The 57,671-nt window shown below is 49.5% G+C and carries 58 protein-coding genes and 2 pseudogenes (1 of these 60 running past the window's edge); 33 read left to right on the forward strand and 27 right to left on the reverse strand.

Going from position 1 to position 57,671, the window contains the following annotated elements:
- From J7439_RS00970 to J7439_RS00985, 4 genes and pseudogenes are all read left to right on the forward strand, one after another.
- Positions 1-187 (forward strand): annotated as a pseudogene (locus J7439_RS00970) (IS1634 family transposase); the annotation flags it as partial.
- Positions 188-807: 620 nt separating this feature from the next.
- On the forward strand, positions 808-1,077 hold the full coding sequence (locus tag J7439_RS00975; RefSeq protein ID WP_209199826.1) for a hypothetical protein: 270 nt from the start codon (positions 808-810) through the stop codon (positions 1,075-1,077).
- A 254-nt stretch (positions 1,078-1,331) separates the two neighbouring features.
- Positions 1,332-3,395 carry a hypothetical protein gene (locus J7439_RS00980; RefSeq protein ID WP_209199827.1) on the forward strand — a complete coding sequence of 688 codons (2,064 nt, stop codon included), beginning with the start codon at positions 1,332-1,334 and terminating at the stop codon, positions 3,393-3,395.
- Between the two features lie 81 nt (positions 3,396-3,476).
- Positions 3,477-5,972 (forward strand): heavy metal translocating P-type ATPase, encoded by a 2,496-nt coding sequence (locus tag J7439_RS00985; RefSeq protein ID WP_209199828.1) that lies wholly within the window; start codon positions 3,477-3,479, stop codon positions 5,970-5,972.
- A 2-nt stretch (positions 5,973-5,974) separates the two neighbouring features.
- Here the strand turns inward: J7439_RS00985 and J7439_RS00990 are convergent, their stop codons facing one another.
- Positions 5,975-7,483 carry an ATP-binding protein gene (locus J7439_RS00990; RefSeq protein ID WP_209199829.1) on the reverse strand — a complete coding sequence of 503 codons (1,509 nt, stop codon included), beginning with the start codon at positions 7,481-7,483 and terminating at the stop codon, positions 5,975-5,977.
- An 8-nt stretch (positions 7,484-7,491) separates the two neighbouring features.
- Complete coding sequence (locus J7439_RS00995) at positions 7,492-8,247, reverse strand: response regulator (protein ID WP_209199830.1); 756 nt, start codon at positions 8,245-8,247, stop codon at positions 7,492-7,494.
- A 217-nt stretch (positions 8,248-8,464) separates the two neighbouring features.
- Here J7439_RS00995 and mglB point away from each other — a divergent pair, with 217 nt between their 5' ends.
- From mglB to mglC, 3 genes are all read left to right on the forward strand, one after another.
- Positions 8,465-9,439, forward strand: coding sequence for a galactose/glucose ABC transporter substrate-binding protein MglB (gene mglB / locus J7439_RS01000; RefSeq protein ID WP_209199831.1), 975 nt, complete (start codon positions 8,465-8,467; stop codon positions 9,437-9,439).
- Between the two features lie 162 nt (positions 9,440-9,601).
- The gene (gene mglA, locus J7439_RS01005) at positions 9,602-11,125 is read left to right on the forward strand and encodes a galactose/methyl galactoside ABC transporter ATP-binding protein MglA (RefSeq protein WP_209199832.1); all 1,524 of its coding nucleotides are present in this window, start codon (positions 9,602-9,604) and stop codon (positions 11,123-11,125) included.
- A 42-nt stretch (positions 11,126-11,167) separates the two neighbouring features.
- Positions 11,168-12,196 (forward strand): galactose/methyl galactoside ABC transporter permease MglC, encoded by a 1,029-nt coding sequence (gene mglC / locus J7439_RS01010; protein ID WP_101744865.1) that lies wholly within the window; start codon positions 11,168-11,170, stop codon positions 12,194-12,196.
- Between the two features lie 190 nt (positions 12,197-12,386).
- Here mglC and J7439_RS01015 read toward each other — a convergent pair whose 3' ends face one another.
- From J7439_RS01015 to J7439_RS26245, 5 genes and pseudogenes are all read right to left on the reverse strand, one after another.
- Positions 12,387-12,965: an RING finger domain-containing protein gene (locus J7439_RS01015; protein ID WP_209199833.1), complete on the reverse strand. Its 579-nt coding sequence runs from the start codon at positions 12,963-12,965 to the stop codon at positions 12,387-12,389.
- A 29-nt stretch (positions 12,966-12,994) separates the two neighbouring features.
- Complete coding sequence (locus J7439_RS01020) at positions 12,995-13,369, reverse strand: sporulation protein (RefSeq protein ID WP_209200007.1); 375 nt, start codon at positions 13,367-13,369, stop codon at positions 12,995-12,997.
- A 1-nt stretch (position 13,370) separates the two neighbouring features.
- On the reverse strand, positions 13,371-13,493 hold the full coding sequence (locus J7439_RS01025; RefSeq protein WP_209199834.1) for a sporulation protein: 123 nt from the start codon (positions 13,491-13,493) through the stop codon (positions 13,371-13,373).
- A gap of 186 nt (positions 13,494-13,679) precedes the next feature.
- Entirely contained in the window at positions 13,680-14,084 is a 405-nt protein-coding gene (locus J7439_RS01030) for a hypothetical protein (RefSeq protein WP_209199835.1), read from the reverse strand.
- Between the two features lie 207 nt (positions 14,085-14,291).
- Positions 14,292-15,218: pseudogene (locus tag J7439_RS26245) on the reverse strand (glutamine synthetase family protein).
- Between the two features lie 393 nt (positions 15,219-15,611).
- On the opposite strand from J7439_RS26245, the gene ald reads away from it, so the two are divergent.
- Both ald and J7439_RS01050 read left to right on the forward strand, forming a co-directional pair.
- Entirely contained in the window at positions 15,612-16,733 is a 1,122-nt protein-coding gene (gene ald, locus J7439_RS01045) for an alanine dehydrogenase (protein ID WP_209199837.1), read from the forward strand.
- A gap of 295 nt (positions 16,734-17,028) precedes the next feature.
- Positions 17,029-17,511, forward strand: coding sequence for an OmpA family protein (locus J7439_RS01050; RefSeq protein ID WP_209199838.1), 483 nt, complete (start codon positions 17,029-17,031; stop codon positions 17,509-17,511).
- A gap of 137 nt (positions 17,512-17,648) precedes the next feature.
- Here J7439_RS01050 and J7439_RS01055 read toward each other — a convergent pair whose 3' ends face one another.
- Positions 17,649-18,137 (reverse strand): CBS domain-containing protein, encoded by a 489-nt coding sequence (locus tag J7439_RS01055; protein WP_209199839.1) that lies wholly within the window; start codon positions 18,135-18,137, stop codon positions 17,649-17,651.
- A 114-nt stretch (positions 18,138-18,251) separates the two neighbouring features.
- Positions 18,252-18,983, reverse strand: coding sequence for a class I SAM-dependent methyltransferase (locus tag J7439_RS01060; RefSeq protein WP_209199840.1), 732 nt, complete (start codon positions 18,981-18,983; stop codon positions 18,252-18,254).
- 72 nt (positions 18,984-19,055) lie between these two features.
- Between J7439_RS01060 and J7439_RS01065 the strand changes: the two genes are divergently transcribed.
- Complete coding sequence (locus tag J7439_RS01065) at positions 19,056-19,631, forward strand: NAD(P)H-dependent oxidoreductase (RefSeq protein WP_209199841.1); 576 nt, start codon at positions 19,056-19,058, stop codon at positions 19,629-19,631.
- Here J7439_RS01065 and apbC read toward each other — a convergent pair.
- The 3 genes from apbC to J7439_RS01080 form a co-directional block, all read right to left on the reverse strand.
- The gene (gene apbC / locus J7439_RS01070) at positions 19,628-20,719 is read right to left on the reverse strand and encodes an iron-sulfur cluster carrier protein ApbC (RefSeq protein WP_209199842.1); all 1,092 of its coding nucleotides are present in this window, start codon (positions 20,717-20,719) and stop codon (positions 19,628-19,630) included. The two genes, J7439_RS01065 and apbC, sit on opposite strands and share 4 nt — an antisense overlap.
- A 174-nt stretch (positions 20,720-20,893) precedes the next feature.
- Positions 20,894-21,694: a replication protein P gene (locus J7439_RS01075; protein ID WP_209199843.1), complete on the reverse strand. Its 801-nt coding sequence runs from the start codon at positions 21,692-21,694 to the stop codon at positions 20,894-20,896.
- The gene (locus tag J7439_RS01080; RefSeq protein ID WP_209199844.1) at positions 21,603-22,031 is read right to left on the reverse strand and encodes a DnaT-like ssDNA-binding domain-containing protein; all 429 of its coding nucleotides are present in this window, start codon (positions 22,029-22,031) and stop codon (positions 21,603-21,605) included. The genes J7439_RS01075 and J7439_RS01080 overlap by 92 nt, the downstream gene beginning before the upstream one ends.
- Before the next feature lie 502 nt (positions 22,032-22,533).
- Between J7439_RS01080 and J7439_RS01085 the strand changes: the two genes are divergently transcribed.
- Together J7439_RS01085 and metG are read left to right on the forward strand one after the other, a co-directional pair.
- Positions 22,534-24,426 carry a hypothetical protein gene (locus tag J7439_RS01085; RefSeq protein WP_209199845.1) on the forward strand — a complete coding sequence of 631 codons (1,893 nt, stop codon included), beginning with the start codon at positions 22,534-22,536 and terminating at the stop codon, positions 24,424-24,426.
- A gap of 242 nt (positions 24,427-24,668) precedes the next feature.
- Positions 24,669-26,723 (forward strand): methionine--tRNA ligase, encoded by a 2,055-nt coding sequence (gene metG / locus J7439_RS01090; RefSeq protein WP_209199846.1) that lies wholly within the window; start codon positions 24,669-24,671, stop codon positions 26,721-26,723.
- A 113-nt stretch (positions 26,724-26,836) separates the two neighbouring features.
- Here the strand turns inward: metG and J7439_RS01095 are convergent, their stop codons facing one another.
- Complete coding sequence (locus J7439_RS01095) at positions 26,837-27,184, reverse strand: amidohydrolase family protein (protein ID WP_209199847.1); 348 nt, start codon at positions 27,182-27,184, stop codon at positions 26,837-26,839.
- 193 nt (positions 27,185-27,377) lie between these two features.
- On the opposite strand from J7439_RS01095, the gene J7439_RS01100 reads away from it, so the two are divergent.
- Both J7439_RS01100 and J7439_RS01105 read left to right on the forward strand, forming a co-directional pair.
- Positions 27,378-27,728 (forward strand): hypothetical protein, encoded by a 351-nt coding sequence (locus tag J7439_RS01100; RefSeq protein WP_209199848.1) that lies wholly within the window; start codon positions 27,378-27,380, stop codon positions 27,726-27,728.
- Positions 27,729-27,883: 155 nt separating this feature from the next.
- Positions 27,884-29,833 (forward strand): F-box/WD repeat-containing protein, encoded by a 1,950-nt coding sequence (locus tag J7439_RS01105; protein WP_209199849.1) that lies wholly within the window; start codon positions 27,884-27,886, stop codon positions 29,831-29,833.
- Between the two features lie 77 nt (positions 29,834-29,910).
- On the opposite strand, the gene rsuA is transcribed toward J7439_RS01105, so the two are convergent.
- A complete protein-coding gene (rsuA, locus tag J7439_RS01110) occupies positions 29,911-30,612 on the reverse strand; it encodes a 16S rRNA pseudouridine(516) synthase RsuA (RefSeq protein ID WP_209199850.1) in 702 nt (233 codons plus the stop codon).
- Between the two features lie 229 nt (positions 30,613-30,841).
- On the opposite strand from rsuA, the gene J7439_RS01115 reads away from it, so the two are divergent.
- The 4 genes from J7439_RS01115 to J7439_RS01130 all read left to right on the forward strand — a co-directional run bounded on the left by J7439_RS01115 (position 30,842) and on the right by J7439_RS01130 (position 34,753).
- Positions 30,842-32,197 (forward strand): DEAD/DEAH box helicase, encoded by a 1,356-nt coding sequence (locus J7439_RS01115; RefSeq protein WP_209199851.1) that lies wholly within the window; start codon positions 30,842-30,844, stop codon positions 32,195-32,197.
- An 8-nt stretch (positions 32,198-32,205) separates the two neighbouring features.
- A complete protein-coding gene (locus tag J7439_RS01120; protein ID WP_209199852.1) occupies positions 32,206-33,537 on the forward strand; it encodes a DEAD/DEAH box helicase in 1,332 nt (443 codons plus the stop codon).
- Positions 33,538-33,638: 101 nt separating this feature from the next.
- The gene (locus J7439_RS01125) at positions 33,639-34,040 is read left to right on the forward strand and encodes an SMI1/KNR4 family protein (protein ID WP_209199853.1); all 402 of its coding nucleotides are present in this window, start codon (positions 33,639-33,641) and stop codon (positions 34,038-34,040) included.
- The gene (locus J7439_RS01130; RefSeq protein WP_209199854.1) at positions 34,040-34,753 is read left to right on the forward strand and encodes a phosphorylase family protein; all 714 of its coding nucleotides are present in this window, start codon (positions 34,040-34,042) and stop codon (positions 34,751-34,753) included. The genes J7439_RS01125 and J7439_RS01130 overlap by 1 nt, the downstream gene beginning before the upstream one ends.
- Positions 34,754-34,850: 97 nt before the next feature.
- Here the strand turns inward: J7439_RS01130 and nfsA are convergent, their stop codons facing one another.
- Complete coding sequence (nfsA, locus tag J7439_RS01135; protein WP_209199855.1) at positions 34,851-35,588, reverse strand: oxygen-insensitive NADPH nitroreductase; 738 nt, start codon at positions 35,586-35,588, stop codon at positions 34,851-34,853.
- Positions 35,589-35,735: 147 nt separating this feature from the next.
- Here nfsA and trhO point away from each other — a divergent pair, with 147 nt between their 5' ends.
- Complete coding sequence (trhO, locus tag J7439_RS01140; RefSeq protein WP_209199856.1) at positions 35,736-36,767, forward strand: oxygen-dependent tRNA uridine(34) hydroxylase TrhO; 1,032 nt, start codon at positions 35,736-35,738, stop codon at positions 36,765-36,767.
- Positions 36,768-37,017: 250 nt separating this feature from the next.
- Complete coding sequence (locus tag J7439_RS01145; protein ID WP_209199857.1) at positions 37,018-37,212, forward strand: DUF4250 domain-containing protein; 195 nt, start codon at positions 37,018-37,020, stop codon at positions 37,210-37,212.
- 56 nt (positions 37,213-37,268) lie between these two features.
- Here J7439_RS01145 and J7439_RS01150 read toward each other — a convergent pair whose 3' ends face one another.
- The gene (locus J7439_RS01150; protein ID WP_209199858.1) at positions 37,269-37,784 is read right to left on the reverse strand and encodes a hypothetical protein; all 516 of its coding nucleotides are present in this window, start codon (positions 37,782-37,784) and stop codon (positions 37,269-37,271) included.
- A 456-nt stretch (positions 37,785-38,240) separates the two neighbouring features.
- Between J7439_RS01150 and J7439_RS01155 the strand changes: the two genes are divergently transcribed.
- Complete coding sequence (locus J7439_RS01155) at positions 38,241-38,633, forward strand: DUF2750 domain-containing protein (protein ID WP_209199859.1); 393 nt, start codon at positions 38,241-38,243, stop codon at positions 38,631-38,633.
- 110 nt (positions 38,634-38,743) lie between these two features.
- Here J7439_RS01155 and J7439_RS01160 read toward each other — a convergent pair whose 3' ends face one another.
- The gene (locus tag J7439_RS01160) at positions 38,744-39,289 is read right to left on the reverse strand and encodes a copper chaperone PCu(A)C (protein WP_209199860.1); all 546 of its coding nucleotides are present in this window, start codon (positions 39,287-39,289) and stop codon (positions 38,744-38,746) included.
- 28 nt (positions 39,290-39,317) lie between these two features.
- A complete protein-coding gene (locus J7439_RS01165) occupies positions 39,318-39,650 on the reverse strand; it encodes a hypothetical protein (protein WP_209199861.1) in 333 nt (110 codons plus the stop codon).
- Between the two features lie 298 nt (positions 39,651-39,948).
- On the opposite strand from J7439_RS01165, the gene J7439_RS01170 reads away from it, so the two are divergent.
- Complete coding sequence (locus J7439_RS01170) at positions 39,949-40,764, forward strand: TatD family hydrolase (protein ID WP_209199862.1); 816 nt, start codon at positions 39,949-39,951, stop codon at positions 40,762-40,764.
- Between the two features lie 3 nt (positions 40,765-40,767).
- Here the strand turns inward: J7439_RS01170 and J7439_RS01175 are convergent, their stop codons facing one another.
- Together J7439_RS01175 and J7439_RS01180 are read right to left on the reverse strand one after the other, a co-directional pair.
- Complete coding sequence (locus tag J7439_RS01175) at positions 40,768-41,241, reverse strand: Hsp20 family protein (RefSeq protein WP_209199863.1); 474 nt, start codon at positions 41,239-41,241, stop codon at positions 40,768-40,770.
- A 305-nt stretch (positions 41,242-41,546) separates the two neighbouring features.
- Positions 41,547-42,035 (reverse strand): 8-oxo-dGTP diphosphatase, encoded by a 489-nt coding sequence (locus tag J7439_RS01180; RefSeq protein ID WP_209199864.1) that lies wholly within the window; start codon positions 42,033-42,035, stop codon positions 41,547-41,549.
- Positions 42,036-42,247: 212 nt separating this feature from the next.
- On the opposite strand from J7439_RS01180, the gene J7439_RS01185 reads away from it, so the two are divergent.
- Together J7439_RS01185 and J7439_RS01190 are read left to right on the forward strand one after the other, a co-directional pair.
- On the forward strand, positions 42,248-43,924 hold the full coding sequence (locus J7439_RS01185) for an ankyrin repeat domain-containing protein (RefSeq protein ID WP_209199865.1): 1,677 nt from the start codon (positions 42,248-42,250) through the stop codon (positions 43,922-43,924).
- Positions 43,925-44,030: 106 nt separating this feature from the next.
- Positions 44,031-44,699, forward strand: a complete 669-nt coding sequence (locus tag J7439_RS01190) for an NAD(P)H-dependent oxidoreductase (RefSeq protein ID WP_209199866.1) — start codon at positions 44,031-44,033, stop codon at positions 44,697-44,699.
- A 7-nt stretch (positions 44,700-44,706) separates the two neighbouring features.
- On the opposite strand, the gene J7439_RS01195 is transcribed toward J7439_RS01190, so the two are convergent.
- Positions 44,707-45,372 carry a metallophosphoesterase gene (locus J7439_RS01195; RefSeq protein ID WP_209199867.1) on the reverse strand — a complete coding sequence of 222 codons (666 nt, stop codon included), beginning with the start codon at positions 45,370-45,372 and terminating at the stop codon, positions 44,707-44,709.
- A gap of 48 nt (positions 45,373-45,420) precedes the next feature.
- Complete coding sequence (locus J7439_RS01200; RefSeq protein WP_209199868.1) at positions 45,421-46,794, reverse strand: hypothetical protein; 1,374 nt, start codon at positions 46,792-46,794, stop codon at positions 45,421-45,423.
- A 377-nt stretch (positions 46,795-47,171) separates the two neighbouring features.
- Between J7439_RS01200 and J7439_RS01205 the strand changes: the two genes are divergently transcribed.
- The 3 genes from J7439_RS01205 (at position 47,172) to J7439_RS01215 (ending at position 50,105) form a co-directional block, all read left to right on the forward strand.
- The gene (locus J7439_RS01205) at positions 47,172-47,606 is read left to right on the forward strand and encodes a YybH family protein (protein ID WP_209199869.1); all 435 of its coding nucleotides are present in this window, start codon (positions 47,172-47,174) and stop codon (positions 47,604-47,606) included.
- Positions 47,555-48,922 carry an MFS transporter gene (locus tag J7439_RS01210; protein WP_209199870.1) on the forward strand — a complete coding sequence of 456 codons (1,368 nt, stop codon included), beginning with the start codon at positions 47,555-47,557 and terminating at the stop codon, positions 48,920-48,922. The genes J7439_RS01205 and J7439_RS01210 overlap by 52 nt, the downstream gene beginning before the upstream one ends.
- Before the next feature lie 178 nt (positions 48,923-49,100).
- Entirely contained in the window at positions 49,101-50,105 is a 1,005-nt protein-coding gene (locus J7439_RS01215) for a phospholipase A (RefSeq protein WP_209199871.1), read from the forward strand.
- Positions 50,106-50,147: 42 nt separating this feature from the next.
- Here J7439_RS01215 and nhaC read toward each other — a convergent pair whose 3' ends face one another.
- The gene (gene nhaC / locus J7439_RS01220; protein ID WP_209199872.1) at positions 50,148-51,575 is read right to left on the reverse strand and encodes a Na+/H+ antiporter NhaC; all 1,428 of its coding nucleotides are present in this window, start codon (positions 51,573-51,575) and stop codon (positions 50,148-50,150) included.
- A gap of 312 nt (positions 51,576-51,887) precedes the next feature.
- Between nhaC and J7439_RS01225 the strand changes: the two genes are divergently transcribed.
- The 5 genes from J7439_RS01225 to J7439_RS01245 all read left to right on the forward strand — a co-directional run bounded on the left by J7439_RS01225 (position 51,888) and on the right by J7439_RS01245 (position 53,994).
- A complete protein-coding gene (locus tag J7439_RS01225) occupies positions 51,888-52,040 on the forward strand; it encodes a hypothetical protein (RefSeq protein ID WP_209199873.1) in 153 nt (50 codons plus the stop codon).
- A gap of 231 nt (positions 52,041-52,271) precedes the next feature.
- On the forward strand, positions 52,272-52,637 hold the full coding sequence (locus J7439_RS01230) for a hypothetical protein (protein ID WP_209199874.1): 366 nt from the start codon (positions 52,272-52,274) through the stop codon (positions 52,635-52,637).
- Positions 52,638-52,644: 7 nt separating this feature from the next.
- The gene (locus J7439_RS01235) at positions 52,645-53,094 is read left to right on the forward strand and encodes a hypothetical protein (protein WP_209199875.1); all 450 of its coding nucleotides are present in this window, start codon (positions 52,645-52,647) and stop codon (positions 53,092-53,094) included.
- A gap of 9 nt (positions 53,095-53,103) precedes the next feature.
- Positions 53,104-53,463, forward strand: coding sequence for a hypothetical protein (locus J7439_RS01240; RefSeq protein ID WP_209199876.1), 360 nt, complete (start codon positions 53,104-53,106; stop codon positions 53,461-53,463).
- Between the two features lie 186 nt (positions 53,464-53,649).
- Positions 53,650-53,994 carry an STAS domain-containing protein gene (locus J7439_RS01245; RefSeq protein ID WP_209199877.1) on the forward strand — a complete coding sequence of 115 codons (345 nt, stop codon included), beginning with the start codon at positions 53,650-53,652 and terminating at the stop codon, positions 53,992-53,994.
- A gap of 45 nt (positions 53,995-54,039) precedes the next feature.
- Here the strand turns inward: J7439_RS01245 and J7439_RS01250 are convergent, their stop codons facing one another.
- From J7439_RS01250 to J7439_RS01260, 3 genes are all read right to left on the reverse strand, one after another.
- The gene (locus tag J7439_RS01250; protein ID WP_209199878.1) at positions 54,040-55,329 is read right to left on the reverse strand and encodes a uracil-xanthine permease family protein; all 1,290 of its coding nucleotides are present in this window, start codon (positions 55,327-55,329) and stop codon (positions 54,040-54,042) included.
- 23 nt (positions 55,330-55,352) lie between these two features.
- A complete protein-coding gene (gene upp / locus J7439_RS01255) occupies positions 55,353-55,979 on the reverse strand; it encodes a uracil phosphoribosyltransferase (protein ID WP_209199879.1) in 627 nt (208 codons plus the stop codon).
- A gap of 187 nt (positions 55,980-56,166) precedes the next feature.
- On the reverse strand, positions 56,167-56,355 hold the full coding sequence (locus tag J7439_RS01260; protein ID WP_209199880.1) for a hypothetical protein: 189 nt from the start codon (positions 56,353-56,355) through the stop codon (positions 56,167-56,169).
- A 24-nt stretch (positions 56,356-56,379) separates the two neighbouring features.
- On the opposite strand from J7439_RS01260, the gene J7439_RS01265 reads away from it, so the two are divergent.
- On the forward strand, positions 56,380-56,937 hold the full coding sequence (locus J7439_RS01265) for a hypoxanthine-guanine phosphoribosyltransferase (protein ID WP_209199881.1): 558 nt from the start codon (positions 56,380-56,382) through the stop codon (positions 56,935-56,937).
- Positions 56,938-57,011: 74 nt separating this feature from the next.
- On the opposite strand, the gene J7439_RS01270 is transcribed toward J7439_RS01265, so the two are convergent.
- Positions 57,012-57,671: the final stretch of a hypothetical protein gene (locus tag J7439_RS01270; protein ID WP_209199882.1), read on the reverse strand. 819 nt of this gene lie beyond the right edge of the window; the window shows 660 of its 1,479 coding nt (coding positions 820-1,479); its start codon lies off the right edge, out of view — the gene reads right to left on this strand; its stop codon occupies positions 57,012-57,014.

Consider the following 57,671-nt stretch of genomic DNA (forward strand, 5'->3'; position numbering starts at 1 on the left):
CCGTGTATTCTTAAACCAGAAAAAAAAGCCCTGCCAGAACCCAACGGCGAGATGGGTGTTTTTCTGTTTTCAAGGGGTTAGTGTATTAACGGTCAATAATCAGGAACAACGTGTGGTCGGTTTGAAGAAAAGACAACGGGCGATCATTCAAGTTTTAGGCATTTTATATGAGTCGGTATATTCCTGATTGGGGTGGTGAAAGGCAGATAAATGTATTCCTCACTATCTGGTATGCGATGGGGGAGATAATTGTGGTGATAACTCGGATGAGGGTGCGGATTTATGCACTCAGGACAAATGCAAAGAGTTAGGTCGTGGATTCCGCTGCGACAACCACAAATGTATTTATATCGATTATGAGTGCGATGGGCATGATGATTGTTTTGATGACACGGATGAGCGGGAAGATTTATGCACTAAGGAAAAATGTGAAGATCTGGGGTGATTTTTCTGTGACAACAAAAAGTGCATTAAGACCAAGGGGGTCTGTGACGGGGTATTTCGTGGGGATAATCATTGTGGTGATGATTCCGATGAGGGGCCGGGTTTATGCAATCAGAAAAAATGTGAGGAGTTAAAGCGTGATTTCCACTGCGACAGCAGCAGATGTCTTACTTGGGATAAAGTGTGCGATCAGAAAGATGATTGTGATGATCACTCGGATGACCGGGCAGATTTATGCCCTCAGGCCAGATGTGCAGAGTTAGGGCGTGATTTCCGCTGCGATATCAGCAGATGTCTTCCTCGGGATAAAGTGTGCGATGGGGCTTTTGATTGTTCGGATCACTCGGATGAGCGGGCAGATTTATGCGATACTTTTGCCCCCCGGCTTATGCCTGGTTTGCTTTACCCGCTGCTTTGACAATAGCCGCCTATGGAGTCTGTACCTATAAAAGCTATAAGGCCCTCAGGCAGGCAAATCCGGACTCATCAACAACACCGCTATTGTTGAACGCACTCAGGCATCCATTGCAATTCCGGCAGCCCCATCATCAACCCGCAGCTCCAGCGCAGCCGTCGACGGGCTCCGGGAGAGTCAATAGTCCGGTGGTACAGCTGGGGCGACAGAACGTTTAATGGCATAGATCAGGTGTCCATCCATCTGTGGCGGATTAGCCGCAGTGGACGGTAAATGACAAAGGTCAAATTCATAGCCAGAAGCTGTGCATGAGAACAAAAGTGTATGAAATTACCAGTCAATAGTTGCATGTCTTTTTTCTCTGGGCACGGTCAGTTTTACTGCACTCTAATTCATCATTAAAGTACAAAGACGTTAACCCAATAGTATTGACCTGATAAAAATCAACTACAATTCGATACAGGATTCATCAATGAATTCACCATCCAAGGTTTCCCTGCATCTCAGTGTCCTGAATTTGAGCCAGAACAGTTCATCCAATGCCGAGGTCACTGATATTTTACCCTTGCAGGATGGTTCAGAAGCTGGTGTGACCAATGCTCCAGCATTACACACCATTGGGCTGGCTTCTAAAGGAGCTCATATTACAGGCCCTTTATTACTGGATAGAACGACTTCTATTTCATCATCTGGTGATGTTTCCCTACTATCCAGTGGTTTTCGGAAAAGACGGCAAGTCGATGAAGAAAACCATTCCCCAAAAGAGCACCATTCCTCCCCCCTTGAAATATTACAACAGGCCCATAAAATCCAATCCACCCTGGCAAATGAGCCTGGTAAACGTTTGACCATCCAGCATTTAACTAACCACACTGAACTATCAATACCAGAGGCTGAAAATGAGATTAACAGCTTTCAAAAAAAAACGGAGAGTGCCCAATATCACTGGAATTATGCAAAATCAAACATTGAACGTTTAGCTAACGATCACCATCAAATATTCAATACTTTACAAACCATTGAAGCCAACAAAAATCTGGGAGAAAGAAGCACTGTAAGATTTGAAAAAAAGCACGATAAGATTGAATCCATTCTGAAACATATCAGCAGGGAAGAAAACAAGACGATTATCATCGAAAAACTTTATGAGCAGCTCAAGAGGCCAAAGCATGACGTTGAAATTCTTTTTCAGCGTTTTATCTGCGAAGCGGAAAAACCGAAATCAGTACTTCATGGGGTGCTGACAGGTCTGTGTCTTTTCAGTGCTTTTGGCAGATACAGCAGTTTTATTCTTGATAAACAATCCACAGCCAGTGACATTATTGTGACGTTGATCGGGTCCTTCAGTACTGCTGCATTAACATTAGATGCAGTTTCAGCAGCACCTGCCAGCTGGCAAGAGTATTCAACAAAATTATCCCGGGCACAAAAAACCTTCAATAAATATTATTTTCCTGCATTATTCCTGGCCACGGCCAGCGACATGGCAAGGGTTGGCATTGCTTCCCATAAAGAATTTGGACTGACTATTGCCATTTTGGGTACTGCCTCAGAAGGTATTACCATGCTGGCCATTGGCTGTGAAGCGCTTAATCTTCTCTACAAAGCCGGGGAAATAATAGGCAAGGCAGAGCGATGCCATCTTGCTGCTGAGAATATTTTGACCGCTGATCTTGTTCAAACCGCTGCCATTGCTTCTCTGGTTTCGGCCTATGCCTTACCACTGGGTGTTGAACAATGGACCAATGATCTCCCGGAACTCATTCTGCCAGAATCATGGGCCTTTTCTTACGGGGCCCAGGCAGCAAAAATTATCATAATGTCGCCTCACGCACTGGTTAATACCATTATTGAAACTTATATGACGGCGACATTTTTAGTTTCAATTAAAACGGTAATATTTGAAACTGCACGTTTAACGTCTGCTTTTTGTAAGAAAAAAGCGGGCAAACAAACACAACTAACCGATTCAGAAAAACGTATCTCTGATAAGATCAATAAAATTCTCACCACGCTTGGCTCTGTACCAGACTCCAGAGTTGGCAAAGTCGCCCTGGCTAAAGCACTCCTGGGCCTGGCAGGCAGCTTAACCGTTGGCAGTTTTGCGCTTTACAGTGCCTTTGTCTACCAAATGGGCCTCAGTGGTGATACACGGGAAAGGGCTGATACATTCAGACTGATGGCTAACGAAACTCGCTTTAACGGCACTTTGCATCCGGGTGTATCGCCTGATCAACTGGATGGATTAGCAAAATGGGCTGACAGAGATGCCACAATCAATGAATTTTCGGTCGGGACGACCATGACAGCCCAATTTATGGAAGCCTTCAGTCTGGTCAAGGCCGCGGGGATGGTTTTTGGCGTTGGTAAGGCACTGTATCAGAGATGCCTTGGCACTGAGCCTATGACTACGGGCCAGCTGCGCACTGCACTGGAAGGGTCTTCTGAAGAAAAACTGGATGAAATTTTAGCCATTTTCCAACAACAGGGCTCACTGTCCAAAAAATTAGTAGAATATAAAATTTCAACGGTTTGACCAGCTAAGCCTTTACCTTCCTGTAAGGGGAAGGGTTATGCTGCATCAGTCAGTGACAGAATGGCCACAGGAGCATAATCCATGACCGCCATAGAAACCGAATTGCGATTGAGTGGTCTGCGCTGTGCCGGCTGTGTTGGCAAGGTAGAAAAGGCCCTGCTTGCGGTGACCGGCGTTACTGCCGCCAGTGTTAATCTTGCCGATCGCACTGCCCGGATTGCCGGAACCGCCTCTTCAGAAGCGTTAGTAAGTGCAGTAGAAAGTGTTGGCTTTGTCGCTGAGCTTGCTTCGGAAGTTCAAACCTCGGCAATGGTTGCCATCGCAGCCATGAACTGTGCCTCCTGTGTTGGCAAAATTGAAAAATCACTGCAGGGCATTGATGGGGTTAAGGTAACCGTTAATCTGGCAGATAAAACCGTTCTGCTGGAAAATACCGGCGGTACGGATATTCATATAGAGATCCATTCCGTACTTTCTGCGCTGGAACAGGCGGGGTTTCCCGGCACGGTTCTTAACCTTGCAGAGGGTTCATTCGAGCAACAACAGGCTCAGCGGGAAGCAGAAGACAGGCGACGTTATCGCTATCTGCTGAAACATACCGCCATCGCCCTGGGCCTCGGGATACCACTGATGATCTGGGGAATGGTCACCGGCGAGATGGGCATCAACAGCCCTCAGGAGCAGATTGCCTGGGGTGTGGTTGGCGTGGTTACCGGACTGATTCTGTATTTCTCCGGTGGACACTTCTTCACAGGACTATGGCAGTCCCTGAAACATCGCAATGCCAATATGGACACTCTGGTGGCACTGGGCACCGGTGCCGCCTGGCTGTTTTCCATGATTGTTGTACTGTTCCCGGATTGGCTGCCCAACAGTGCCCGGCATGTCTACTTTGAAGCTTCCGCCATGATTATCGGCCTGATCAACCTGGGCCAGGCGCTGGAACTGAGAGCCAGGGGCAAAACCAGTGAAGCGGTAAAACGACTGCTTGGGCTTCAGGCCAGGACAGCACGGGTGATTCGTGCTGGCAAAGAGCTGGATATCCCTGTGCAGCAAGTGCGTAAAGGCGACACACTGCGGGTACGCCCCGGAGAGAAGATTCCGGTGGATGGCAGCATTGTGGATGGCACGAGCTTTGTGGATGAATCCATGCTGACCGGTGAGCCTGTCCCTATAGAAAAGCAGGCGGGTGATACCATTAGTGCCGGCACCCTGAATAAAAATGGCTCACTGTTGTTTACTGCTGAAAAAGTGGGCAGTGAAACGGCACTCGCCCAGATTATCGCCCTGGTAAAAAAAGCCCAGAGTGCCAAGATGCCGATCGCCCGACTGGCCGATAAAATTTCCAGCATTTTTGTTCCTGCCGTTATCCTGATTGCCCTGCTGGCGGCAGCTGTCTGGTTTTTTGCAGGACCTGAGCCCAGGGTTGCCCATACGCTGGTGGTCACCACCACGGTACTGATCATTGCCTGCCCCTGCGCACTGGGCCTTGCCACTCCCATGTCAGTTATGGTGGGAGTGGGTAAAGCTGCGGAGCTGGGCATCTTGATTCGTAAAGGTGACGCATTGCAGCAGGCCAGTAAACTGACGACGCTGGTTCTGGATAAAACGGGCACTATTACCGAAGGCCGTCCCACCGTTACTGAGATTGTCAGCCTGAAGCCATACACCGAAGTCGAACTGTTAACCCTGGCAGCCAGCCTGGAACAGGGCTCTGAACACCCCCTTGCTGAAGCAATTGTGGCATCCGCCCAGTCAAAACAAATAGCACTGAAAGCCGTTGAAAGTTTTCAGGCCATTCCCGGTCACGGCGTCTCTGGTAACGTCGGTGGTCAGGTATTGTTGCTGGGTAATAAAAAATTGATGGCCGACAATGGCTGCAATATCGAAAGCCTGGTCGATAAAGCGGAACAACTGGCAGAACAGGGGCAAACTCCGATGTTTATGGCGATTAATGACTGTCTGGCCGGGATCATCTCAGTTTCAGACCCTATCCGCGCCGACTCACAGGCAGCCATCAAACGGCTTCATAAACTGGGTATTACCGTGGTTATGCTCACCGGAGATAACCGGTTAACAGCACAGGCCATTGCCAGACAGGCGGGCATCGATGAGTTCCATGCCGAAGTTCTGCCTGAAGATAAAGCCGGGCATGTGAAAGAACTACAGCATCTTCTATCCGGGAGCGGTCATAAAGTGGGTATGGCGGGTGATGGCATCAACGATGCCCCGGCCCTGGCCCAATCCGATGTTGGCTTTGCCATTGGCACCGGGACGGATGTTGCCATTGAATCGGCGGATGTGACCCTGATGGGCGCATCTCTTCACGGTGTCGCAGATGCTATTGAACTCTCAAGAGCAACACTGAGCAATATCAAACAGAACCTGTTTGGTGCCTTTATCTACAATTCATTAGGCATACCCATTGCCGCGGGCATCCTGTTCCCCTTTACCGGCATGCTGCTCAATCCGGTCATCGCCGGTGGTGCCATGGCACTGTCGTCGGTAACCGTGGTGTCCAATGCCAACCGGTTAAGGTGGTTCAAACCATCAACGAATAAACATCAATTGTCATAAAATCAGGCGACTGGCAGTGTCAGGGTAACCTCCAGCCCACCCTCCGGATGGTTACGAAGTCTGAGGCTGCCACCGTGAATCCGCGCCAGGTGGCGAGCGGTGATCAGCCCAAGACCGTTACCATCCGGGTTCTTCTGACAGCCGTAGTCCAGCCGGAAATAAGGTTTAAAAATCGTTTCTTCCATCCCCTCTGGAATACCGGGCCCATTATCACGGACAGTAATGATGACCTGATCGTCTACCCGCTCAATATAAATATTGGCCGGTGCCCCATAAACAATCGCATTGCCAATCAGGTTCTCCAGGCACCGCTTAAGTGCCAGAGGTTTGCCGGTAATGTTATAACGCCCGTCACCCTCAGGATGATTCAGGAACGGTGTATGCAGCCAGGCCCTCTGCCCAACCGATTGGGCTGCGAGTGTAATGTCATTAAGCATTCTTTCCAGATCAACCACCCGGGGGTTTTCATGGATATCGGTATTGCTGACCACCTGCAGGGCCGACTTGACCATGATTTCCAGGTGTTCCAGGTCATGGATAAACGGCTCCCGCTGGGCGTCATCATCCAGCATTTCGGCTCGCAGCCGCAGTCGGGTAATCGGCGTTTTCAGGTCATGGGAAATCCCTGAAAACAGCTGTTTCCGGTCATTCATATAATGGCGGATATTCTGCTGCATCTGGTTAAATGCCCGGGCCGTTCTTTCATACTCCAGACAGCCCCGTTCAGGAATGGCCACAGGCTCCAGATCCCGCCCAAAATCGTTTGCTGCTTTGGATAACGCCGCAAAAGGGCGAACCATAAAATAGATAGCCATGGTCGCAAATACCAGCAGCACCAGCATCCAGATCAAATAAGAAGTTTGCAAAGGTGCCGGGGATGAGTCATCAGCCGAGAGAATGGATGAGTCTGGCATCAGGGTTGCCAGGTATAGCCACTCACTGTTTTCAAGCTCAACCTGAATCACCAGAACCGGCAGATCCAGAGGCTCAACCAATAACGTTTCCCGGCCACGATTATCAGGCAGATCCTGCAGCAGCGTTTGATTATCAAACACCTTCAGCGTTTCCGGTCGGGAAAAAGCCACCTCGACCCGGCCACTGATATGATTGGCGTTTTTAAGTACTGCCTTAAAGACATTCACCACCGTTTGATGGGCCAATGAGTTCTCATAAGGCACCAGTTTAATAAACTCCGGATTCAGGGTTATGAAGTAACGGGCTCCTCCCATGTAACGCAGTTTGTTGATAGCGGCCTTGCGGAGTGAGGCAGGCAATGTAACAAAGTATTCAGTAGTTGCCGACAGATGCAGCGCCACACTGGTTGATACTCTGGCAAGCGCTTCCTGCCGATCACTCTCGGTTTCCCGCTCCCAGAGATGATTCACCAGAAGCTGGGAGGTGAACACCAGGGCAAACATCACCATCAGGAAACGGCCGGCCAGCGTCCTTGGTGAGCACTCATGAAGCTGGTGTTTGAGGATTTGCCAATACTCTTTTATGACGCCGGTCATCCTTACGCTCACGAAAGAACAGGCACGGCGGCATCATGGGAAAATCGAACCTCGGTGGCCATCAGGTATCCGGCACCTCGCACGGTTTTGATGATCGCCGGAGACCTGGCATCATCACCCAGACACTGGCGGAGACGGCTGATATGGACATCAATAAAACGGTCGAGTGGATCTGAACCGCGTTTGCGGGTTTCGCCAGCAATATACTCACGACTCAACACCCTGCCGGCATTGTTCACAAAGAGCATCAACAGATTGTAATCAGCACCAGAGAGCGGCAGGGGCTCACCTTCCGTATCAGACAATGACCGGGTCACCATATCCAGGCAAAGACCATGAAAACAGCAAAACCGTGAAGGCGGCACCGCCTCAGCGGTCTGCTCACTGCGCCGGAAAATGGCTTTAATTCGGGCCAGTAGCTCCCTCGGGTTAAAGGGTTTGGCAAGGTAATCGTCTGCCCCGATTTCCAGACCAACAATACGGTCCATTTCATCGGATACGGCAGTGAGCATGATCACAGGGACTTTGGTAAAGGTTCTCAACTTCCGACAGACATCGAAGCCATCAATACCCGGCATCATGATATCCAGCACCACCAGCGCATTCCGGGTTTCTTCCACGGACAGTGATTGGAACCGTTCCAGAAAAGACTCACCATCCGGTGATGTTTCCACAGCAAAACCATGCTTTGTCAGGTATTCAGCCAGTAACTGCCGAATGCCATCATCATCATCCACCACAAAAATCCGGTGCGATGCCCTCATCGTTCCCCCTAAACATATAATGACCACGTCGTCAGGCAGGATTATCCCAATCAGCGCTGAGCAAAACTATTGATCCCTGACAATATGAACGTCGATCGACGTACCTTTTTATGATCACTTTTTTAAGACTTTGTTACATTTCGTTGAGCTGCCTTACCCTAACAGCAAGCACTATTTGATACCATCAAAACACACAGAAATTCACCGAAGGACAACCATGAAAAAAGTCACAGCGCTGGCTGCCATGATGGCAGCGATGACCATTGGCAGTGCCGCTCAGGCCAGCACGACCCTTGGCGTTACCGTTTACAAATACGACGATAACTTTATGGCAAGCGTTCGCCGGGCTATCGAAGCAGAAGCCGACAAGGTTGACGGTGTTCGACTGCTGATGAACGACTCGCAGAACGATCAGTCCAAGCAGAATGACCAGGTTGACGTTATGCTGGCCAGAGGGGTGGATGCGCTGGCGATTAATCTGGTGGATCCTGCCGCCGCTCCGGTCATCATTCAAAAAGCCAAGTACGATGATGTTCCCATTGTCTTCTACAACAAAGAGCCCACCGCTGAAGCCCTGGCCAGCTATAAGCATGCTTACTACGTTGGCACTGACTCCAAGGAATCGGGCATTATCCAGGGAGAACTGATTGCTGAGCACTGGGCCAAAACCTCAGCCTGGGATCTGAACGGTGATGGCAAGATCCAGTATGTATTACTGAAGGGTGAGCCCGGCCACCCGGACGCAGAAGCAAGAACGTCCTATGTCATCTCTACCCTGAATGACCGGGGCTACCCGACGGCAGAACTCCATATGGATACCGCCATGTGGGATACCGCCATGGCAAAAGACAAGGTTGATGCATGGATCTCTGGCCCGAATGCCGACAAAATTGAAGTGGTTATCGCCAACAATGATGCCATGGCCATGGGTGCTATCGAGTCCCTGAAAGCCGCTGGCAAATCCGCCATTCCCGTGTTTGGTGTTGATGCCCTGACAGAAGCACTGGCACTGATTAAAGGCGGGCAGATGCAGGGAACCGTACTGAACGACGCCAATAACCAGGCCAAAGCCGCTTTTCAGTTAGCCAATAACCTGGCCAATGGCAAAGGCGCAGGTGAAGGCACCAACTGGAATATCGAAAATAAAATCGTTCGCGTACCTTACGTGGGTGTCGATAAAGACGACTTGTGACAGGCAGGTTAAGGTCTGACTAACCCCTCGTTCCCACGCAGGAGCATGGGAACGAGAGGAAACCAGGCCAAATCTTTCAACTCCGTTTCTTATTCAAAAGAGCAGCCAGGCATTTCCGATGCCCTTGCCGGGTGCTCTTTATCTCTGAAAAGTCAGAATGCTATGGATACCAGCAACCATTTGATTAACGACAGTGAATGGCTTCTGGAAATGACCGACATCAGCAAATCATTTCCCGGAGTAAAAGCCCTGGACCGGGTTAATCTAAAAGTGCGTCCTCACTCCGTCCATGCCCTGATGGGGGAAAATGGTGCCGGCAAATCAACACTCTTAAAATGTCTTTTCGGTATTTATGAAAAAGACGAAGGCAGTATTTATTTTCAAGGCAAGGCCACTGAATTTACCTCATCAAAGGAAGCACTCACTCACGGTGTTTCCATGGTGCATCAGGAGCTGAACCAGGTATTGCAATCCAGCGTGATGGACAATGTCTGGTTGGGTCGTTACCCAAAGAAACATGGTTTTATTGATTACAAAACCATGTACGACGAAACCAAAAAGATCTTTGACGAGCTGGATATTGATGTTGATCCAAAAGATAAGGTGGCGGATCTGTCTGTTTCCAAACGACAGATGATAGAAATTGCCAAAGCATTTTCCTACAACGCCAAAATTGTCATTATGGATGAACCGACTTCGTCCCTTTCAGAAAAAGAAGTCCGCCACCTGTTTACCATCATTAATAAATTAAAAGAGCGTGGCTGCGGTATTGTCTACATCTCTCATAAGATGGAAGAAATTTTTTCTATCTGCGACGACATTACCATACTTCGGGATGGTCAATGGGTGACAACCCGGCCACTGGCAGGTCTGGATATGGACCAGATCATCAGCCTGATGGTGGGGCGGGAACTGACCCAGCGATTCCCTCAGCGGAATCACCAGCCGAAAGAGGTGATTCTTCAGGTAGAACATTTGACCGCCAAAAACCAGCCCTCCATACAGGATGTCAGCTTTGAACTCCGTAAAGGCGAAATTCTGGGTATCGCCGGTCTGGTGGGTGCCCGTCGTACCGATGTCGTGGAAACCATTTTTGGTATTCGCGATAAAAGCGCGGGCGTTATCAAGCTGCATGGAAAGACACTGGACAATAAGGATGCATATCAGGCCATCCAGAATGGCTTCTCTCTGGTCACCGAAGAGCGACGTGCGACGGGTATCTACGCCACACTCGATATCACCTTTAACGCTCTGATTGCCAATATTGAAAAGTACAAACAACGTTTTGGTTTATTAAGTAATCAGACCATGGGAGCGGATACTCAGTGGGTAATTGATGCCATGAAGGTAAAAACACCCGGTCATAAAACACACATCGGCTCACTCTCCGGCGGTAACCAACAGAAAGTGGTCATTGGCCGCTGGCTTCTGACCCAACCGGAAATCCTGATGCTGGATGAACCGACCCGGGGGATTGATGTGGGTGCCAAGTTTGAAATCTATCAGCTGATTCTGGACCTGGCGAAAAAGGATAAAGGCATCATTATGATTTCATCAGAAATGCCTGAGTTGCTGGGTGTCACCGACCGCATCATGGTAATGAGTAATGGTCGGGTTGCCGGCATTGTCAATACCCGGGAAACCACGCAGCACGAAATTCTTGAACTGGCTGCACGCTATCTATAACGCATTTTTTATTTACTGAAACGAACAAGGGGAGAGACTGCCATGAGTGTTGCCAGCAGTCTGACGGCGGGAAAACAACTGAGTGTTCTGCGCCTGGTAAAAGAAGGTGGTATCTATGCGGTGCTGCTGATTCTTCTGGCGGTGATCATTATACAAGAACCGTCGTTTGTAAGTTTAAGAAACCTCAGCAATATCCTGACACAGTCGTCGGTCAGAATTATTATCGCCCTGGGGGTTGCCAGTCTGATCGTTACCCAGGGAACCGACCTTTCTGCCGGTCGTCAGGTTGGTCTGGCAGCGGTCATCTCGGCAACCCTGTTGCAAGCTTTGGAAAATGTCAACAAAGTCTTCCCGGAGCTGGGGCCACTGCCGATCCCTGCCGTTATCATGATTGTCTGTGCCATTGGTGCATTGATTGGTCTGGTGAACGGACTGGTGGTCGCCTACCTGAAAGTGACGCCGTTCATCGCTACCATGGGTACGATGATTATCGTCTATGGCGTGAACTCCCTCTACTATGACTATGTGGGTGCTTCGCCAGTGGCCGGTTTTGCCACTCAGTTCTCCGAATTTACCCAGGGCTTTATCCGACTGGGTGACTTCCGGCTTTCCTACATCACTTTCTATGCAGTTATTGCCATTATTTTCAGCTGGGTACTGTGGAACAAAACCGTCTTTGGCAAAAACATATTTGCCATCGGTGGTAACCCGGAAGCGGCTAAAGTCTCTGGTGTCAACGTACCACTTACCCTGCTGAAGGTGTATGCGCTTTCCGGCGTGTTTTATGCCTTTGCCGGTCTTCTGGAAGCAGGCCGTATCGGCTCTGCCACCAATAACCTGGGCTTTTTGTATGAACTGGATGCCATTGCCGCCTGTGTGGTTGGCGGAGTATCTTTTGCCGGTGGCGTCGGCAGTATCATGGGCGTGGTCACCGGCGTATTGATCTTTACCATCATCAACTACGGTATGACTTATATCGGCATCAACCCTTACTGGCAGTTTATTATCAAGGGGGGGATTATTATCTTTGCCGTAGCTCTGGATTCCATGAAATACGCCAATAAAAAATAGTCGATAAAACGACGATGTCGAAGCACTGGCTCAGCAGAAAATTGCAGATCAAGTCTGATCAAGGAAAGCAATCACAAACTCACCCAGTGCTTCAGGCGTTGTATCGGATACGGCAGTTAGCATAAACACAGGAACGTTGGAAAACTACCTGTCCAAAATCGTCGGCAGATGGTATCGAACTGCAACGCCATTACGGCCACAGCCTGGATGCGATAACAGCAGGCGTGACAGTAGCTGCAGCGCCAACAATGCCCGGAGCAATAGCAGCAGGGCCATTGATAAGGTAACTAAAGCAGACACCAATGCCTGCGTTTCTGGCACTGTTAATGACAGCGTTGCGTCTATCTTCATTGAGTAAGAGTTCAGTGGTACTCAGTAAAATAATCCGAGCCAAATCATCGGCAACATGGTTACCGTTAAGATAACTGACAGCGCAGTTATTGATGTTGAGGGTGATCCCCGCAGTTAAAAGATAACCGAAGTGTTGGTCAACAAATTCGTACACCCATAATGGTGGAGGCGACAAGGTTGCCAGACGGTCCGACAATCGCGTCGTTACACGGGCGTAATAAGTCGTGAATTCATCTGGCACAGTGTACTCCCGGCACATGGGACAGCGTATATCGTATTTGCCTGCCTGGATGATGCATGACCGACCAAAAACGTGGCCGCATGCCAAGGTAAACGGGGCATGGTGATCTGCGACTTCTTCCCCCAGATTGTCCAGGCAAACAGGACACGAAAAGGTTGAAATACTATCTGTAACCATAAAACTCCAAAGATAGCGTGCATCAATTTTTACATATTCAGACAGGGACTTTTGACATGGTCTCTGGATAATAGTTCAAGCGTGATTTTTTTATTGCCGTTATCATGACTGTCTGAGCCAGCGGCAGTAGCCCGGAGGCGGCCAAAGTCTCTGGTGTCAACGTTAGGGGTATTCTCAATAAGCCAGGATTTTGTTAAAGATTCAGGGGTAAGGGGTGTGTTATGGGGCAAAATAAAACTGGCATTGAATATTCGTTCTTCACCCGGAGCAATGATAAAGGTTTCCGGTAATGACCACTGGCTCAGAGAGCAGGTCTGTTTTACCTTTTCAGTCACGGTCCCTTCATCACCACCCTTACGCTTTTCCAGCTCGGCAAAATATTGGCAGCAGATATTCAGATAGATGTTATCTGTTGTTCAGCGCCCCCCCGTTAACCCGAATGGTGAAATCCACCCGTTTGCCCGGAATCAACTCTGGCTGCTCGAGCACGGCATCCACTTTTGCGGCACCTATCGACAGCGATGCCATTGCTTTTTTCAGTAGTGACATAGATATACAACAACGAAAAAACAGTAAAATCAGTCCAGGAGTCTGTGCTGCTGATCATTGATAAACAGAACACAATTCATATTGGCCAAAGTCGCCCATGATAAGCCCCATTTCCTACCCGTCAAACTCTCTTCACCGACTCAGCCTGGCAGCGAGTATCCCGAGTCATTCATTATTCTGACCAGGTTCCGGCAGGTTGTGTGCAGCTATATGTGCGTCAGTTTCTGCATAGGAGAGTATTTCTCTACAGCCACTCAGCGGACAGTTCACAAATAACCTGCCAATCTCATCCATGCTGGAAATATCGTAATTTTCCAGTTTCTTGTCATCGCCACACCGACGATTGGGACAGCGTTCTTCATTACTTATCCAGCACTGGTTACAAACCCGATGGCCGCAGACCGCAACTTTGGTACCCTGCAAAAAATAAATATTACACCCTGAGCACGTCGCTCTGGATGACAGAGTCTCCATAAGCTCTTTGTCATCAAGGCTCCTCTTGGCTATGTTCACCATATTACCTGCTGAAGTCACGACATAATCCAGTTTCATCCCGGGCATATAGCTCACTTATCAATGCTGTGTGATCGCAAAAAACCGGTGCCTTCAGTGCGCAGCAAGAATGTGTATACGACGATCTTTTCTTTTTGGCAGGCGGTAGTCTGGTATGGTTCTTTGCGATCACCAAGGAAGGTTGGTATTTCTCCATATACTGTACATCATGGGTCATTATCTGAAAGCCTCTCACAGGTTTCGGTCAGTTCAGTCCTGGCCAAATCATGCCGTTTTCAACATCCACTCCGTTTCCAAAGCCGTCACATGACGCTCAAAACCCTGCAGCTCGTCCCGCTTGCACAGGGTATAGAGATCAATGTATTGCTGACTGATATATTTAGAAAGCAGTGTGCCTTTAGCCAGCCTGGACAATGCCTCTGCAGGACGGTGGGGCAACAAAGGGTATTCGTTTTCAAGCCCGGGTGCTGCCTCCCCTGGTGGCGTCAGCTTATTCTCAATGCCATACAATATGCCGGACAGCACAGCAGCCAATGTCAGGTACGGGTTGGCATCGGCCCCGGCAAGGCGATGTTCGATACGGCGGTCGGCTCGCCCGCCAGCTGGTATTCTTAACGACACTGTACGGTTATTGTGTCCCCAGAAAGCGTGTAACGGCACATACATATCAGGAACAAGACGACGATATTAGTTTATATTAGGGCAGAGCAGTGCCACGGTTTCCGGCATCATATCAATGGAACCGGCTATGGCGTGCTGAAGAATCTTGCTGTCTTCCCCTTCTGCATTGGCAAAAACATTACCACCGGAATCATCCTGAAGACTAACATGAATATGCAGCCCATTGCCCGGCTGCTGTTCATAGGGTTTCGCCATAAAGGTGGCTTCATAGTTATAACGTCCGGCCAGTTCGCGGATCAACCGCTTCAGCAGAATTGCATGATCGCAGGCGGCGATCGCATCTTTGCCATGCTTGAGATTGATCTCAAACTGCCCCGGCGCAGCTTCTGCCACCGCAGAGTCAGCAGGAACGCCCCGGGCTTTGGCCAGCTGATTAACGTCATCCAGAAACCCGGCAAAATCCGCCAAGCCATCAACGGAGTAGACCTGACTCATGGTCTCACGGGTGCCGGTCACAAATCCCAATGGCGGCTGTATTTTGCCTTCTGCCGAGCGCCGGGGATCAATCAGATAAAATGATAGTCAGCAAGTTCTGTTTTGAAATCTGGCATTGGTGGATCCCCTGGTTTTTTTTAAGAGCAAGTCCCACTTTCAGCCCCGTTAGCCTGTCGGACTCAAGACTGTCCTTCCCAGGCAATACTGACTTGCTCTGTTATTCTTTATGCCTTTTTTATGCCAATACTGCCCAGTCACTGAGTGATGTTCAATATATTTAACACACGTTAATTTACCGGCGGTTATCGGGCTTTATCTGTTATGTCTCCTGAACACAGAGCAAAAAATTCATTCAAAAATATTTTTTAGATTAAAAAACCAATAAAAAGTCATATTTAAGATAAAATCCTGTGAAAATTGATGTTAAATATTGTTATATCCCAATTTAATAGGATCATGGAGTTGAATATGCGGATAGGTATTCCCAAGGAAATCAAGAATCACGAGTACCGCGTAGGCCTGACCCCGGCTGCTGTTAAAGAGTTGGTTCACAACGGACACGAGGTGTTTGTTGAAGACCATGCCGGTAATGGCGTAGGTTTCTTCAATGAGGACTATCTGGCCTCAGGTGCCACAATCCTGGACACGGCGGAAGCGGTTTTTCAGGCAGCTGAGCTTATCGTGAAAGTAAAAGAGCCCCAAGCTGTTGAGCGCACCAGACTGAAACCCCATCACACACTGTTCACCTATCTGCACCTCGCACCTGATGTGCCACAGACCACAGACCTGATCAATTCCGGGGCAACCTGTATCGCTTACGAAACCGTAACCGATGCCCGGGGTCGACTGCCACTGCTGGCCCCCATGTCGGAAGTGGCCGGGCGCATGTCTATCCAGGCCGGTGCACGATGTCTGGAAAAATCCATGGCCGGACGCGGTATGCTGCTTGGCGGGGTTCCCGGCGTTGAACCTGCCAAGGTGGTCATTATCGGTGCCGGGGTTGTTGGCCAGAATGCCACCGCGATGGCAGTCGGCATGGGTGCCGAGGCGGTGGTACTTGACCGTTCAGTGGATGCACTGCGCTGGCTGGACGCCCAATATGGCAACCGTGTTCGTACCGTATACTCCACTTCCCAGTCTATTGAGCAGCATGTGCTATCCGCTGACCTGGTCATCGGCAGTGTTCTGCTGCCCGGAGCAGCAGCGCCCAAGCTCATCACTCGGGAGCTGGTTAGCAGGATGAAATCAGGCTCTGTTATTGTCGATGTGGCCATTGATCAGGGTGGCTGCGCAGAAACTTCTGTGGCGACCACCCATGCCGAACCGACCTTTATCGTTGATGACGTGGTGCATTATTGCGTTGCCAACATGCCCGGAGCGGTCGCCCGTACTTCTACCCTGGCACTGAACAATGCAACACTGCCTTATGTTCTTCAGATTGCCAACAAAGGCACTCGCAAGGCTCTGGAAGACAATCCATATCTGTTGGCAGGCCTGAATGTTTGCCGGGGTGTTGTTACCTGTGAAAGCGTTGCCCAGGCACAAAATCTGCCTTACAAATCAGCAGCCCTGGTACTGACTGAGATTTAACCGGTGCTGAAAATCCATGTCTGATGATTGCTGAATCCGGGTTGCACCTCCACACCTGTCGAATGCCCCGGGGAGTGGAGATGTGACCAGGAGACAGCACTTTTACAAGTGGCTCCCTGAGTCCTGCCGCTCATCCCTGAAAACCCGCGCACTCTGTCAAAAATCAGTCTTACTGACACCTGCCCAAAAGATTTCCCAACAGGCCCCTGCAACGGGAAAGCACAACACTATACTCAATAGAAATTCCCATAAAAGGGAATCAAACATCATTAAACACCATGGATGGAGAATTACCATGATAAGGCAACTCAAAATAACCGCCCTTCTGACAGCAGCCCTTCTGACCACAGGCTGCGGCTTAAAAAAAACCAGCAGCGAAATGGCCGCCAGTGATTACCAATCAACCAATAACGTTTTCAACTGTGATCTACCCTTCTGTCTTTTTGAGGAAAAGACGCCCAAGGCCATATATTTTGACTTTGGAACTTCGGTTCTGGATATGGAAGATCGCAAGTTACTGGATACTGTTGCAGAACAGATGGGTGACTCCAGGCGTATCGAACTCACGGGCTATACCTGCAAAGTTGGTTCAAGCCGGGCAAACCAGAATCTTTCTGAGAGTCGGGCCCTGGCTGTAAAAGCGTACCTGATGCATAAAGGTATAGAAGAAGAGCGCATTACAACGTCGGGTAAAGGCCAACACAGCCCTGTTACCCTCAACAACAAAGGAAACGACCGTTCGCAGAATCGTCGGGTTGAGATGAGGATCTTTCGTTAATCGTCTCTGATTTGATTGGACTACACGGTTAGCGAACTTCAAAAAGGTACCGGTCAACCGGTACCTTTTTTTATTTCCAGGGAAGGTACAGGGATGTACAGTATCCCGGAAATGCAGGAGCAAGACTCCGCAAACACCTAAAGCGTCATCACCTTCAACAGATCCAGCGCACTGATTACCCCCTTCAGTGAGCGATCCCTGGTAACCATAACCCGGTGAATACGCCCTTTAACCATCGCTTCAGCGACGTGGATCAGCGGTGTATCCGGAGACACTTCAAACACCATCGGCGTCATAATATCATTGACCAGAACGGACTGATCCACCAGGTCATGAAAAGAGCGCTGATCTTCCGGTGACAGTGAATCATCGATCATGGCGCTGTAAAAATCATCATCCCGCCTGGCCAGATCAACCAGACCACTGCCTGCCTGCCGGACAATATCGGAAAATGACACAACGCCGATCAACTGTCCGGCATTATTCACCACCGGCGCACCGGAAATGGCCTTATCCGTCAAAAAGCGCGCCAGCCGATCCACTGACCAGTCAGAGGGAACAGTCATCACCTTCTGACACATGATTTGTTCAGCCGTCATGCTAACTAAGGGGTTGTCATTATTCATATCCCTGGCTCCCGGAAGAAACACTGTCGGGATCAGTATGACCTATTGCGGCAAACCACTATCTTGACCCAGATCAATATTCAGGATGAACAGAGAGTAACCGTCACTGTGCCATCACCCCCGTTTAAGCTGAAGCAGCTTATGGGAATGCCACTCCCCTTCCCACAGGTTCCTGACCTGTTTAAATCCGGCATCGTCTGACCATTGCCGAAACGTCTGCACCTTTTCAGGAAAGTCACAGTCTGTAATATGAGCACTCAATGCCTCCAACTCCCGAACTGACATGGCTGTCCAGTTGGAATGCATATAAGCCAGATAATTTGCAAGGTACCGCTGCCTGGATTCGCCGGGCTGTAAAAATACATCGTAGATAAACATCACCCCATGCTCACGAAGACAGCGATAAGCCATCTCCAGGCACCGTTTTTTGTCATCAAATGACAGATGATGGATACAAAACCCGGCGAGAATAATGTCAAACTGATCATCACAGGACGATAGAAAATCCATCATATCCTGACAGTCAAGCTGAAACGCAACATCTCTGCCGTTAAAACGCTCGGTCAAAACCTCAAGAGCCGCAGCAGAACTATCAACGCCCCGATACGCATTGACCGTCAGCTCCGGTAGCAGCTGGAAAAACACCTCGGCATCGCCACAACCCAGATCAAGAATATCCAAACCTTGCGGCAGCGGCTCTATCTGCCTGAGGATATTGTCAGCAATACTGTTGTGCCCCATATAGCCCTGGTCAACAACGGTTCGATAGGTACGCCACTGCTGGAAGAAATTGTCCATGCTGTTGGTCTTTTTAGCGCGGGTAATCAACCAAGCATAGACGAACACACAGCGGTTACGCCCCATTCAATAAGCGGTACAATCAGACCAGACTAACAAAGGCATGGAGTGAATGCTTGCATGAAAACACTGGTTGTTTTTGCCCACCCGGTTCCTGAGAGTTACAACGCCAGCATCTTGCAGGTGGTGTCTGATGAGCTGCGGGCAAAATCATTTGAGGTACAAACGCTGGATCTCTATCAGGAAAATTTTGACCCCAGAATGAGCACCGCCGAGCGAAGAACCTATAAGGACAGGGACAACACCACTACCGTAGAGAAATATGTGCACCAACTGCAATGGGCTGAAGCCCTGATCATGATCTATCCCACCTGGTGGATGGGACCACCGGCAATCCTGAAGGGCTGGCTGGATCGAGTCTGGCTTCCCTCTGTCGTGGCCGATTTTGGCCCGGATGGGGTAAAGCCAAAGCTAACCAACCTGAAGAAGATTCTGATCATTACCACCCAGGGCGCATCCCGCTGGCGGATGGCCCTGATCGGTAACCCACCCCGCAAAATGATGAAACTGAGCCTGAAGGCCGTCACCCAATGCCGGGATATTGACTGGCTGACTCTGTACCGCATGGATAAGATTGCCAAACCCCGGTTAAGCCAGTTCCTGGACAGAGTCCGCCAGAAAATCAAACACTTTTAGTCATCCACCACTGACAGGGATGGCACGGCCGGGGCCTGCTGATGACGTAACCACAGTTTTGCCGTCATATGCCTGGCCATATCCCGGTAGATCATGGCGATCTGTGATTCTGGTTCGGAAACAACCGTAGGCGCGCCCTGGTCTGCCTGTTCACGAATCATCATGGAGAGGGGCAGGGAGCCCAAAAGGTCGATTTCAAACTGCTCAGCGATACGGCTCCCCCCACCTTCACCAAACAAATGCTCGGAATGGCCACAGTTTGAGCAGATATGAACCGCCATATTTTCCACCACGCCCAGAACCGGCACACCAACCTTGCGGAACATCTCCACACCTTTTCTGGCATCAATCAGCGCCAGATCCTGAGGTGTTGTCACCACCACACTGCCGGAAACCGGAATTTTCTGAGCCAGGGTTAATTGAATGTCACCGGTGCCCGGAGGCAGGTCAATCACCAGGTAATCCAGGTCATGCCACATCGTCTGAGTCAGCAACTGAATCAGCGCACCACTGACCATGGGGCCACGCCATACCACAGGGGTATCTTCGGTCACCAGAAACGCCATGGACATCACCTGAATACCATGGGCCTCAATGGGCACGAAAAATTTCTCATTCTTCACATCCGGCCGGGTGCCATCGGCAATGCCAAACATCTGTCCCATACTCGGGCCATAGATATCGGCATCCAGAATACCCACCCGCGCACCTTCTGCCGCCAGCGCCAGTGCCAGGTTCGCTGCGGTGGTGGATTTACCCACCCCACCTTTACCGGAAGCCACGGCAATGATGTTCTTCACACCGGCCATGGTTTCCAGCTCACCCTGAACCGGTGCCGGATCCACTTGCCAGTTGACCGAAACATCCACCGACGCAACGCCATCGACATCTTCGATTTTACTGGCCAGTATCTGGGCCACCCCATGACACAGGCCTTTGGCCGGGTAACCCAGCACCAGTGAAGCGTTGACGTTGCCATTGTCAATGTTCAGGGATTCAAGACAGCCAGCATCCAGCAAATTATTTTTCAGGTAAGGGTCCTGATAGCTGCGGATCGCCGCTTCAATATCGGCTCGGCTTGGATTCATGGCCACACTCCAGTCGGCGGGAAAATAATATTCGGTTTAATAAGGGTTTGAGGAGAGAAATTCAAGAGGCACGCTTTTCGCACACATCACCGCCGCAGGATTTACTGCAAATACAGTAGTCAGTCGATTCGCGGAGTTCAGGGTGCCCTGCATTTCATCAGGGATGATTCAGTATCAGCCCTGGTCAAACACTTTCCTTAACCGATCCCGGGCTGATGCCCCATTATCCGGATCAATACCCTGAGAAATCATTGTCTCCCGCTGATGCTGTTGCGCCGCCTCTTCTGCCAGACGGGTGACTTCTTTACTGCGACTATCTTCAATCCCTTTCAGGATACTGGCCTCCAGATCTTCACCTTCCAGTACCCGGTTACAGAGTATTTCATAGTTTCGCTCAAATACCGGAAAAGCGATCCGTTGTTCCTCACTGCGCAGCATCATCCAACCGGTTTCACGGGCGGCAAGATAAACCGCAATATGCGACCATGGATATTCTCTGTGCTGTTGCGGGGCATAACAGGCCTCATAATAAGCCTGCAGGGGCTCTTTTAACCCCACTTCATCGTATCGCAGCTTGCACAGCTCACGGATATCACTGAGATCGGGAAAAAATTTAACGGTATCCAGCGCCTTTTTTGCCGCCATCAAAATACGACGGGGGCTGAATTCCTGCAGAGAGTTTTTCCAGACCCGCTTGGCACGGATGATATCTTCATGGGTTTGGAAAGCCCGCTTGAACTTCAGGGGATAGGCATCTTCCAGCAGCGTGAAAACCGCATTAATGGCATCAACATGATCGGCCCCGGAACGGGCCTGTTGCGTACCAGGGCCAGAGGCTGCCTGATCACAGGCCGCAGGCGTTTGTTGAGCGATGGACAGCTGCTCACTCGCCGTCTTCGAACTGGAAGCCGTCGTCCCAGCTCCGGTCTGTAAGCTTTTCAGCTGTTGATCGATGAGATCTTTGCCCTGTTTCACTTTGATTCCGCTTCCACTGGTAAATGACGTGGGATTTGAACTTGTTCTGCCAGGCTTTTCGCGCCTCACCCGTCTCATGCCAGTACAACTTGAAATCAACCAGCTGGGTAGCAATAAATTCCAGGGGTATCCCCTGATGGGCCTGGAGAAACTCCAGAATTTCCCGGGATGGAGCAAAATCTTCCGGCAAGGGCTGAACCCGGGCACCCTCACGGATCACAGGCTGAGCCTGACCAAACACAGGATGCTCTTCCTGCTTGCGGGTATCCGGCTCGATTTCCCAGGGTAATGCGCCCGCATTGCGCCGGCGAATGTAATGTTTGTTCTCGTCAGTCATGTAATCAACAATACCTGCCTTCCCGTTTCTGGTCTAGCTTGATCAATGATATCACCCTGTTTGCCATACGGTTTCGTCAACACAGAAAAAGCGGCACAGGAATAACCATCGTCAGCCCGGACAGGGAAGTTTGCTGCTGAAGCCATGACATGGCAATGAGTAAAGGACACAAAAACCATCAGCACTGCCCCATGATCAATTAGCGCACTCGAACCAGAGTGCTTGTGAGGCCCGAAGGTCGCCTGATGAATGCAAGCCCATGTCTTGTTGACATTATTTTATCAACGATTGCCTCGAAACATAATTAAAAAATTCATGATACAAAACCATCTTTGTACGGCCGTAGATCACTAATATAATCATCAGTTGCAAAAATTAGCGCCTTGATTTCAAAAGAATTAAAAAATACGAATATTTATTTAGCGATAAAATAGTCAACTCAGGAAACTTTCAAAGGGTCTCAATGATCTGAAGAGGAGGTTTTTTAATCAGGAGAGTGAGAATGGACCTACAATACCCAGGTTCAGGTTACGATCATACAATCCACAGTCCCCGTGAGCAGAACCTTCCCCATTCGCCCACTGCGTCGTCCAGGGAAGAAGCAAAAACGCTTTACCACGGTATGAAGACTGCTAAATTCTCGCCTGATTCTGATACTCTGCAACTCGCTTCTCACCTGCATCCCTCAGGAGAGGAACATGCCAAACAGCTTCCGACCAGAAAGCGAACAATCCCGGATCAACACTCTCCGTCAGCTTTCACCCTGAACACCAATAAGGAGAGCAACAGCCAGTCGTTTTCTGCCCTTATCGCCAGGGCAGAAGAACAGGCTGAACGTTTAAGGGTTTTATTAGAAGGACACACAGCGTCGCTGCCACGTTTAACCTCCACTAAACGGGAGCATCGTGCTGATCAGCCTCAATCCCCACTCAGCAGCCACCCGCCCCAACAGGCCAGGGCAACTGAAATTAAACCAATACTCCAACAGAGCCTCAAAACACAAATCACTGAACCGGACATCACTGGGCAGTCATCATCAGAAACACGGGCGGGACTCACCGTTCTGGATGATCCAGCTGCTGACTCTGCATTTGAACAGCCTGATGTCGGCACTGTGGAAGCACCATCAGGCTCAACGGACAGCGCTTTACAAAACCAGCTCTCACAGGATGACCAACCCAGTACCTCCTCATCCGCATCTCCTACAGAAGGTGTCTATGAAATTCAGGAATATCCAGTTGATGTAGAGAAAGACCAGGGATCACCAGGAAGTGCCGTGGAGCAGTTTGTAACCACTCATGAGTTTTTCAATCAAGAACAGTATCAATCAGGGCCTGAAACCAGCGGCAGTAAAGATAGTGGTCATCTCGAAGATGAAGTCATAACCAGAGATTCTGCGAGTTATTTGCCGCCTATGGATATCAGAACCGGACCACCAGCAGCAGATCAGAATCCGATTACCCAAACCATAACGCACAGCCTTGAAAGTAAAGTGAGTGAGTTGGAAATAAGTGGGGCTGATAAAGAAGATGACGATGCAACCTCAATCGATGCAACAGCAATCAATGACAAACCTGAGAAAACGGGCACCCAACCGGATAAAGCCTCAGTTCTCCCATCGTTGAGTGATTCTGCCACAGAGACTGACATTTTGGCTGAAGCCAAATTGAGCCCGAAAAATGAGGATGATATTCAGCTAACCTCCGAATCAGTGCAAAAAGAAAAGCCTGCCTACAAGACACTCACAATAAGTGTTATATCTGTGGCCACCCCCCACCTTAAACCAGCAAAAAAAACACCTGAAAGACTGGACACCAATCAAAACACCAGGGCTCAGGATACCGTAGTCCCAACAGCCAGAAAAAAGTCGGTTAGATGGGCCGCACCGGTGGAACAAAATCCCCCCTCCTCCGTTCAAACAGAAACACAAAAACCGCAGGCAGAACCATTGAGAACCGGGTCCGCATCCATTTCCAGCCCGGCAAAGCCTGTTATCGAAGCAAAAAAAGCAGCAACCGTGGGTACGCCATTGCCATTATCTGACGGACCTCGCACTCGCAGTATTAAAATCACCTACGAGTACCGAAGGCGACATTACGAAGTTTACAAACAGACGTTTTCGCCAGACACGACCCTGGAAGTTATTCAACAGCGTATGAATGCTGAAATCAGCAAATTTAAAAGCTCTGGGTACAAAAGTCAGTACCCCATACGGGCCGAAATCAGCTCTGTGATAAAAGATCTTCCTGATAGCAAAAGAACGATTTCAGTGGATTTGCCGGGGACCAGGCACGAAGAACATCAAGATTCTGCTGCTACTCCACCCTATGAGCAAAAAACAGCATCACTGCTTGATGAACTGAAAAACGCTGAAGCCGAGTCGGATTTTTACTAAACGTTGTTATTAAAGTAAAGGGACAGTTACGTACATCTGTCTTTTGCCACCCCGATGGTTATTTTCCTGAAATCTGATGTCAAAGGACTGATCAGATATTCAGGAACACCAATAAGTAGTTAACCAGCAGGGAGGTAAATGATTATCGTCAACGATGGAACTTTTCACCAATAGGCTTTCCTCTGGACAGTTTGTATAATGCCGCATTCCCGTTTTTTATCCGACCATCAAGACAGAATCGCATGAGCCAACGCAAAATACTTGTCACCAGCGCCCTGCCCTATGCCAACGGCCCTCTGCACATGGGGCATCTGGTGGAATATATCCAGACTGATATCTGGGTTCGTTTCCAGAAACTGTCTGGCAACCAATGCACCTACGTTTGTGCTGATGATGCCCACGGCACTGCCATCAGCCTCCATGCGGAAAAACAGGGCATCTCACCGGAAGAGTCCGTGGCTCGCATTAACATCGAACGGGTTCGCGATTTTGGTGAGTTCCATGTGGCGTTTGATAATTACCACTCCACCCACTCAGAAGAGAACCGCAAGCGCTCAGAAGCGATTTACCTGGCTCTGAAGGAAAAAGGCCATATTGTCAGTCGCAATATCATTCAGGCTTATGATCCTGAAAAACAGATGTTTCTGGCCGACCGTTACATCAAGGGTGACTGCCCGAAATGTGGTGCCTCTGATCAGTATGGCGACAACTGTGAAGCCTGTGGAGCGACCTACTCACCGGCAGAACTGAAAAACGCCCGGTCAGCCATTTCCGGTGCCGCTCCCGTTGACAAAGAGAGTGAACATTTCTTCTTTAAGCTCTCGGATTTTGCTGACTTCCTGAAGCAGTGGACCCGCTCTGGCACCATCTCCGAGGAAATTGCCAACAAACTGGCTGAGTGGCTGGATGCCGGCCTGCAGGACTGGGACATCTCCCGTGATGCGCCTTACTTCGGCTTTGAAATCCCCGGAGAAACCGGTAAATACTTCTATGTATGGCTGGATGCGCCCATTGGTTATATGGCGGCATTTGAAAACCTCTGCCAGCGCCGCGATGACCTGAACTTTGATGAGTACTGGCAAAAAGACAGCCAGTGCGAGGTACATCACTTTATTGGCAAAGATATTGTCAACTTCCACTGCCTGTTCTGGCCTGCCATGCTCCACGGTACCAGCTATCGCACCCCAACCCGTGTGAATGTGCATGGCTATCTGACCATCAACGGTGAAAAGATGTCCAAGTCCCGTGGCACATTCATCACCGCCCGTACTTACCTGGAACACCTGGACCCTGAGTATCTGCGTTATTACTACGCCGCCAAACTCTCCAACCGTATCGATGACCTTGACCTGAATACCGATGACTTTATCCAACGGGTAAACTCGGATCTGGTGGGCAAGGTGGTCAATATTGCCAGCCGTAATGCCGGTTTTATCAATAAGCGTTTTGGCGGCAGGCTTTCTTCTGATAACAGTGCACCAGAACTCACTGCCGACTTCCAGGAAGCGGCACAGCGTATTGCCGGGCACTATGAAGGTCGCGAATTTGGCAAGGCGATGCGTGAGATCATGGCGCTGGCAGACAAAGCCAATGCCTGGATTGACGAAGTGAAGCCATGGGTGGTTGCCAAAGAACAGGGCAAGGACCAGGTTCTGCATGACAGCTGCAGCACCGGCATCAACCTGTTCCGACTGCTGATGATCTACCTCAAGCCGGTACTGCCAGCCATGACGGTGAAAGCGGAGGCCTTCCTCAATGTTGCCCCTCTCACCTGGCAGGACAGCCAGACGCTGCTCCTGGATCACAACGTTAATAAATTTGAACCATTGATGACCCGTGTCGAAGCCGATAAAGTAGCGTCCATGATCGAAGCCAGTAAGGAGGTCCTGGCCCAGATGGAATCATCCAATAAGCCAGCTGAAACGTCTTCTGTTTCTTCTGAATGGTTAGAGAAAGATCCTGTTGCTGACGAAATCACCTTTGATGACTTCGCCAGGGTCGATCTGCGTATCGCCAGAATTGTCAACGCCGAACTGGTGGAAGGGGCGGGCAAGCTGCTGCGTCTGACTCTGGATATTGGCGAACCCGAGCCTCGCAATGTCTTTGCCGGCATCAAGTCTGCCTATGCACCAGAAGCCCTGGTGGGCAAACATACCGTTATGGTGGCCAATCTGGCTCCACGTAAAATGAAGTTTGGTGTGAGCGAAGGCATGGTATTGGCCGCAGGCCCCGGCGGTAAGGATCTGTGGATTCTTGAACCTCACGAAGGTGCCCAGCCTGGCATGCGTGTGATGTAATCGTCCTCAGCCGTAGAAATAGAGCGTAGCCCGACAGCTACGCTCTGACGTTCATATCACCGGGCTGATTACAGAAAGCACCGTTAGTATAATTGACCTAGCCCTGAACAACGCTAGCGGGCCGGTATGAACTGGCCATACCCTCTGACTTTACCCAGTTCCGGAGCCAGATTTTCATCATCAACGGCAATTTTGCCTTTAATCATGACGTACTGCACAAGACCCGGGCTTCGGTTAACCAATCGGCGAATATCAAAGTTTTCCATTTCTGCCCAGTGGACTTGTTCCGGGTCCTGCCCGAATGCTTCAGGGTCAATTACCACGATATCCGCTCGATCTCCTTTTCTTATCCGCCCGGCGTCGATACCAAACCATTGAGCCTGATCCCCGGTAAATCGGTAAAACTTCAGTCTTTTTGTCCAGCCAGCGCGCTGACCGAAAACAGATCGGTAGGTTCTCAAACATCAGCGCATCGAAAGCCAGTCGTTTTCCCGGTTGCATCCGACAAGGTGATCTCAGCAAATGAAACTGAACCCGATCCTACCAACACGGTCACGCTGGTTCCCACGAACTTTTTCTTCAGAAATCTGTCTTAAAAGTTTGCTGTTTGACATTCAACAACATACCCAATCACAAACTTAAAGGAATAAGAGTATGCAGAGCCCTAAAATAACAGCGAACAATGTCGGTGCAGCTTTCGAATTGCAGACTTACGGTAGCAATTCCGGCAACACTTACCTCCTGTTACATGTCTTCCAAGTCCAGGAAGACCGTTACCGATTTTTTGCTGGCAAGTCAATCAACGATAAACTCCACAAAGTTCCGGTAACCTTTTCCAGGGCTGACACCTGTCACATTCTTCTACAAAACACCCTCACCCAGTATCATGTACGTCCGATCGAAGATATTAAATCCCTGTTCCCTCCGAAAGACTCAAAGCCACCGCACGAGTTAAATCACGCCATTAACAACGATCACCCATCCGCTACACCATGGAAGTTTTAAAGATGAATACCAATAATAAAGTTGGCCAACCTAATGACTATAACGCTTTAGCTTTTGAGAACGTAACTCCTCAAAAAAGACTGGCAAATTCTACATGCGATCCTCTACCTCTACAGCCCCGTAAAATCGCTAAAATGACAACAGAAACTGAGGTTTTGCCCGTCAAAAATGAGCAGTTACTTAAGACCAATGATTCGACAGAAAATGGCACCAGACATGGTGTCACCATTGTTCCTGCCCGGGACTGCTTTCCATTACTGGCCATGCCAAGTGAACCTTTATTACGGATTTTGGGTTATTTATCACACAGAGATATTGTGGCGATAGAACAAACCTGTCTGGATTTAAGGAACTTAGCCGCCAGGCTTCTGAACGTCAGGAGCCAGGCATGGTACGCACAGTTCGAGACATCACAACAGCAGCAATTCACCCGGATCGCTAAAAACATCAGTCAACATAAACTGAAAGCCTGGCTTATGCAGTTTACCCGGGATGAAGTGCTGGTCAGCCGTCTTTGCAGCCAGCTGGCCGGGGAGGAGAAAGACGACCTTGAGGCCTGCAACCCGGAAAAGATAACATCGTTCCCTCAACGCCTGTTTTACCGGGTGGCTAAACTCATGGTTGACTGTCCAGTCTTTAACCCGGTTTTAGTATCAGACATTCAGTGCAAGTCCTTTAAATCTGACCTATGCCTACTTACTCCCAATGATGTCAGCTACCTGGTAACCAACTGTGATAGTGCCAATTGCTGTACAAAAATTCATGTCCTTTCAGCGAAGAACCTTGACCACAGGGAGATCTCCATTCATCGCTGGGGCTGCGTCAGGGCGGTCCCCCTCAGCGCTGATAAACGCCATATAATGAGCCGCTGCGGCGACCAGGCGGTAAAAATCTCCAGCCGTACTGCCACTGACTGCTGGGCAGAGCAACTCTCCGTTGCCCATGAAAAGGAGATCTGGTCGGCCACCTTCAGCCCCGATAGTCGCCATGCAGTGACGGCCAGCGAAGATATGAGTGCATACATCTGCTCAGTGGATCAAACTGGCTGCTGGGCATTAATAGCGAGGATTACCCATGAGGGTGTTGTTAATTCAGCTGAATTCAGCCCTGATAGCCGCCTGATAGTGACTGCCAGTGATGATCACACCGTAAAAATCCATGAGTTTGCAAACGGCACATGGCTGACAAGAACCACCCTGAACCATGATGGCAGGGTGTTCTCAGCCAGGTTCAGCCCGGATGGCAACCATATCATCACCGTCAGCCATAATCAGAATGACGGCCAGACAGCAACGATTTACAGCGTTAATGCCGATGGCCGTTGGACAAAAACAGCCGACATCATCCACTCAGAAAAGATTTGGACAGCTTTCTTCAGCCCTGACAGCAAACATGTCGTGACGGCCAGTAGCGATCATACCTGCAAAATCTTCAGTTGTGACATCGGCAACAATTGGCAGTTTAAAGCGGTTATTCACCATACCCGGCGGGTTAGCTCTGCCCGCTTTAGTCCCAATAGTCTCCTGATAATAACAGCCAGTGATGATTGCTCGGCGAAAATCTACGAGTTTGATGTAGACCACAGGAGTTGGTCACAGCAATGTTCCATTACCCATAAATGTCAAATCACCTACACCCAATTCAGCGCTGATAGCTGCCGAATTTTGACCCTGTCCGGAAACAACTCACCAACACACAGCGTCAATCACCAAGCCAGAATCGACTCTCGTAATGCCAGTGGCCAGTGGTTGCAAATCGGCAATATTGTACCAGAAAGCGAGGCTCATTCAGGCCAGTTTAACCACGATGGCTCCCATGTTGCCATCTGTGACTCTAGCGGCAAAGCTCTGATCATTGGCATTGAGGCTGATCGCAAAGAGCTACAGGTAAAAGCCTCCCTGCACCACTCATACCGGCTCGGCCTGGCAGAATTCAATGCCAACAGCAGCCATATCGTCACCATAAGCCGTGATGCCACGCAATTTAAAGTCTGGTGCCTGTACGGTAAGGATTTAGCGCCACCGTTGCCCTCGAAACTTACCTGTTTACCGTTGCCGCCTCCATGCAAAAAAAGTCCGCAAGCTGATCCACAGTTGAATGGTTAGGGACTGTCTGAGCATAGTGCCCGTAGCAAGGTGGCATTCATTACAGGGCTTATTTGCTATTCTTCCGGGTCAGTCAATCACACTGAATCGATTTCATCCTGAGTCAGGTAGCGCCACTCCCCGGGCCTCAGGGATACATCAAGGGCAATATCCCCAACCTGTTCGCGATGCAGACTCGTCACTTTATTGCCAATGGCCGCAAACATACGCTTAACCTGATGATATTTACCCTCAGTAATGGTCAACAATACCTCTGAGGGTGCAAGAACTTCCAGTAAAGCAGGCTTGGTCGGTGCTCTCTCACCTTTCAACTCAATACCGCTGGCAAATCGCTCAATCAGTTCTTCAGTCTTATCTTCTGGCAGAGGGTCGGCTAATTGCACGCGATAGCGCTTGCCACACACTTTTACGGGCGAGGTCAATCGATGGGACCATTGCCCATCATCGGTAATCAGTACCAGCCCTGTCGTATCTGCATCCAGACGGCCAGCGATATGGAGTGAGTAAGCCTTGTGAATATCCAGCAAAGAGAGAACCGATGGGTAGACCTCATCCACATTGGAACAGAGCGTATCTTCGGGTTTGTTGAGCATGATATAGCGCAGCCCGCGAGCTTTAACCAGCTCTCCCAGCAAACGGACTTCACAGGTATCCGGTACCTTGAAGGCACTGTTTTTCACCACAATGCCATCGCAGGTCACTTCACCCCGGTGCAAACACTTTTTGGCATTGGCACGTGAGAGTTCGGTACTTTCGCAGAGGTATTTATCTAAACGCATTCGGGGAAGACTATGCCTGAAAATCAGGATGGTAATATTAAAGGAGCCTTATAGCCAATAACAATGCAGGGAGTTGGGTAACTGAACCCCCATTGCTTCAGCCACCGCAAACCACTCACTATTTATGAATTTTCACATATTGGCTTTTCACGTCATCAGTCATAAAATACATCACCATTTATCCCCCTTCTAGAAAACCGTATTTCCCCTATGGTTGAGGAACTCCCCATTGCTATTTTCTGAGCTGGCTCTCCATGAACGGGTGCAAAAAGCACTCTCTGAACTCGGGTTTGAACAGGCCACCCCGGTTCAGGAACACACCCTGCCCCTGGCCATGACCGGCAAGGATCTGATGGTCAGCGCAGAAACCGGCAGTGGTAAGACCGCAGCGTTTCTGCTGCCCATGCTCAACCATATGCACACCACCCCTTCGCCCAAAACCAGCACCCGGGCACTGGTGCTTGTGCCTACCCGGGAGTTGGGCCTGCAGGTGTTAAAAGAGTGTGAAGCACTGGCTCGCTATACCTACATCAAGGCAGGGCTGATCGTTGGTGGTGAGGACTACCGCCATCAGGTGAACACTCTGCGCAAAAACCCGGAGATCCTTATTGCCACCCCCGGCCGCCTGATTGAGCATATAAAAAACGGCAACCACGATTTCAGCGACCTGGAATACCTGGTACTGGATGAAGCGGACCGCATGCTGGATATGGGCTTTGGTCCCGATGTTTTGAGCATCGTGGAAGAGTGCCATGGCGAACGCCAGACGTTCCTGTTCTCAGCAACCCTGGAAGTCCGGGGCCTGGGTGAAATGGCCTACCGGGTATTGAACGATCCTGCCCGTCTGAAGCTGAACTCTGTCCGGGAAAAGCACGCCAATATCCACCAGCAGATTATTCTCTCGGACGATACCGCCCATAAAGAAAAACAGCTGATCTGGCTGCTCCGGAATGAAACCTATGACAAAGCCCTGGTGTTCACCAATACCAAAGCCCGGGCTGAGGAGTTTGTCGGCAAAATCCGGGTTAAAGGCCTGAAGGTCGGCGTACTCCACGGAGATATGGACCAGCGGGAGCGCAAGCACGTTATGCGCCTGCTGCTAGATGGCAAGATCAACATTCTGATTGCTACCGATGTCGCAGCCCGAGGCCTGGATATCAAAGGTGTGGAACTGGTTATCAACCTGGAAATGGCCCGTAACGGTGATGACTATGTCCACCGGATTGGCCGTACCGGACGTGCCGGAGAACAGGGGCTGGCCATCTCCCTGATCGGGCCGGACGAATGGAACCGGATGTCGGGTATTGAACGCTACCTCCGGCTGCGGTTTGAGAAACGTACCATCAAAGAACTGCCGGGCAGCTATAAAGGCCCCAAAAAGCTGAAAAGCTCAGGCAAAGCCGCAGGCAAGAAAAAACCGGCCGGTAAAAAAGGCGCTGGTAAAAAACAACCGGCAGATAAACAACGTCACCGGGAGCAGAAGAACGTGGGCAAACGTCGTACACCGGCGGCCGAAGCCAAACCCGCCACTGCAACCACCACCTCAACCGATTCCGGTTTTGAACCACCCAAGCGCAGGAAGTAATACATCACATGAGCAATAACCTACCTTTTTCCGCTCTTGGGCTGGATGAGTTGCTGATTCAGGCAGTCAACGAAGCGGGCTACCAGAATCCTACCCCGATTCAGGCCAAAGCGATTCCCATGGCTTTAACTGGCCGTGACCTGATGGCATCTGCCCAGACCGGCACCGGTAAAACCGCCAGTTTCACCTTGCCAATCCTGCACCGGCTGGCGCAGATGAGAGCCAGCAAAGCCATCCGCGCCCTGGTGCTGGTCCCTACCCGGGAACTGGCCATTCAGGTTGACAATAGTTTTCAGACCTATGGCAAGCACACGGCTATCAAGACAGCTGCCGTTTATGGTGGCGTAGATATTGACGATCAGTTGCAGGTTCTGAAAGCAGGCGTTGATGTCCTGGTGGCGACGCCGGGTCGCCTGGTGGACATGATCAACCGGAAGCATATCCAGCTGGACAGTTTGAGAATACTGGTGCTGGACGAAGCCGACCGTATGCTGGACCTGGGCTTCCGTGACGATATTCAACGCATTGTGCAAAACGCGCCGACAAAACGTCAGAACCTGTTGTTCTCTGCCACCTTTTCCAAAGACATTAAACAGCTGGCCCATGACTTCATGCGCCATCCGGTCAAGATTGAACTGGAAAACCCCAATTCTGCCGCTAATACCGTGTCCCAGTCTTTCTACCCGGTAGACCAGCAGGACAAACCGGAGATTCTCAGCTATCTCATCCATGGTGGTCGCTGGCAGAAAGTGCTGGTGTTTGTCCGCACCAAAAAAGCCGCCAACAAGGTTGCCGAGTTGCTGGCAGAAGACGGCATCAATGCCCAGGCCATTCACAGCGATAAAAGTCAGTACCTGCGTATTCGCACACTGGAGGATTTTAAGGATAACTATTTTGATGTTCTGGTAGCGACGGATGTGGCAGCCAGAGGCCTGGATATCGAACAGCTGCCGCTGGTCATCAATTATGACCTGCCCAAAGTTCCCCAGGACTACGTGCACCGCATTGGCCGCACCGGCCGCGCCGGACAAAAAGGCAGGGCTATCTCCCTGGTGAACCCGGAAGAGAAAAAGTTATTGGCCGGTATCCAGCAGCTGATCAAAAAACCACTGGAAATAGAGCCTCTCCCCTACTTCGAAGATGGCGAGGTGCGTCCTGCTGAGATTGAGGAGCCCGTCAGTAAAACCCGAAACAAGCGCAAACCTGATCTGAAAACAGGAAAGCCAGCGATAAAACAGCGTTCGGGTAATAAATCACGGAATGGCAGCACCAGAAAGCCTTCAGGTACTGCGCCAAAGAAAAGGCCTGCTGTTTTCTCCGGGAAAAAACGGAAGTCCTGACCAGGCCGATTCATTTCAGCCGGATGAAAAGCAATAAGCCGGGAATACCCTGCCTACCGGATATTCCCACCGTAGAAAGCGGGTGACAAAGGTCGCATACAATGGAAGATATTATTGAAGAACTGCGGGAACGCTCTCTGGATGTGTCAGTCCCACTGGAACTGCCGGATGAAGACCAGCTGGTTGAAGTGGAAGAACAGATTCTGATTCCCCTCCCCTACGAGCTCCGGGAGTTTCTGCTGCACGTCAGTGATGTTATTTATGGCTCCATTGAACCGGTGACGGTTACCGATCCCCAATCCCATACTTATCTGCCGGAAGTCGCGGCCAATGCCTGGGCTGAAGGTCTGCCGAGAGAGCTGATCCCCATTTGTGAATGCAATGGTGAGTACTATGGCATTTCCGAAGAAGGAGAAGTGGTTCGCTGGGCTGACGGTGAAGTGACTGACGACAGCTGGCCATCAATCTGGTTATGGGCCCGGGATATCTGGCTGGAGAGCTAATGTCTAAACGAATTCTGATCATTATGGCCATGGCAGCGGAAGCCCGGCCAATCATCGATCAACTCGGACTGCACGAACTGCCCGCCAATCCGCAGTTACAAAGTCACTTTCCCCGCTTTCAGGGTGAGTTTGCCGGTAAGGAGATCGTTATCTCTCTGAATGGCAAATCCACTGAGTACGGTGTCGACAGGATAGGCACCGAATTTGCCGCGCTGAGTACCCAGTCCGCCATTGTGGAGTTTGCTCCGGACCTGATCATTAACGCGGGCACCTGCGGTGCTTTTTCAGCCGATGCTGATATTGCAGATATCATCACTTCCGACCAGCCGGTGGTTTACCATGACCACCGGGTTCCCCTGAAAGGCTTTGACCGTTTTGCCATGGGGGCTTATCCAACCGCCTATTGCCCCGAATACTTTCAGGGTATTGAGCATAAGCCTGGAGTGATCACCACAGGCAACTCCCTCGATATGCCGGATATCGACAGGCAGTGGATTATGCAAAACCAGGGAATGGCCAAAGAGATGGAGTGTGCCGCTGTTGCTGCAACCGCTCATCTTTACGGTATCGACTTCCTGCCGATCAAATCCGTGACAGATCATATCGATATCGATATCGAACTGGATAATGTTGAACAGTTTCTGAACAACCTGAGCAAGGCCAGCCAAAAGCTGAGCGAAACCTTGATCAGGGTATTAACCAATATCAAGTAAAACCGGGCTGCCGACGGCAGCCCTTTTCAATAATGCCTTTGCGGATCGAACCACAAGCCTTTCATCTGTCGTCTGAGATTCAGTTCGGTTAAAAAGGTCAGCGCATCCTGAACCCTTTTTTCTCCAGAAACGCCCTCATATGAGGCCGGGATTCTTTACCCAGCAAGGCCGACATCTCCTGAGACCAGACCCGATCCAGCTTGCCTCCGGTCCGCCGCTGGTAATAAGCTCTCATAGTTTCATCATATTCAGCCACCAGCGCCTTATTCACAGGCTGGTAATGTTCTTCCATCAGCACCGCTTCCAGCGGCAGTCTGGGTTTACACTCCGGATCCTGATCCGGGTATCCAAGGCAGAGGCCAAAAACGGGGTAGACATGTTCCGGCAACGCCAGCAAATCACTGACCTGTTGCGGGTCATTGCGCAGGCCTCCGATATAGCAGATACCCAGCCCTGCTGACTCAGCAGCGACCACTACGTTCTGGGCAAATAGAGCTACATCAACCGTGGCAATAATGAAATGCTCGGTCATCCCGTCCGCCATGGTTTTGCCCGACTGGTCACAGCACCAGCCGGAACGATGCAGGTCGGCACAGAACACCAGAAACTCAGCCGCCTGCTGCACATAGGTCTGGCCACCCGCCAGCTCTGCCATGGCTTTGCGGGTTTCAGGGTTTCTGACCCGAATAACACTGACACCCTGCAAATTGCTGGATGTGGCGGCACTTTGGCCTGCGCTGATCAAGTCTCTCAACAAGGGCTCTTCGATCGGCTGTTCCGTGAATTTGCGAATGGAGCGGTGTGATTGCAGCAGTTCAATTACAGGTTGGGTCATGGTGTTATTCTTAATCTTGCCATTATTATTCTGCACTATTGTAGCCTTGGCTGGATTTTTCAAGGCTGCCTGCCTCTGCTAGACTTCCTTTCCCGGATCTGGCTCCGGATTTACGCTCCGGACCGCTGACCAAGGACAATAAAGACAATGAGACTCTCTCCTCCAGAAAACACTCAAACAGACGCTCACGTCGTGGTCTGTGCCCTCTATAAATTCGTTACCCTGAAGAACTTCACCAGCCTGCGGGAACCCCTGCTCAGAACCATGGAAGCAAACCATATCCGAGGGACGCTGCTGCTTGCCCGGGAAGGCATTAACGGCACCGTGGCCAGCACCCGGGAAGGCATCAATGCGCTGCTTGCCTGGCTTAACCGGGATACCCGTCTGAACCCCATTGAATACAAAGAGTCCCTCAGTGAATCCATGCCGTTCAAAAGAACCAGGGTCAAACTCAAAAAAGAGATCGTCACCATGGGAGTGGAAGACATTGACCCACAAAAGGCCGTCGGGACCTATGTGGAACCGGCAGACTGGAATAGCCTGATCAGTGATCCACAAGTCCTTGTGGTGGATACCCGTAACGATTACGAAATTCAGGTGGGCACCTTCAAGCACGCCATCAATCCAAAGACAGATTCCTTCCGGCAGTTTCCGCAATACGTTGATGCCAACCTGAATCCTGAGACTCATAAAAAGGTGGCCATGTTCTGCACTGGCGGCATACGCTGCGAGAAGTCCACGGCCCTGCTCAAAGAAAAAGGCTTTGACGAGGTTTACCATCTGAAAGGCGGCATCCTGAAATACTTGGAAGAAGTACCAAAAGCGCAGTCACTCTGGGAAGGTGAATGCTTTGTTTTTGATGAACGGGTGACGGTTAACCATGACCTTGAGCCGGGCTCCTACGACCAGTGCAACGCTTGTCGTTTACCCATTACACAAGCCGATAAGCAAAGTGATATGTACCAGCAGGGTGTCAGCTGCCCGCACTGTTTTGATCGGCTGACTGAACAGCAGAAAGCACGATTTTCGGAGCGTGAAAAACAGATGCAGCTGGCCAGGGCACGAGGTGAAGCCCATATGGGCGCAGAAGTTGCCAAGACCGTTGTCCATCGTCGTCAATTAAAGAAAGACGAACGCAGGCAACAGCAACTGAGAACCCGGGCAGGCAAAGTTAAATAGCTGAGCTATGTTTTAACTACAGCCATGGGCCAGGAGGCTGACCGAGAATAGACTGCCCTACTGCGGTGGCAACAAATTGGTCTAAAAAGTCGGAAATTTTTAGCAAATAGAACCACTATTCACTAAAAATTTCCGACTTTTTATCCTCAATTTTCTGCCATCCTCGCTACGGGGTCGCCTAGACGGGCGCTATTCTCGGTCAGCCTCCCAGTTGTATTTTTTCATCAGCTGACTTGAACGGAGCGTCGCCATGGAACTCGAAACCCCCGAGAACCTCAACCCTTTTATCCTTCTGGGCATTGTCAACGAAAAGCTAAGGCTTACCTGCAACTCACTGGATCAGCTGGCCGATGAGATGGACATGAGCAAACAGGAGATCGAAAGCCAGCTTCATAAAATCCGTTTTCATTATCAGTCGATCAATAATCAGTTCGTTCATGACTGACCGGTAGGAGGCTAACCGAGGGTCTGTTGAACTGGTAACAAAAACATCAACAGACCCTAAACAAAATATTGCCACACCTGCTTTACCGATAAAGTTCCTCCCCGTACCGCATGAACCAGCAAAATAGCAAACCCCAGGGTCATCAACGGTAACAGTGGGCGCTTTTCCTCCTGGAAAAAATACCAGCCAGCCCCCATTAAACAGAGTGCCATTATCATCAGCCGGGCATCCACAGGTTCACCGGAAACCACTTCCATAAAGATCGCCAGACAACCAATCACATTGGCAATTAACCAGATGGGCGACAGCATCCCGATACTGCCCAGCAACGGAAACTTGATCAGTGCGCCACCGGTCCAGGCTTTGGGTTGCAGATCCGACGACAGGTGAAAGGCAATTCCCAGGGCCAGACCTGCGGCAATGGCTGAAAAACCGAAAACCCAAATCACCAGCGCAGGAATACAGGAATGGGTTATTGCTGAGCGGTGGGACAGCCCCGGTATCAATAAATCCAGATCCGGCAATCGAATGCCGGCAATCAGACCGGCCAGGAAAAACAGAACATCTTCCATGAAAGCCATAGTGGGCCAAAATGAGCAAAGCTCTCTGGCTGCCAGAACCAAACCCGCCAACAGAGAAGCCTTCAGCGGTGTCCTATACAACTTCATAGATCACAAAACAGACTATAAAACAGGGGGCGGACTATACCGTTTTAGTAGTAGTAAGCCTAGTACACCATTTCGATAAGCTTGGTGTGTAATCTCCGCTCAGGACGAACGGAGTTTGGGCGTCATTGATAGAGGGAACCCGTCATATACATTGAAACCGTGTACTAGAGCCAACGCCTTAACTGACTGTTTATAGTTGAAAAAAACATCACCAAACAGAGCTTCCAGAGCTTTTCTTCCGGTATTATTTGAAAGCGGGTCATATAAAATTCAAAACACCATTCTACCGCACCATTTGCTTTCAATCCTGCGCAGGTAATACACTCCCCCCACTATTTTATGCACTAGCGTTGATGACTGATGACCTACAAACTCAACGATAAACAGTTCGAATCCATTCAGAAGCTGGCTGACCATGAGCGTTATGATTACTTTCTGAAAAAAGTGGCGGACTGGGAAGAGATCTGGAGCCTGCACAGCCCGGAAGGTTGGGTAGAGCTGTCATCCAGTGATGGTGAAGAGTGTCTGCCCATCTGGCCACACCCTGATTTCGCCAAAGCCTGGGCAGTGGATGACTGGTCAGACTGCCAGCCAAAAGCCATCAACCTGGAAGTGTGGCTGGAGCGCTGGACGCCTGGCCTGGAGCGGGATAACACCATGCTGGCCGTGTTCCCGGTTAATGAAGAAGAAGGGCTTGTTGTGACACCTTCTGAACTGCATGAAGCCATTCTTGGCGAGTTGGAGCAGGGATAAGAGTTACCCTCTTTTAACCATACTCTTTTAATCACAGAGGCACAGAGACGCTAAGGATTAAGGTCTTTTATCTGTGCCGCTGTGTGTGACCAGGCAACAGTTCCACTTACTCAATGCGCCATATGCTGGCCTTTGATCTCATCCGTGGCATGAGCAACCACTGTCTTCTGATCACCATTACTGAAAGTGATCGTCACCGGCACGTCACTGTTTTTGGCTATAGGTTTGTTAAGGCCCATCAACATAACATGATAGCCACCGGGCTTTAGCTCCAACCTGTCGCCCGGGTTGATGGTAAGGTTATCCACACGGCGCATTTTCATCATGCCATTGTTCATTTCTGTGGTATGGAGTTCTGTTTTCCTGGCAACAGGGCTGCTCAATGAGCGAATCTGTACGGCCTGATGAGAACCATTGTAGATGGTCATATAAGCAGCTGATGAGGACATACCCGGCTTGGTTGCACGGGCACTGGCATTCAGTAACTGCAACTCTGGTTCAGAGTGCTCTTTTGAGTGAGCGTAGGCATGACTGTGCCCGCCCTGTGCAGCCATTGCAATGTGCGCAGTCAATAGCATCATCAGAGCCATCGTACTATGTACGATTGTTCCCATAACCCTGACTACCCTGGTATACATAATCGTTCCGCTTTCCATTAATCAACTCCACTATTCATTAGAAGTATTATGGGAGGATAGCAATCTGCTGTGAGTTTGCTTCTAAAGGGTCCAGTTCAAAAAGAACATTATATACCGCTTCTCTGGTTTCCATTTTCAGCCTGGCGATCCAGACCATTTTGCGGCCAGTGGTACAAAAAGTGATATTGCCGGTACCAGTATACAGGTCAGCGTCTGCCGAATGTCCAGATTGTTTCTGTAAATTGAATGGCATCAACCCCATGGGCATATCACGCCCAACAAATTCCATGCTGACTTTTTCAGCAGCAAGCCCTGAAACTTCTGCCCTGATAGCCAGTGGCTGCCCCGTCGGCATGGACGCCGGCAAAATATTAAGCATGATCGAACCATTCCCTACCCTGCTCTGACACCCTTTGAACGTGTTGCAATAAGCAACCGTTTGAAACCTCTGTTTATCGACGGAATTTTCACTCTTGTTCAACAAGCGGGATCCGTAAAATACCAGCAGTAAGCCAAGTAATAATGCTAACGGAAGGAGAAACCGGGATAAGTGCCTTGACAGTTTTTTCATCATTATTTGGATCAACATTTACTTGCAGGCGGGCATTATAGGCTTTTTACTAACGGAAAACAGAAGAACATTCTCCTGAAATTCATTTTTAGAGGAAAAATCAGCTGTGACAAAAGAGAACGATACGCTGTCTCTGTTCGACAGCCATTGCCATCTTAATTTTTCAGTCTTTGATAAGGACCGTTTACAGGTGTTGAGTCAGGCAGAAAAGGCAGCAGTCAGTCATATCTGCATCCCTGCCACTCAACAGGTGGAATGGCCTTCCCTGATTAATGAGTCAGAATTACTGTCGCAAGTGAGTCCCGTAAGTATCGTAACGGCCCTTGGTCTGCATCCCTGGTTTATTTCTGAACATCATCCCGAACATCTGAATGTATTGGATACGCTATTACAACAACGTCCCGCCGGGGTCGTTGCCATAGGGGAAACCGGGCTGGATTTTTTTGACCGGAACATGACTCCCCAGACAAAGGCCAAACAACTCGAGCTGTTTACTGGCCAGGTTGAACTGGCCTGCCTGCACCAGATGCCACTGATTATTCATGGCCGGAAAAGCCATGATGACATTTTGAAAGTACTGCGACGATGCAAACCGGAGCGGGCCGGAATTATTCACGGGTTTTCCGGTAGTGAACAACAGGCCGGAGAATATTTGAAGTTAGGCTTTAAGCTGGGATTTGGTGGCGGTATCACCTACCCGAGAGCCCGTAAAACACGACACTTGGCAGCAACTGCGCCAATCGACAGTATTGTGCTTGAGACAGACGCTCCGGATATGCCATTGAATGGCTATCAGGGACAGAGAAATGAGCCAGGAAGAGTGAAACTCGTTGCTGAGTATCTGGCCAAGCTAAGAGGAATGTCTTTGCCGGAGGTGGCAGAAGCCACCTCTCATAACTGTCGTACGCTATTCAGAATATGATGGTTAAGCACCGTCGGCGGCTTCAGCTTCCAGCAGCTTGTTCTTACCGATATTGATTTTTCTTGGCTTCATCGCCTCTGGAATTTCACGTTCCAGATCAATATGCAGAAGACCATTATCCATGGTCGCACCGGTGACACGGACGTAGTCGGCCAGCTGGAAACGGCGCTCAAAGTTACGCTCGGCAATGCCCTGGTAGAGGTATTTTCGCTCTGTATCGTCTGGCGTTTTCTTGCCCTGGACAATCAGTACACCCTCACGGCTTTCTATTTCCAGTTCATCTTCGGCAAAGCCGGCAACCGCCATGGTGATGCGGTATTCGTTCTCATCCAGCAGTTCGATATTGTAAGGAGGGTAGCCATTATTTCGGGTTGTCTGGGAATGCCCGGCATTCATGGACTCCAGAAGGTGAGCCATCCGGTCAAAGCCGATCGCAGAACGGTACAGGGGGGTGAAATCAAAATCAAAAGTACGCATGGTCATATCCTCAATAGAGCAATATGTTGATCAAATCGGCTTTTCATTATGAACAAGCCTTGGTTGACAGTGCTGCTTTGAGCCACTGTTAAGTAGCTAACCATATGAAATCGTATATTTCTGACTCCTTGTGCTGGCACTCTGCTTCGTTACAACTCCGGTCACATAGCTACGGCTATGCTCCCTCCGTTGAGCCTCGCATAGTACCAGCCCAAGTAGCCAGAAATATTCGATTCCATATGGCCAGCTACTTACCGCTAATATATGTACGTTTAATTCGATTCCAACCCCTGCGTGTTATTTTTTTAAAAAATATCCAGGTGGTAATCCAGCATCCGGTCACCATCGAACAGATAGCGTCCTTTGAACCTGTTCCCCTTCAGCATTTCAGGTAGCCAGATAATGTCGTCTGCCCACATTTCTTCATAGGGGATCTGATCAAGGGAGAACCACAGCGGTATGGCCTCATCCGTCTCTTCCGGTAAGCCGGTAAAATCCCTTGCCACATAGGTATGCACATGAATAGAGTAGCCATCGGTAAACTGGAAACAGCTCTCTCCACAGAACTCAGGATTCACCGGGGTGATGCACAGCTCCTCCTGCACTTCGCGGATCGCGCACTCCAGCAGAGATTCACCGGGCTCAAGTCGCCCTCCCGGCCCATTGATTTTTCCGGCCCCCAGGCCACGCTTTTTACGAATCAGCAGAATTTGCCCATCCTTGATAACAAATGTCAGCGTAGCGGGGTCTTTGGCCTGCCAGGAGCTCCAGTCAATATCCTGCAATGATTGCATCAATCAATTCCTGCTTAAAGATAATTAACATACCTCAGCTTCGCGTTGGGAGGCAGCATTATTGATAATGGTTTTGTTTATGGGGATTAGCGCTTTTCTGCGCTAGTCTTGCATTGGTAAGGAAGCCGGAAGGTCATGCAACAACGGCGATAACGCGATGCCTGACAGCCAGGAGGCTCTTAATTGTCTTTGTCTAATCCTGGAGTTTAACAATGAATCCAATTCATTCAGAGTTGTTGCCCGGTTCTTTGCCGGGCCCTCCGTTAGCAGCGAGTGCTCTGCCCGAGTCAGCTCCTGAAGAATGCGTTGTATGCAGGGAACCATTGTTCAATGGACGGTCTGTTGTGATATTGCCATGTCAGCACAGATTCCATAACGCCTGTAATGATGCCTGGATTGATGGTCGCCAGCTGGGTGACTGGACTTGCATCCTTTGCAATACAACGCCCAAAACTCTTGATATTGTTGCTTTGAATGATAACCGATACGCCTCTCTGGCACACAGTTCTGAAAGCCTGAAACTGCAGCTGTTCAAAGCTTGTCAGGACGGAAATGTCGCTACCGTGATCGGTGCGGTGGAGAAGGACCCATCGCTTATTACCGGAACCATCAAGCTTGAGGACCTTAAGGGACACTACGGGCCCATTCATGTTGCCTCCCTCTATGGGCATCTGCCGATTGTCGAGTTTCTACTTACCCGGGAGGTAGATATTAATTTGCCAGAAGAGGACGGTATACTTTCTCCAATTGAACTGGCTGCCAGAGAAGGCTTCGTGGAGTTGGTCAGCTGTTTGACTAAGCGCGATGCCAAAGATTTAAATTCAGCACTCTTGCTGGCCACTCATTATGGCCACGTCAATGTGGTACGGAAATTGATCGATAACGGAGCTGACATTAACCATGTGCACGAGGTGATTTTGGGTAACAAGTTAATCCGGTATACCCCTCTTGTCAGTTCTGTTACTTCGAAGTCTGCTGCACAGCTGGTTGAGTTGTTAATATCGAAAGATGCCAAAGTCACTGATGAGGCACTGTGGGTTGCTGTTGGACTTGACAAGCTGGATATCGTTAAACTCTTGATCACCCATACCGATGTCAACGCCATGGATGGGTGGATAATCTGTGCCGCAGCCAGATTTAATCGACTGGAGATCGTCAAGGTGTTACTTGCCAGCGGTGCCGAGATTGATAAGCCATACGATGTTGAGACTGCTCTTGGGTACGCAGCTGAATACGGTTGTGTTGATATGATTCATTTACTGGTAGATGCAGGTGCCAGTCTGGAATCCACGGTATTGTCCAATGGCAAAAGAAGCCTCAGTCCTCTGTGCATTGCTACTTATGCCAGGCAGCAGGACTGCATCAAGGCGCTTATCGAGCGGGGCTCCGGGATTGATAACGCCGATTTTCGAGGTCTTACACCACTGACCCAGGCCATTCTCGCCAATAATATCGACCAGGTCAGAGAGCTGGTTGAGCATTTCCACGCGTCGGTGAATTGTTCTCCAAATTATTCTATACCCTGGGCAAATGTAATACCCCATGAGTTATTCAGGCGCAGGGAGCAGTTTGTTATCTCTCCGCTGGCATTTGCCGTGCATTTGGGTAGGAGTCCAATCACTCAGTTTCTGATTGATTCCGGCGCAGAGATTAATGCCCTTCACGGGTTGGCACTGCGACTGGCAATTGTACATGACAATGCCGGGATTTTATTGAAGCTGATTCATGGCGGTGCTGACCTTTGTGGTGTTTTTGATAACGGAGAGACGCCTCTGGCATTAGCAAATCGTCTGAAACGTTCGACTTTGGTTATGGAACTCTTGAGTCATGGGGCACCAGCTTCTGAAATCAGTCTGGCAGCGGATTTTCGAGATTTGAGCATTGTTTAAGTGCTGAAATTTGCAAGTCAGGCCTGTCATTTCTGTGATTTCTTCCTATTTTAACCTGATGCCAATAGAATGCAGCTCTCGACCACTGTTGTATAGGGTCTGAACAATGAACACTGACCTGCGTAAACAAATTCTGGATGCCTTCAATTTCCGTCACGCCTGCAAAAGCTTTGATGTCAGCCGGAAAATACCCGATGAGGATTTTAACTTCATTCTGGATGCCGGGCGCCTTTCTCCCAGCTCATTTGGTTTTGAACCCTGGAAGTTTCTGGTCATCCAGAATCCTGAGTTAAGGGAAAAGATCAAAACTGTCAGCTGGGGAGCCCAGGGACAGTTACCCACCGCCAGTCACTTTGTCATCATTCTGGCCCGCAGGGAAAACAGCATGCATTATGAGTCTGAATACATCCTGGACCATATGCGCAATGTTAAACAGCTACCTGAAGATGTTGTGGATATGATCAGCGAGTTCTACCGCGACTTTCAAAACAGTGACTTCCGGCTGACCGAGTCACCCAGGGCCATGTTTGACTGGGCCTGTAAACAGACTTATATCGCCCTCGGTAATATGATGAGCGTAGCCGCCCAGATTGGCATTGACTCCTGCCCGATTGAAGGTTTCAACCGTGACAGGCTGGAGCCACTGATGGCACAGGAGGGTCTGCTGGATAGCGGGGAGTTTGGCGTCAGTGTGATGGTTGCCTTTGGTTACCGGGAAAACGAGCCTTACCCGAAAACCCGCCACCGGCAGGGAGCAGTTGTCGAGTGGCATTAATACCCGGTCACTCAGCAAGTTCATTGAGGCATAACAGCGTCAGGCAGTTGCTCTCAAAGCCACCGGTATCAATAAAGTGGGTATTTCCCAGGGTAACCGGTTGATCAACAATGGTATGACCACAAAAGATGTGGTCAATACCGGCAACCACAGAATCATCCCCACTTTGAATCCGGGTCCTGGACCATTGCATCGCCCAGACCAAGTCCGGATCAGATGCTATTTTCTCCGGATTCCAGACCGGCAACGGGTACTCTGCATGGCAAATGGCCACCTGCCTGTTGCCAGGAAGATCAACCGAGATCAGAACCGGCTGTTCAGAAGCCATGTCCGCATACCTGTTCATTCTTTCTGATGAGACCTGCAGATGCCAGTCACCGCCACAAAGCACCCATTGGGCAATCTCATGGGCGGATGGCTGTCTTACCGTATCAATCATGCACTGCTCATGATTGCCTCGAACACAGTGGAACCATGGCTCCTCCATCAGAGAGAGGCACTTCTCGGAAGCGGGCCCCCGGTCGATCAGGTCACCACAGCTGAAACAACGATCCTTTTCCCGGTCAAAGCCGACGTTGGCCAGTGAGGACATCAGGAGATCATACATGCCATGCAAATCACCAATAACAAAATCACGGCCAACGACATTCTGACGAAAATGCTGGTAAAACATAAATCCTCCCTGGATTTCTGATTAGCGTTCAGGTGTGTACATCCACGTTTACGGTTTATCCTTCATTACCAGTTTAGCCACGCCATCATCAGGATTGATGACGGTGGTGAATTGCCGGTGACTGGTCAGAATGTTGTGCAGCATCGGCTCCCGGGCCAGCTCCCTGAACGACAAGGGCATATCAGCAGCTAACTGGCCCTCAGCCCTCATCTGTTCCGCCTGTTGATAAAACCTGAGCATCACTGGCAGCACTTTACGAACGGTTTCCGGTAACCCGGCCACAGCAATGGCATTGGCATAAACGGCAGGCCCATAAGTTGCGGGCGGTGTAGCCAAAGCGGTTAAGTGCCGTTTGCTGTGCTGAATCCACTGTTTCTGCTGATCCTCTGGCAGACTTTTAAAGCTGGCGTATAACTCACTGCCTTCGGCCGGTGTAAACAACCTTGCAGTGGCCCCCAGGGAGGCAAGGGCAAGAAACTCATTGGGATTTCTGGTCAAATTATTCAGTTGCAACCATTGCCCCCGCTTTTGCAGGTAGACCTGCATGGGGTTCAGCTTCGGCTCCCTGAACAGCCTGTCCAGCAGTAACTTCTGTTGATTCATGGACCGCCAGGTATTCTGGGTGAGATAAACAGAGCCTTTTGCCTCCAAATGGCCACGGAATCCGGCAATATTCACCACCCAATGGTCGTACCATAGATTCATATCATCGTGACTGATGCTCTTGTTCTGTATCCCGGTATTAAGCACGGTATACATGGACAAAGAGCCCTCGTTATACATCATATGGCGAAGGTGGCTATGGGGCAGATAGACAATTTCAAACAACCGGGCAGCTGAAGGGTGTTTGGTAATAATCGAGCGAGCCAGCGGGTAAATCTTCTCAGCATAGGGTGCTGTAACCGATAGGAAATCCACCGAATTTTCAGGAACAGGCTTAGCCAGAGCTTTAGCAGCGCGCTTACGTGCCTCCGGCGATAAAGTGACCGCATCCAGAATGGCTGTCGCCCGGAGAACTTCATAAGAGATAGCGTCCAGCCCCGCAATCTCCCTGGAAAGCTGCTGGAACGATGGCTCTGACAGCCTGGGAGTATCAGGGTCAGTCTGAGGTACCACAAATGCCTTATAGGCCTCGTGGGAGCCATTTCTTAACAGCTGAAGGCAATATAATCGGGATAGTGCTCTTGACACTTCCCGATGGATTGCCGCCGATGACCACTGTGTAGATAACTCCGGTGTCACCACTGGATTAGCCAGCACCCATGAGAGTTGCTCTATTTGCTCCCGGGAAATATCCAGCTGATCGGCAAAATGCTTGTGGATATACTTTTTAATGGGATCCAGCCGGTTTTCAGCCACAATCAACGGGCTAACCAACAGCAGAAGCACCAGCGAAACCCAGGAGAATGTCATTGTTTTCATAATAAGCTTTCTTTTCTGGAATTGTTGCCATGACTGGAAACCGTTGTGAGCAGACTTCCCGGGGATGAACACCCTATAAGGCGGCAAACTATGGAGGCCAGGGTCAACACCAATATCCGCATCCAATGCTCGCAGCAACAGGTCTCAGGAATGATAAGAAAGATAGATGCTGATGGTTTAGTCAGCCACATGAAAGGAGCATTATTTCTTAAAGGTATATAAAACCTCTCCAAAGCCTGGGCTGTAACTCCAACACAACCACTGATTTTTCATTATTAGTCATATTGTTTTATTCGGCTGTCAAAACGGGGGCTATTCTTAATCGATGCTCCAAACCCGATTGGCATTGAACTCCATTGACAGGGGAGAAAACAGCCATGGCTGACCTCGACCTGGCAACCAGACTGGTAGACCAGTTTTTCTCAGAGATCGCTGACAGCTATTGCCGTAAGGATCTCGACGCAATCATCGGTCACTACCAACCCGATCCGGGTCTGCTTTTCTGGAACGCTGAGGGTGACACCATTACCTCTGTTGACCAGTTAACCCTCTGGTATGAAGAACTGTTCCGGCGATTTGATATCAAATCGGTCAATTTCCGGCTTGAAGAGATTTATGCGGATGAAAACACCATTGTTTCCGGGAGCCTGTGGGTACTGTCCACGCTGCGAAAAACTGGGGAAGAAAAGCCCGGGGAAGAAAAGCTTGAAGAAGAGCAGTCCCTGAGAGCCACTCACCTGCTTAAAAAACACGATGGCAGATGGCTTATCCATCACCTGCATGTTTCACCAACCCACTTTCTACCGGATTAATGACTCAAACAACGCCCAAACGATGCATTACCGCATCTTCCAGTCAATACAAGCTGGCATCTTCCATATCACTGGGAGGCATGCTGGAGATTTACGATTTCCTGATATATGGCTTGATGGCCAGCTATATTGCCGAGAACTTTTTTCCTGCTGAGGACCATATCACCTCATTAATCAACACATTTGCCACCTTTGCCATTGGTTACCTGACCCGTCCCTTCGGTGGTGTTGTCTTTGGCCACTTCGGGGACCGCTATGGCCGTAAAAAGACCTTTACCTTTTCCATCTTTCTGATGGCAGTAACCACCGCATTGATGGGCTGCCTGCCCGGATGGAACAGTATAGGTTCAGCAGCCCCCATCACGCTGATCCTGTTACGCTTACTGCAGGGGTTCTCCCTGGGGGGAGAAATTCCGGGAGCCATCACTTATCTCAGTGAGACAACACCTGAAAGACGCGGGTTGGTGATCGGCATTCTGTTTCTGGCCATTATGATTGGTGTATCGTTCGGGACATTCGTGCATGGCATGCTTGAAATGTACCTTCCGGCAGAAGCCATGAAGGAGTGGGGCTGGCGTGTCCCTTTCTGGGTCGGTGGATCCCTCGGAATCATCAGCTATCACATTCGCAAACACTTCTCCGAATCCGGATTTTTCGAAGCACTGGACCAGACCAAAGCACAGGCTTCCATACCGATTGTTCTCCTTTTCACACAACATACCCGGGGGGTTATCTGCGGGCTCATGACCATTGGCCTGTGTGGATCAACCGTGACTATCTACAGCATTTACATGCCGGGTTTCCTCTCGTCGCTGCTGGGGTTTCCCAGGGAAGCCGTTGCCTGGCACACCACCCTGGCGTTTTTGATGCTATCGCCACTCTGTCTGATATTCGGGCTGCTGTCCGACCTGATGAATCACAAACTGATTCTGGGCATTATGGCCATTGTTGTCGCCACCACTTCCTGGCCAGCGTTTCAGTACTTCTCGTCACCGGACGCCGAACTGAATAAGATCCTGTTGATCTGTGGCCTGCTGGCAGCAACTGCATCGGGTGCACTGCCGCCATTGTTGATCAGTTTTTTTCCAACGGAGATTCGCTATACCGGCATTGCCACCTGCTACAATTTCGGGTTTGCAATTTTTGGCGGCATCGCCCCTTTTACCTCAACATTACTGGCTAAATACTCCAGTAATACCACGGGACCGGCTATCTACCTTTCTCTTATTGCTGTGATCAGCCTGATCGCCCTGTTTATTCCCTGGCCAAACGTTCAGCTGACAACGGACCAGTTCGATGAGGAAAGAAATCTTTAAGTCTGCCAGCCAAAATACATTTCCTTGAACCAGGGGATTGTGCGTCGAAACAATTTCTGGCCTGAAATGCAAAGCGGGTCAACGCACAGGCCATCCATTGATTTATTGTAATCATCAATAGCCAACAGGATAATTTCCTGTATAAATTAGCTTCAGATAACAAATGCAAGGCTTAATAATGAATGCATTGATTTGGTATAAAAGTTCGTTTTTTCCAGCGCTAACCCTATGCCTGTTGCCAATAGCGGCCTATTCTGATGCTTATAACGACTGTTTATACAAACAACTCAAAGAAGGTGCTGATTCACTGACACTGGCTGAAATCCGCCAGCAATGCCAGACAGTTGTCGCTGAAAGTACGGAAGACGCTGATAACGTCGTTGAACAGCGGTTACAGGAAGAAGAAGAAACTCTGGACAACCGGTTTGCCATCACACCTCACCGACCCAACTACCTGCTACCCATTTCCTACAATAAAAGCCCTAACCCAAGCCCCTTTGAAATCCGGAATATTGATGATTTCTCCAGTACCGAGATCAAGTTTCAACTGAGTATGAAAGCTCCCCTGGCCCAGGGAGTATTCAATGGTTACGGTGATATCTTCGTTGCCTACACCAACACCTCCTGGTGGCAGGCTTATAACAGTAACTCGGCACCCTTTCGGGAAACCAATCATGAGCCGGAAGTGTATATGGTTTTCCCCACCAACCATCAGCTCTGGGGATTTGAATTAAATGCGGTTTTTGCCGGGCTGACTCACCAGTCCAATGGTCGCAGCGGAGAACTTTCCAGAAGCTGGAACAGAATCTACGCACAGTTGGTTTTTTCCAGAGACAATGTTGTGGTGAGCATCAAACCCTGGTGGCGGATTCCGGAGCCGGAAAAAAAGCCCGGCCAGCAAAGCAGTTCCCGGGGGGATGATAACCCTGATATTGAAAAGTATATGGGCCATGGTGAGTTGCATCTGGGTTACCAGGTCCGGGAGCACAATCTTGGCATGACGTTAAGAAATAATTTGCGAAGTGATAACAAAGGTGCCGTTCAACTGGACTGGTCATTTCCAATTAACAAAAGATTCCGGGGTTATATTCAATACTTCAATGGCTACGGTGAAAGCCTGATTGATTACAACGATAGCGCTAATCGACTGAGCATTGGCGTCATGCTGACCGACTGGTTATAACCCCGGAAACAAGGGAAGCCCTGAACACTTCCCGTTAAATGTTTAAACTGCCGGACTGGTTTGTTGAAGATCCTGGCCTTTGCGGAACAGACCAAAACCCATCATGGCAAGTACCACAGCAAGAACCGGACTGAGCCAGTTTAAAAGAGCCCAGGGCGCATACTCAATAACGGCAACACCCAGCGTCGAGGCAAAAAACGCACCCCCGGTAGTCCAGGGTATAAGCGCTGTGGTGAGTGTCGCCCCTTCTTCCAGAGAGCGCGAAAGCACACGGCGATCTACGCCCTTTCGATCATAGGCTTCACTGAACAGCTGACCACCCAATATGATCGATATGTAAGCTTCCCCCATGGTCAGATTTCCCGTGAAGCAGGCAATAACGGTGGTCGCAACCAGAGTGGATGCCCTGGTTATTTTTATCACAATCGTTTGTATAAGCACCTGCAAAAAACGGCAACGCTCCAGAATACCACCCAATGCCAGGGCCATAAGAGATAATGACAGTGTCCACATCATTGAGGTGATACCCCCTCGTCCAAGCAATGCATCCAGGCTCTCCAGGCCAGTCGCAACCGTGCCGCCGCCATAAAGACTGTTAAGCACCGTGGGCAGACTCTGATCCTGCAGGACGATAGCCAGCACCACCGCAACAGAGGATGCCACCATCATGCTGGGCTCTGCGGCAACACGGGCCATACTGAGCAACAACATGGCGATCAGCGGTAACAAAGTCAGTGCATTGATCGTGAAGGTATCCTTTAAAGCCACTTGCATGGCGGACAACTGTTCAGCGGGCAACGGGTTCTCAGCGTAACCGAGCCCCATTAGCGAGAATATCACCAGGGCCAGCAGATAGGCCGGTCCTGTAGTAAACAGCATGCTCTGAATATGGGAGTAGAGATCAACTCTTGAGGTCATGGCAGCCAGGTTAGTGGTATCAGAAACCGGTGACATCTTGTCACCAAAGCAGGCACCTGAGATAACCATTCCGGCAACCAGGGGAGCGGGTATGCCCATGGTGGTCCCGATCCCCATCAGGACAACCCCCATGGTGCCAACCGTTCCCCAGCTGGTACCAGTGGCCAGGGACATCAGGCTACAGAGAAGCAACCCGGCAGGCAGGAAAAGCGCCGGACTGACAAATTCAATACCGTAGTAAATCAATGTTGCCAGCGTACCACTTTGAATAAACGCAGCGATCAGTACCCCGATCAGAATAAAAATATAAATCGCCGTCAGCGCTCCGCTAATCCCGGCATTCATGGCACCCCGAATGGCACGAAAGTCATAGCCAAGGGCAAAGGCACTGATGGAAGCGATCATCAGGGACAACAGAATCAAGCTGTGCAGGCTGGTTTCCAGAACAAAAAGCCCGACACTAATGACGCCAATGATTGCAGCAAGGGTGATAAAAGCATGGAGAAAACCGGGCTCTTTCCATGATGTTTCTGCCGAAGTCGATACAGCCAAACCAGAACTCCTTTGGATACTGGGCAAATAGCCAGATATAAATATTTATTTCCCAGTATGAAATTACGTTATTTTTAAGAATTTGATGGATTTATATCCCAATCAATCTATTTAGCAAGTGTAATGACAAAAATATTACTCTGCCGGACGATAATCGGGATCTCTTCAACAACCGTCAGGCGTGATGACTTATCCCCTGAGGCAGGCATCATCCATACCAACCTGGTCTCCCTGCGCTGGCGGCAGGGAGAGAAGGCTTCAGTGGATTTCCCTTGATGGCAACATCGGTTAACCCTCTTTAAGCCACCACCATTGCAGTACGATACAGTGCTGTTTTACATCAATGGTGGAACCATTCACGCCCCTGGCGAGTTGCCGCAAGTCAACACAGGGCCTGAGCTGGATTTTGCCTGGATCGCCACCCGAACAACATCCATTGTTATTGGCCTGAAGGATATCGCGTAGCCGTAACTGATAAGACTCATAAGTAACGTAAATATTGTTTTATTAATCAAGATGGTAAAATCATCGTTCAAATTTAGTGAAGTTATTAATTTTGGAGTTGAATATGTAATTTAAGAAAACCAAATTTAATATCACTTTTGTTGCCACCCTACTGGCCACTTCTTTCGATCCAGTTGATTCTGAAATGGCTCTTGAATCCAGGAGAAGGGAAGGCAATCCCCCTGACTAATAATGAAAAAATTATTTTTAGCATTGATGTTTTCGTCTTCTGTTTTTGCCCAGACACAAAGTCCAATTCACATTGGTGGCAAAGACAATATCGAAGAAGCGATTCGAATGACACGAGTCACAACAGTAGAGATCAAAGTGTCATCGATGTCGAAATCGTCTGACTATGAAATCACTGTAGATGGTGAAGTGATTGATACAACTGGAGTGATCCGGGCTCATTCCACCATGAAGATTGATGTACCTCTTATATTCAAAACATCAAATAAACCACAGAGGTTTCAAATCTGTTCTGTTTCGATCCCCGGTGAGAGTGATCTATTCAGGACTCGTGTTTGTACCAACGCTGATCTCGTATTCATTATTTGAGGAAATCATGAACATCAAATCCATTTTCGCTGCTACACTTTTCGTTTCTACTTCTGCAATGGCTCTTGATGATAATCAAATGCAGTTTTCTACTGACGTTGATCCAATGTATGGAATCGAAATTACCGATGCACAAGGTGCTCTTCGATTCAAAGGAGAAGCTGCTTCCAATCCAACGACATTCAAAGTTATTTCCAATACGGGAGAAACATTGACTGTCCGTGCCGAATTGGCATCCCTGAATACTCCATCGGGTCAACCTGTTAATGATCTTAAAGATGGTCTCTATATGGGTATTGGCTCAAATGCCCACAAGATAGCCGACGGTGCTGATTTCATCAATCTGAAATCAGACAAAGTGTATCCTGCTACAGCTCAGTTCGTGAATATCAAACGGACAGATGTCAAAGCAGGAACGTATGACGCGATCATCACTCTGACCGTTCAGCACAAGTAAGAGAGACAAATGAAGAAACTTATTACTATTGCCGCTATGACGCTTTCCATGCATGTATTTGCTGACTCAATTCGTACTGCTGATGGAATCTCCTGTTCTTTCGATGCTGATGATTCTCCATGGAGTATGGAGACCTATGCTGAAATGGGAAATGACGATTACGATAATCAGTATGAAAGAGGACACAACAATAGCGCAAGAGATAATAATAAGTTTGGTGTGAAGCTCGTGTATAAATTTGGCGGACCGGCGAGACTCCAGTGTAATGATCTTTATCAACTGGAGCTTCGAGATAAAGAAGCTCGTGTAAAGCAATTGGAAGCCAAACTCAAGATGTACGAAAAAGCTTCGAAACTGGCATGGAAATGATTTGTCAAACTAAAAAATAATTTATATTTCAACCAATTACCGCAAAACATTCCTCGCAAAAAAAACCTCCTGAAATGAACTATGGCTTGGCAATATTGTCAGACCCTGTAACCAGAGTGTTATGCAAAAACAAAGCCCCAGCCCTTACTATTTCGATCATTAAGGGATCACACCGGGAGAAGGAGTATGGAATTAACCATTAATCTCGAAAGCTATCAAAACTACACACTGATTATTCTGGATGGCGATCTTAATGCCAGTACCATCCAAATACTGGAGAATGCTGTAGAGAATGCAACCAGAATCGACACCAGCCATATTGTACTGGATTGCACGCTACTCAAAAGCATCAGTAGCGATGGGTTGCAATTACTCCTTCATTGTCAGGTACAGCTGGCAGGACATTTCTATCTCTCGCTTTATAACGTACCCAATAATGTTGCCTCACTGATGGAGTTATGCGGCATTACGTATTTCATCCAGATGAACACGCAGGAGCAGAATCAAAAAAAACAGTCAGCATCAGCCTGATCCATAAAGGCGGCACTAAAAAACAGTACCGCCTTTTTCCGCTTCTCAGGCAATGTCTTCTTTGCCAGCTTCAGCAGACTGGTATCGATCTTCCCCGGCACGATGGGGTAGCAGCAAATTCAGAATGACTGCTGTCAGTGCGCAAAGACTGACGCCCTTCAGTGAAAATTCACCCAGTGAAATGCCCATATTACCGATACCAAATACCAGCACGATAGAGACAATCACCAGGTTGCGGGGCTGTCCCAGGTCAACCCTTGCCTTAATAAGAGTGTTAAGGCCAACAACGGCAATGGAGCCAAATAGCAGCATCATAATACCGCCCATCACCGGCACCGGAATGGTTGACAGGAATCCACCAATTTTGCCGATAAACGCCACACCAATGGCAATGACTGCGGCCCAGGTCATAATAGCGGGATTGTAGGCTTTGGTGAGCATCACCGCTCCCGTGACTTCTGAATAGGTGGTATTGGGCGGCCCACCCAACATACCCGCAGCCGTCGTCGCCAGGCCATCACCGAGCAGTGTATTTTTCAGCCCCGGCTTTTCCAGATACTTTTTCCCGGTCACCGAACTGATCGCCAGCATATCACCAATGTGCTCAATGGCAGGGGCAATGGCCACCGGAATCATATAAAGCACCGCATTCCAATTAAGTTCCGGGGTGGTGAAATTCGGAATAGCAAACCAGGGGCGGTCAAACAAAGGCTGAAAGTCCACAACACCCATGATCACTGCGGCAATATAGCCTGCACCAATACCACAGATGATGGGAATCAGTCGCAGAATCCCACCGGCCATGGTTGCCACCAGCAGGGTGGCCAGCAGCGAGATCGCAGCCAGGAACAGAGCCTGATCAGCAGAGATTAACCCTTCAACAGGCGATGTTGCCATCCCCACGGCAACCGGTGCCAGGCCAAGGCCGATCACCATAATCACCGGCCCGACCACCACGGGTGGAAACAGCCGGTAAAGTACGCCGGATCCACGCAACCTGACCAGGACACTCAATATGGCATAGAGCACACCGGCTGCCATGATGCCGCCCATGGTGGCCGCCAGGCCCCAGGATTGAATACTGAACGTCATCGGCGCAATAAAGGCAAAAGAAGATGCCAGAAAGACAGGCACCTGCCGACGGGTGATCAGCTGGAAAATCAGAGTACCGATACCTGCGGTAAAGAACGCTACATTGGCATCCAACCCGGTCAGCAACGGCACCAGAACCAGGGCACCAAAGGCAACAAACAGCATCTGTCCGCCCATCAGTGCCTGCCGCCAGAGCGACATCTCTGATTGCAGGGTTTCCCCCGACTGTGCTGAATGACTCATTGTTGGTTATCCTTATTCGTTACTTATCGTGTACCAAAAATCTTGTCACCGGCATCACCCAGGCCCGGAATGATATAACCGTTGTCATTAAGCCCCTGATCAACAGATGCGGTAAAAAGCTTCACGTCAGGATGCGCTGAGCAGATCTTTTCAATACCTTCCGGCGCAGCCACCAGCACCAGGCAGCGGATCTCTTTGCAACCTGCCTTCTTCAGCATATCGATAGTCGCCAACATGGAACCACCGGTAGCCAGCATTGGATCCAGGATCAGGGCAATACGCTCATCGATATTACTGACCAGTTTTTCAAAGTAAGGCACCGGTTCCAGGGTTTCTTCGTCGCGGTACAGGCCCACCACACTGACCTTGGCATTGGGGATCATATCCAGAACGCCATCCATCATACCAATGCCGGCACGCAGAATCGGTACAATGGTAATTTTCTTACCCTTGATTTGCTGAACGGTCACCGGACCATTCCAGCCTTCAATCACCGTATCTTCCAGCTCCAGGTCTTTGGTTGCTTCGTAGGTCAGAAGGCTGCCAACCTCACTGGCCAGGGTACGGAAGCCCTTGGTACTGATATCATGGGATCGCATCAGTCCCAGCTTGTGTTGTACCAGCGGATGCCTGATTTCCTGTACGCTCATGCATGACCTCAACTGTCTGAATTGGAGGTGGATGGGTAATGAAGTAAAAAATGAATGGCTGAGATAGAAAACGTTTCTGAGTAAGCACTCATTGAGAGAATGATCGTGCAAAAGCTTTCAACGCCTAAACCTTCTTATTCTCCCACAGGATGTCCGCACTGCCCATAGGTTTTTACAACCGCAACAATCATGTAGTTTTCTCTTGCCCATTGACGACAACAACGGTATTTTTTCCTGCTTTGCTTTTCGTGAAAACTGTTTCCAGCTCTCCACAGGAGAGTAAAAATGGTTTTTTAATCAAAAATGGACTGCCGCTCGCCAGGGTGTCCGACACCTGTACTGCATGAGTTGACTCACTGGCGTGACCGGCCGCCAATCAAACGATCAGGGTTTGCACAACATGTCTGTTGATCTCGACCATATCCGGCAAGTGATGGATGAAGCCGACTGTCTCTATAACGAGCAGCAGATTGAAGATGCCATCGCCACCATGGGACGCAACATTACCCACCAGCTGGCGGATAGCAACCCGCTGGTATTCTGCGTAATGAATGGAGGGCTGGTGATTACCGGCAAACTGCTGACTCACATGCAGTTCCCCCTGGAAGCCTCCTACGTTCATGCAACCCGTTACCGGGACCAGTTGACCGGTGGCGGCCTGGAGTGGAAAGTTCGCCCAACCCAGAACATCAAAAATCGTACCGTCCTGATCATCGACGATATTCTGGATGAAGGGCATACTCTCGACGCAATTATCGATTTTTGTAAGGAAGAAGGTGCTGCCAGCGTTCTGACTGCGGTTCTGGTGGATAAAAAGCATGACCGTAAAGCCCGTCCGGGCCTGAAGGCTGACTTTACCGGCCTGGAAATCGAAGATCGCTATATTTTTGGCTACGGCCTGGACTATCAGGGTTACTGGCGTAATGCCAATGGCATTTATGCCCTGAAAGGTCACTGAAATCCTGCGATTTCTTAGAAAAAAAGCCTCCGGTCCGGAGGCTTTTTGATTTGGGTTAACCCATTTCGCCAGTGTTATGCTTCAGGATTATTTTCCTGGTCAATTTGTGGTTGGACAATTTGTGATTGGGCAGTGTCTTTCTTTTTAAATCCAGAGCCACTGAGAATTTTGGCTACCGCTTTTTGTTCATTCTTGACCTCTCGATCAAATTCTTTGCTTATCTTCAAAGCGACATCATCAAAATCCTTTTGGATTTTCTTACGATGTTTATCCAATGCTTTCAGCTCTTTATTTTTATCAGCATTCAGTTTTTGTAAATCTTCCATAGCCAGCATGTGATTGGCTTCAACTTCTTTCAGTTTTCCTTCTGCTTCTTCAATTTCAATCCGTTTAGCGTCAATTTCCTTAAGAAGACTATGTCTTTCTTCATTAAATGCTTTAAGTTGATCTTCATTTACGTTTATAATTTTGACTGCATCCCCAGTCAGATTAGCCTCAGCATTGCTAGCGGACGCTAACGCATCTTCGACAATTTCTAACCTGGTCTGTTTTTCGGGAATCAAATCCTGGGATTCACCAATTTTTTCTTGATATTCTTTTATTTTTTCACCAAGATCATCAATCTCAGTGATTTTGGCCTCAATTTGGGGATCTATTTTTTCAAGATATTTATCTTGAATTTCGGTCACTAATTTTAAGATTGTTTGAGCCTGCTCCTCCTTTTGCTGAGTGGC

The sequence above is a fragment of the Salinisphaera sp. G21_0 genome (genome assembly GCF_017744115.1).
Taxonomy (GTDB): Bacteria; Pseudomonadota; Gammaproteobacteria; order Pseudomonadales; family Endozoicomonadaceae; genus Endozoicomonas.

Bases quoted from the DNA above. Each gene is read 5' to 3' on its own strand.
- J7439_RS01265 (WP_209199881.1), top strand. From the start codon at position 56,380: ATGTCTGTTGATCTCGACCATATCCGGCAAGTGATGGATGAAGCCGAC.
- J7439_RS00985 (WP_209199828.1), top strand. From the start codon at position 3,477: ATGACCGCCATAGAAACCGAATTGCGATTGAGTGGTCTGCGCTGTGCC.
- J7439_RS00980 (WP_209199827.1), top strand. From the start codon at position 1,332: ATGAATTCACCATCCAAGGTTTCCCTGCATCTCAGTGTCCTGAATTTG.
- metG (WP_209199846.1), top strand. From the start codon at position 24,669: ATGAGCCAACGCAAAATACTTGTCACCAGCGCCCTGCCCTATGCCAAC.
- J7439_RS01100 (WP_209199848.1), top strand. From the start codon at position 27,378: ATGCAGAGCCCTAAAATAACAGCGAACAATGTCGGTGCAGCTTTCGAA.
- apbC (WP_209199842.1), bottom strand. From the start codon at position 20,719: ATGAATCCAAGCCGAGCCGATATTGAAGCGGCGATCCGCAGCTATCAG.
- J7439_RS01230 (WP_209199874.1), top strand. From the start codon at position 52,272: ATGAAAAAATTATTTTTAGCATTGATGTTTTCGTCTTCTGTTTTTGCC.
- J7439_RS01015 (WP_209199833.1), bottom strand. From the start codon at position 12,965: ATGGTTACAGATAGTATTTCAACCTTTTCGTGTCCTGTTTGCCTGGAC.
- J7439_RS01215 (WP_209199871.1), top strand. From the start codon at position 49,101: ATGAATGCATTGATTTGGTATAAAAGTTCGTTTTTTCCAGCGCTAACC.
- J7439_RS01195 (WP_209199867.1), bottom strand. From the start codon at position 45,372: ATGTTTTACCAGCATTTTCGTCAGAATGTCGTTGGCCGTGATTTTGTT.
- J7439_RS01125 (WP_209199853.1), top strand. From the start codon at position 33,639: ATGGAAGATATTATTGAAGAACTGCGGGAACGCTCTCTGGATGTGTCA.
- J7439_RS01165 (WP_209199861.1), bottom strand. From the start codon at position 39,650: ATGCTTAATATTTTGCCGGCGTCCATGCCGACGGGGCAGCCACTGGCT.
- J7439_RS01180 (WP_209199864.1), bottom strand. From the start codon at position 42,035: ATGCAATCATTGCAGGATATTGACTGGAGCTCCTGGCAGGCCAAAGAC.
- J7439_RS01240 (WP_209199876.1), top strand. From the start codon at position 53,104: ATGAAGAAACTTATTACTATTGCCGCTATGACGCTTTCCATGCATGTA.
- mglA (WP_209199832.1), top strand. From the start codon at position 9,602: ATGGATACCAGCAACCATTTGATTAACGACAGTGAATGGCTTCTGGAA.
- J7439_RS01025 (WP_209199834.1), bottom strand. From the start codon at position 13,493: ATGGCATCGCTGTCGATAGGTGCCGCAAAAGTGGATGCCGTGCTCGAG.
- J7439_RS01130 (WP_209199854.1), top strand. From the start codon at position 34,040: ATGTCTAAACGAATTCTGATCATTATGGCCATGGCAGCGGAAGCCCGG.
- mglB (WP_209199831.1), top strand. From the start codon at position 8,465: ATGAAAAAAGTCACAGCGCTGGCTGCCATGATGGCAGCGATGACCATT.
- mglC (WP_101744865.1), top strand. From the start codon at position 11,168: ATGAGTGTTGCCAGCAGTCTGACGGCGGGAAAACAACTGAGTGTTCTG.
- J7439_RS01190 (WP_209199866.1), top strand. From the start codon at position 44,031: ATGAACACTGACCTGCGTAAACAAATTCTGGATGCCTTCAATTTCCGT.
- J7439_RS01205 (WP_209199869.1), top strand. From the start codon at position 47,172: ATGGCTGACCTCGACCTGGCAACCAGACTGGTAGACCAGTTTTTCTCA.
- J7439_RS01155 (WP_209199859.1), top strand. From the start codon at position 38,241: ATGACCTACAAACTCAACGATAAACAGTTCGAATCCATTCAGAAGCTG.
- J7439_RS01175 (WP_209199863.1), bottom strand. From the start codon at position 41,241: ATGCGTACTTTTGATTTTGATTTCACCCCCCTGTACCGTTCTGCGATC.
- ald (WP_209199837.1), top strand. From the start codon at position 15,612: ATGCGGATAGGTATTCCCAAGGAAATCAAGAATCACGAGTACCGCGTA.
- J7439_RS00995 (WP_209199830.1), bottom strand. From the start codon at position 8,247: ATGAGGGCATCGCACCGGATTTTTGTGGTGGATGATGATGATGGCATT.
- J7439_RS01160 (WP_209199860.1), bottom strand. From the start codon at position 39,289: ATGGAAAGCGGAACGATTATGTATACCAGGGTAGTCAGGGTTATGGGA.
- J7439_RS01245 (WP_209199877.1), top strand. From the start codon at position 53,650: ATGGAATTAACCATTAATCTCGAAAGCTATCAAAACTACACACTGATT.
- upp (WP_209199879.1), bottom strand. From the start codon at position 55,979: ATGAGCGTACAGGAAATCAGGCATCCGCTGGTACAACACAAGCTGGGA.
- J7439_RS01150 (WP_209199858.1), bottom strand. From the start codon at position 37,784: ATGGAAGATGTTCTGTTTTTCCTGGCCGGTCTGATTGCCGGCATTCGA.
- J7439_RS01250 (WP_209199878.1), bottom strand. From the start codon at position 55,329: ATGAGTCATTCAGCACAGTCGGGGGAAACCCTGCAATCAGAGATGTCG.
- J7439_RS00990 (WP_209199829.1), bottom strand. From the start codon at position 7,483: ATGACCGGCGTCATAAAAGAGTATTGGCAAATCCTCAAACACCAGCTT.
- J7439_RS01210 (WP_209199870.1), top strand. From the start codon at position 47,555: ATGGCTTATCCATCACCTGCATGTTTCACCAACCCACTTTCTACCGGA.
- trhO (WP_209199856.1), top strand. From the start codon at position 35,736: ATGAGACTCTCTCCTCCAGAAAACACTCAAACAGACGCTCACGTCGTG.
- J7439_RS01080 (WP_209199844.1), bottom strand. From the start codon at position 22,031: ATGACTGACGAGAACAAACATTACATTCGCCGGCGCAATGCGGGCGCA.
- J7439_RS01235 (WP_209199875.1), top strand. From the start codon at position 52,645: ATGAACATCAAATCCATTTTCGCTGCTACACTTTTCGTTTCTACTTCT.
- J7439_RS01085 (WP_209199845.1), top strand. From the start codon at position 22,534: ATGGACCTACAATACCCAGGTTCAGGTTACGATCATACAATCCACAGT.
- J7439_RS01200 (WP_209199868.1), bottom strand. From the start codon at position 46,794: ATGAAAACAATGACATTCTCCTGGGTTTCGCTGGTGCTTCTGCTGTTG.
- nfsA (WP_209199855.1), bottom strand. From the start codon at position 35,588: ATGACCCAACCTGTAATTGAACTGCTGCAATCACACCGCTCCATTCGC.
- J7439_RS01050 (WP_209199838.1), top strand. From the start codon at position 17,029: ATGATAAGGCAACTCAAAATAACCGCCCTTCTGACAGCAGCCCTTCTG.
- J7439_RS00975 (WP_209199826.1), top strand. From the start codon at position 808: ATGCGATACTTTTGCCCCCCGGCTTATGCCTGGTTTGCTTTACCCGCT.
- J7439_RS01120 (WP_209199852.1), top strand. From the start codon at position 32,206: ATGAGCAATAACCTACCTTTTTCCGCTCTTGGGCTGGATGAGTTGCTG.
- J7439_RS01145 (WP_209199857.1), top strand. From the start codon at position 37,018: ATGGAACTCGAAACCCCCGAGAACCTCAACCCTTTTATCCTTCTGGGC.
- J7439_RS01065 (WP_209199841.1), top strand. From the start codon at position 19,056: ATGAAAACACTGGTTGTTTTTGCCCACCCGGTTCCTGAGAGTTACAAC.
- J7439_RS01055 (WP_209199839.1), bottom strand. From the start codon at position 18,137: ATGAATAATGACAACCCCTTAGTTAGCATGACGGCTGAACAAATCATG.
- J7439_RS01185 (WP_209199865.1), top strand. From the start codon at position 42,248: ATGAATCCAATTCATTCAGAGTTGTTGCCCGGTTCTTTGCCGGGCCCT.
- rsuA (WP_209199850.1), bottom strand. From the start codon at position 30,612: ATGCGTTTAGATAAATACCTCTGCGAAAGTACCGAACTCTCACGTGCC.